Source organism: Arthrobacter crusticola, assembly GCF_004357995.1.
In the GTDB taxonomy this organism is placed as follows: Bacteria; Actinomycetota; Actinomycetes; order Actinomycetales; family Micrococcaceae; genus Arthrobacter_D; species Arthrobacter_D crusticola.
The window spans coordinates 738,913-793,402 of sequence record NZ_SMTK01000001.1; the positions used below are offsets into that span (position 1 = coordinate 738,913).

General features: G+C 65.1%; 61 protein-coding genes (2 of these 61 running past the window's edge). 39 read left to right on the forward strand and 22 right to left on the reverse strand.

Features of this window, described 5'->3' with window-relative positions; genetic code table 11:
- Positions 1–402, reverse strand: the 5' portion of a protein-coding gene (locus E2F48_RS03485) for a response regulator transcription factor (protein ID WP_246018492.1). Its footprint begins 276 nt before the window's first position; only the first 402 of its 678 coding nucleotides appear in the window; the start codon lies at positions 400–402; the stop codon falls past the left edge of the window.
- Between the two features lie 9 nt (positions 403–411).
- Positions 412–771, reverse strand: coding sequence for a response regulator (locus E2F48_RS03490; RefSeq protein WP_133402574.1), 360 nt, complete (start codon positions 769–771; stop codon positions 412–414).
- Between the two features lie 158 nt (positions 772–929).
- On the opposite strand from E2F48_RS03490, the gene E2F48_RS03495 reads away from it, so the two are divergent.
- From E2F48_RS03495 to E2F48_RS03535, 9 genes are all read left to right on the forward strand, one after another.
- Positions 930–1,664 (forward strand): alpha/beta fold hydrolase, encoded by a 735-nt coding sequence (locus tag E2F48_RS03495; RefSeq protein ID WP_133402575.1) that lies wholly within the window; start codon positions 930–932, stop codon positions 1,662–1,664.
- Between the two features lie 48 nt (positions 1,665–1,712).
- Positions 1,713–2,075, forward strand: coding sequence for a cupin domain-containing protein (locus E2F48_RS03500; RefSeq protein ID WP_133402576.1), 363 nt, complete (start codon positions 1,713–1,715; stop codon positions 2,073–2,075).
- Positions 2,076–2,139: 64 nt separating this feature from the next.
- Positions 2,140–3,099, forward strand: coding sequence for an alpha/beta hydrolase (locus tag E2F48_RS03505; RefSeq protein WP_133402577.1), 960 nt, complete (start codon positions 2,140–2,142; stop codon positions 3,097–3,099).
- A gap of 114 nt (positions 3,100–3,213) precedes the next feature.
- A complete protein-coding gene (locus E2F48_RS03510) occupies positions 3,214–3,642 on the forward strand; it encodes a nuclear transport factor 2 family protein (protein ID WP_133402578.1) in 429 nt (142 codons plus the stop codon).
- 42 nt (positions 3,643–3,684) lie between these two features.
- Positions 3,685–4,527, forward strand: coding sequence for a sulfite exporter TauE/SafE family protein (locus E2F48_RS03515; RefSeq protein ID WP_133402579.1), 843 nt, complete (start codon positions 3,685–3,687; stop codon positions 4,525–4,527).
- A gap of 230 nt (positions 4,528–4,757) precedes the next feature.
- Positions 4,758–5,510: an SDR family NAD(P)-dependent oxidoreductase gene (locus E2F48_RS03520; RefSeq protein ID WP_133402580.1), complete on the forward strand. Its 753-nt coding sequence runs from the start codon at positions 4,758–4,760 to the stop codon at positions 5,508–5,510.
- Between the two features lie 72 nt (positions 5,511–5,582).
- Positions 5,583–6,290 carry a VOC family protein gene (locus E2F48_RS03525; protein ID WP_133402581.1) on the forward strand — a complete coding sequence of 236 codons (708 nt, stop codon included), beginning with the start codon at positions 5,583–5,585 and terminating at the stop codon, positions 6,288–6,290.
- Positions 6,291–6,593: 303 nt separating this feature from the next.
- Positions 6,594–7,028 (forward strand): hypothetical protein, encoded by a 435-nt coding sequence (locus E2F48_RS03530; protein ID WP_133402582.1) that lies wholly within the window; start codon positions 6,594–6,596, stop codon positions 7,026–7,028.
- 59 nt (positions 7,029–7,087) lie between these two features.
- Positions 7,088–7,822, forward strand: a complete 735-nt coding sequence (locus E2F48_RS03535; protein WP_133402583.1) for an SDR family NAD(P)-dependent oxidoreductase — start codon at positions 7,088–7,090, stop codon at positions 7,820–7,822.
- Positions 7,823–7,951: 129 nt separating this feature from the next.
- Here E2F48_RS03535 and E2F48_RS03540 read toward each other — a convergent pair whose 3' ends face one another.
- Positions 7,952–8,371, reverse strand: coding sequence for a hypothetical protein (locus tag E2F48_RS03540; RefSeq protein WP_133402584.1), 420 nt, complete (start codon positions 8,369–8,371; stop codon positions 7,952–7,954).
- A 114-nt stretch (positions 8,372–8,485) separates the two neighbouring features.
- Complete coding sequence (locus E2F48_RS17455; protein ID WP_221411602.1) at positions 8,486–8,998, reverse strand: hypothetical protein; 513 nt, start codon at positions 8,996–8,998, stop codon at positions 8,486–8,488.
- Between the two features lie 287 nt (positions 8,999–9,285).
- Here E2F48_RS17455 and E2F48_RS03550 point away from each other — a divergent pair, with 287 nt between their 5' ends.
- Both E2F48_RS03550 and rsgA read left to right on the forward strand, forming a co-directional pair.
- Positions 9,286–10,290, forward strand: coding sequence for an acyltransferase family protein (locus E2F48_RS03550; RefSeq protein ID WP_165968676.1), 1,005 nt, complete (start codon positions 9,286–9,288; stop codon positions 10,288–10,290).
- A 225-nt stretch (positions 10,291–10,515) separates the two neighbouring features.
- Positions 10,516–11,682, forward strand: a complete 1,167-nt coding sequence (rsgA, locus tag E2F48_RS03555) for a ribosome small subunit-dependent GTPase A (RefSeq protein WP_185149778.1) — start codon at positions 10,516–10,518, stop codon at positions 11,680–11,682.
- Positions 11,683–11,860: 178 nt separating this feature from the next.
- On the opposite strand, the gene E2F48_RS03560 is transcribed toward rsgA, so the two are convergent.
- Positions 11,861–12,721, reverse strand: a complete 861-nt coding sequence (locus E2F48_RS03560; protein ID WP_133402586.1) for an enoyl-CoA hydratase/isomerase family protein — start codon at positions 12,719–12,721, stop codon at positions 11,861–11,863.
- A gap of 137 nt (positions 12,722–12,858) precedes the next feature.
- Between E2F48_RS03560 and E2F48_RS03565 the strand changes: the two genes are divergently transcribed.
- The 6 genes from E2F48_RS03565 to E2F48_RS03590 all read left to right on the forward strand — a co-directional run bounded on the left by E2F48_RS03565 (position 12,859) and on the right by E2F48_RS03590 (position 17,346).
- On the forward strand, positions 12,859–13,464 hold the full coding sequence (locus E2F48_RS03565; protein ID WP_133402587.1) for a TetR/AcrR family transcriptional regulator: 606 nt from the start codon (positions 12,859–12,861) through the stop codon (positions 13,462–13,464).
- A gap of 486 nt (positions 13,465–13,950) precedes the next feature.
- Positions 13,951–15,099, forward strand: coding sequence for a zinc-dependent alcohol dehydrogenase (locus E2F48_RS03570; RefSeq protein WP_133402588.1), 1,149 nt, complete (start codon positions 13,951–13,953; stop codon positions 15,097–15,099).
- A 14-nt stretch (positions 15,100–15,113) separates the two neighbouring features.
- The gene (locus E2F48_RS03575; RefSeq protein WP_133402589.1) at positions 15,114–15,689 is read left to right on the forward strand and encodes a hypothetical protein; all 576 of its coding nucleotides are present in this window, start codon (positions 15,114–15,116) and stop codon (positions 15,687–15,689) included.
- A gap of 238 nt (positions 15,690–15,927) precedes the next feature.
- On the forward strand, positions 15,928–16,086 hold the full coding sequence (locus E2F48_RS03580; protein ID WP_221411603.1) for a DUF1345 domain-containing protein: 159 nt from the start codon (positions 15,928–15,930) through the stop codon (positions 16,084–16,086).
- A 154-nt stretch (positions 16,087–16,240) separates the two neighbouring features.
- Entirely contained in the window at positions 16,241–16,399 is a 159-nt protein-coding gene (locus E2F48_RS03585) for a hypothetical protein (RefSeq protein ID WP_246018494.1), read from the forward strand.
- Between the two features lie 209 nt (positions 16,400–16,608).
- Entirely contained in the window at positions 16,609–17,346 is a 738-nt protein-coding gene (locus E2F48_RS03590; RefSeq protein WP_185149779.1) for an EAL domain-containing protein, read from the forward strand.
- On the opposite strand, the gene E2F48_RS03595 is transcribed toward E2F48_RS03590, so the two are convergent.
- From E2F48_RS03595 to E2F48_RS03615, 5 genes are all read right to left on the reverse strand, one after another.
- Positions 17,318–18,007, reverse strand: a complete 690-nt coding sequence (locus tag E2F48_RS03595; protein ID WP_133402592.1) for a Type 1 glutamine amidotransferase-like domain-containing protein — start codon at positions 18,005–18,007, stop codon at positions 17,318–17,320. The genes E2F48_RS03590 and E2F48_RS03595 overlap by 29 nt on opposite strands.
- An 84-nt stretch (positions 18,008–18,091) precedes the next feature.
- Positions 18,092–19,192 carry a zinc-binding dehydrogenase gene (locus E2F48_RS17715; RefSeq protein WP_133402593.1) on the reverse strand — a complete coding sequence of 367 codons (1,101 nt, stop codon included), beginning with the start codon at positions 19,190–19,192 and terminating at the stop codon, positions 18,092–18,094.
- Positions 19,189–20,208 (reverse strand): Gfo/Idh/MocA family protein, encoded by a 1,020-nt coding sequence (locus E2F48_RS03605; protein ID WP_133402594.1) that lies wholly within the window; start codon positions 20,206–20,208, stop codon positions 19,189–19,191. The genes E2F48_RS17715 and E2F48_RS03605 overlap by 4 nt, the downstream gene beginning before the upstream one ends.
- On the reverse strand, positions 20,205–21,332 hold the full coding sequence (locus E2F48_RS03610; RefSeq protein WP_185149780.1) for a glycosyltransferase: 1,128 nt from the start codon (positions 21,330–21,332) through the stop codon (positions 20,205–20,207). The genes E2F48_RS03605 and E2F48_RS03610 overlap by 4 nt, the downstream gene beginning before the upstream one ends.
- A gap of 2 nt (positions 21,333–21,334) precedes the next feature.
- On the reverse strand, positions 21,335–22,306 hold the full coding sequence (locus tag E2F48_RS03615) for a glucosyl-3-phosphoglycerate synthase (RefSeq protein ID WP_133402595.1): 972 nt from the start codon (positions 22,304–22,306) through the stop codon (positions 21,335–21,337).
- A gap of 199 nt (positions 22,307–22,505) precedes the next feature.
- On the opposite strand from E2F48_RS03615, the gene E2F48_RS03620 reads away from it, so the two are divergent.
- Positions 22,506–23,189, forward strand: a complete 684-nt coding sequence (locus tag E2F48_RS03620) for a histidine phosphatase family protein (RefSeq protein ID WP_133402596.1) — start codon at positions 22,506–22,508, stop codon at positions 23,187–23,189.
- 27 nt (positions 23,190–23,216) lie between these two features.
- Here the strand turns inward: E2F48_RS03620 and E2F48_RS03625 are convergent, their stop codons facing one another.
- Positions 23,217–24,248 carry an ornithine cyclodeaminase gene (locus E2F48_RS03625; RefSeq protein WP_133402597.1) on the reverse strand — a complete coding sequence of 344 codons (1,032 nt, stop codon included), beginning with the start codon at positions 24,246–24,248 and terminating at the stop codon, positions 23,217–23,219.
- Between the two features lie 124 nt (positions 24,249–24,372).
- Between E2F48_RS03625 and E2F48_RS03630 the strand changes: the two genes are divergently transcribed.
- Positions 24,373–24,804, forward strand: a complete 432-nt coding sequence (locus E2F48_RS03630; protein ID WP_133402598.1) for an Lrp/AsnC family transcriptional regulator — start codon at positions 24,373–24,375, stop codon at positions 24,802–24,804.
- Positions 24,805–24,930: 126 nt separating this feature from the next.
- On the opposite strand, the gene E2F48_RS03635 is transcribed toward E2F48_RS03630, so the two are convergent.
- Positions 24,931–25,278 carry a Rid family hydrolase gene (locus tag E2F48_RS03635; RefSeq protein WP_246018495.1) on the reverse strand — a complete coding sequence of 116 codons (348 nt, stop codon included), beginning with the start codon at positions 25,276–25,278 and terminating at the stop codon, positions 24,931–24,933.
- A gap of 77 nt (positions 25,279–25,355) precedes the next feature.
- Here E2F48_RS03635 and E2F48_RS03640 point away from each other — a divergent pair, with 77 nt between their 5' ends.
- The 7 genes from E2F48_RS03640 (at position 25,356) to E2F48_RS03670 (ending at position 32,857) form a co-directional block, all read left to right on the forward strand.
- Positions 25,356–25,733: a winged helix-turn-helix transcriptional regulator gene (locus tag E2F48_RS03640; protein WP_133402599.1), complete on the forward strand. Its 378-nt coding sequence runs from the start codon at positions 25,356–25,358 to the stop codon at positions 25,731–25,733.
- A 52-nt stretch (positions 25,734–25,785) separates the two neighbouring features.
- Positions 25,786–26,706 carry a DMT family transporter gene (locus E2F48_RS03645; RefSeq protein WP_221411604.1) on the forward strand — a complete coding sequence of 307 codons (921 nt, stop codon included), beginning with the start codon at positions 25,786–25,788 and terminating at the stop codon, positions 26,704–26,706.
- A gap of 57 nt (positions 26,707–26,763) precedes the next feature.
- Positions 26,764–27,753: a hypothetical protein gene (locus E2F48_RS03650; RefSeq protein ID WP_133402600.1), complete on the forward strand. Its 990-nt coding sequence runs from the start codon at positions 26,764–26,766 to the stop codon at positions 27,751–27,753.
- Positions 27,754–27,824: 71 nt separating this feature from the next.
- Entirely contained in the window at positions 27,825–29,294 is a 1,470-nt protein-coding gene (locus E2F48_RS03655) for a sensor histidine kinase (RefSeq protein WP_246018496.1), read from the forward strand.
- On the forward strand, positions 29,291–29,965 hold the full coding sequence (locus tag E2F48_RS03660; RefSeq protein WP_133402602.1) for a response regulator: 675 nt from the start codon (positions 29,291–29,293) through the stop codon (positions 29,963–29,965). The genes E2F48_RS03655 and E2F48_RS03660 overlap by 4 nt, the downstream gene beginning before the upstream one ends.
- Positions 29,966–30,204: 239 nt before the next feature.
- Entirely contained in the window at positions 30,205–32,013 is a 1,809-nt protein-coding gene (locus tag E2F48_RS03665; protein WP_133402725.1) for an APC family permease, read from the forward strand.
- A gap of 187 nt (positions 32,014–32,200) precedes the next feature.
- Entirely contained in the window at positions 32,201–32,857 is a 657-nt protein-coding gene (locus tag E2F48_RS03670) for a 4a-hydroxytetrahydrobiopterin dehydratase (RefSeq protein WP_133402603.1), read from the forward strand.
- A gap of 54 nt (positions 32,858–32,911) precedes the next feature.
- Here E2F48_RS03670 and E2F48_RS17460 read toward each other — a convergent pair whose 3' ends face one another.
- Entirely contained in the window at positions 32,912–33,259 is a 348-nt protein-coding gene (locus tag E2F48_RS17460) for an aspartate/glutamate racemase family protein (protein ID WP_221411605.1), read from the reverse strand.
- A complete protein-coding gene (locus E2F48_RS03680; RefSeq protein ID WP_342772573.1) occupies positions 33,235–33,480 on the reverse strand; it encodes an ACT domain-containing protein in 246 nt (81 codons plus the stop codon). Before E2F48_RS03680 ends, E2F48_RS17460 begins: the two co-directional genes overlap by 25 nt.
- 302 nt (positions 33,481–33,782) lie before the next feature.
- Here E2F48_RS03680 and E2F48_RS03685 point away from each other — a divergent pair, with 302 nt between their 5' ends.
- The 5 genes from E2F48_RS03685 (at position 33,783) to E2F48_RS03705 (ending at position 37,836) form a co-directional block, all read left to right on the forward strand.
- The gene (locus E2F48_RS03685) at positions 33,783–34,973 is read left to right on the forward strand and encodes an LLM class flavin-dependent oxidoreductase (protein WP_133402604.1); all 1,191 of its coding nucleotides are present in this window, start codon (positions 33,783–33,785) and stop codon (positions 34,971–34,973) included.
- Between the two features lie 12 nt (positions 34,974–34,985).
- Entirely contained in the window at positions 34,986–35,477 is a 492-nt protein-coding gene (locus E2F48_RS03690; RefSeq protein WP_133402605.1) for a MarR family winged helix-turn-helix transcriptional regulator, read from the forward strand.
- Positions 35,474–36,196 carry a CE1759 family FMN reductase gene (locus E2F48_RS03695; RefSeq protein WP_246018497.1) on the forward strand — a complete coding sequence of 241 codons (723 nt, stop codon included), beginning with the start codon at positions 35,474–35,476 and terminating at the stop codon, positions 36,194–36,196. The genes E2F48_RS03690 and E2F48_RS03695 overlap by 4 nt, the downstream gene beginning before the upstream one ends.
- Positions 36,197–36,442: 246 nt before the next feature.
- Complete coding sequence (locus E2F48_RS03700; RefSeq protein ID WP_342772574.1) at positions 36,443–36,913, forward strand: hypothetical protein; 471 nt, start codon at positions 36,443–36,445, stop codon at positions 36,911–36,913.
- Positions 36,910–37,836, forward strand: a complete 927-nt coding sequence (locus E2F48_RS03705; RefSeq protein ID WP_133402606.1) for an NADP-dependent oxidoreductase — start codon at positions 36,910–36,912, stop codon at positions 37,834–37,836. Before E2F48_RS03700 ends, E2F48_RS03705 begins: the two co-directional genes overlap by 4 nt.
- Positions 37,837–38,038: 202 nt before the next feature.
- Here E2F48_RS03705 and E2F48_RS03710 read toward each other — a convergent pair whose 3' ends face one another.
- From E2F48_RS03710 to E2F48_RS03720, 3 genes are all read right to left on the reverse strand, one after another.
- On the reverse strand, positions 38,039–38,467 hold the full coding sequence (locus tag E2F48_RS03710; RefSeq protein WP_133402607.1) for a hypothetical protein: 429 nt from the start codon (positions 38,465–38,467) through the stop codon (positions 38,039–38,041).
- A gap of 481 nt (positions 38,468–38,948) precedes the next feature.
- The gene (locus tag E2F48_RS17575; RefSeq protein ID WP_342772575.1) at positions 38,949–39,554 is read right to left on the reverse strand and encodes a putative immunity protein; all 606 of its coding nucleotides are present in this window, start codon (positions 39,552–39,554) and stop codon (positions 38,949–38,951) included.
- An 81-nt stretch (positions 39,555–39,635) separates the two neighbouring features.
- Positions 39,636–40,277, reverse strand: coding sequence for an HAD family hydrolase (locus tag E2F48_RS03720; protein WP_133402609.1), 642 nt, complete (start codon positions 40,275–40,277; stop codon positions 39,636–39,638).
- A 570-nt stretch (positions 40,278–40,847) separates the two neighbouring features.
- Here E2F48_RS03720 and E2F48_RS03725 point away from each other — a divergent pair.
- On the forward strand, positions 40,848–41,327 hold the full coding sequence (locus tag E2F48_RS03725) for a hypothetical protein (RefSeq protein WP_246018498.1): 480 nt from the start codon (positions 40,848–40,850) through the stop codon (positions 41,325–41,327).
- A gap of 238 nt (positions 41,328–41,565) precedes the next feature.
- Here the strand turns inward: E2F48_RS03725 and E2F48_RS03730 are convergent, their stop codons facing one another.
- On the reverse strand, positions 41,566–42,018 hold the full coding sequence (locus E2F48_RS03730) for a hypothetical protein (RefSeq protein ID WP_133402611.1): 453 nt from the start codon (positions 42,016–42,018) through the stop codon (positions 41,566–41,568).
- Positions 42,019–42,662: 644 nt separating this feature from the next.
- Here E2F48_RS03730 and E2F48_RS03735 point away from each other — a divergent pair.
- The gene (locus tag E2F48_RS03735; RefSeq protein WP_133402612.1) at positions 42,663–42,911 is read left to right on the forward strand and encodes a hypothetical protein; all 249 of its coding nucleotides are present in this window, start codon (positions 42,663–42,665) and stop codon (positions 42,909–42,911) included.
- A gap of 271 nt (positions 42,912–43,182) precedes the next feature.
- Here E2F48_RS03735 and E2F48_RS03740 read toward each other — a convergent pair whose 3' ends face one another.
- Positions 43,183–43,938: a TetR/AcrR family transcriptional regulator C-terminal domain-containing protein gene (locus E2F48_RS03740; RefSeq protein WP_133402727.1), complete on the reverse strand. Its 756-nt coding sequence runs from the start codon at positions 43,936–43,938 to the stop codon at positions 43,183–43,185.
- Between the two features lie 195 nt (positions 43,939–44,133).
- Here E2F48_RS03740 and E2F48_RS03745 point away from each other — a divergent pair, with 195 nt between their 5' ends.
- The 5 genes from E2F48_RS03745 to E2F48_RS03770 all read left to right on the forward strand — a co-directional run bounded on the left by E2F48_RS03745 (position 44,134) and on the right by E2F48_RS03770 (position 49,382).
- Positions 44,134–44,439, forward strand: a complete 306-nt coding sequence (locus tag E2F48_RS03745) for a hypothetical protein (protein ID WP_133402613.1) — start codon at positions 44,134–44,136, stop codon at positions 44,437–44,439.
- A 123-nt stretch (positions 44,440–44,562) separates the two neighbouring features.
- The gene (locus E2F48_RS03750) at positions 44,563–45,654 is read left to right on the forward strand and encodes a fatty acid desaturase family protein (protein WP_133402614.1); all 1,092 of its coding nucleotides are present in this window, start codon (positions 44,563–44,565) and stop codon (positions 45,652–45,654) included.
- Positions 45,655–45,764: 110 nt separating this feature from the next.
- Positions 45,765–47,483: an alpha/beta fold hydrolase gene (locus E2F48_RS03755; protein ID WP_281274785.1), complete on the forward strand. Its 1,719-nt coding sequence runs from the start codon at positions 45,765–45,767 to the stop codon at positions 47,481–47,483.
- A 136-nt stretch (positions 47,484–47,619) separates the two neighbouring features.
- On the forward strand, positions 47,620–48,510 hold the full coding sequence (locus E2F48_RS03760) for a diacylglycerol/lipid kinase family protein (RefSeq protein WP_133402616.1): 891 nt from the start codon (positions 47,620–47,622) through the stop codon (positions 48,508–48,510).
- A gap of 416 nt (positions 48,511–48,926) precedes the next feature.
- Complete coding sequence (locus E2F48_RS03770; RefSeq protein WP_133402617.1) at positions 48,927–49,382, forward strand: nuclear transport factor 2 family protein; 456 nt, start codon at positions 48,927–48,929, stop codon at positions 49,380–49,382.
- 22 nt (positions 49,383–49,404) lie between these two features.
- On the opposite strand, the gene E2F48_RS03775 is transcribed toward E2F48_RS03770, so the two are convergent.
- The 3 genes from E2F48_RS03775 to E2F48_RS03785 all read right to left on the reverse strand — a co-directional run bounded on the left by E2F48_RS03775 (position 49,405) and on the right by E2F48_RS03785 (position 53,299).
- Complete coding sequence (locus E2F48_RS03775) at positions 49,405–50,223, reverse strand: SGNH/GDSL hydrolase family protein (protein WP_246018500.1); 819 nt, start codon at positions 50,221–50,223, stop codon at positions 49,405–49,407.
- A gap of 469 nt (positions 50,224–50,692) precedes the next feature.
- Positions 50,693–51,124, reverse strand: a complete 432-nt coding sequence (locus E2F48_RS03780; RefSeq protein WP_133402619.1) for a hypothetical protein — start codon at positions 51,122–51,124, stop codon at positions 50,693–50,695.
- 999 nt (positions 51,125–52,123) lie between these two features.
- Positions 52,124–53,299, reverse strand: coding sequence for a fatty acid desaturase family protein (locus E2F48_RS03785; protein ID WP_133402620.1), 1,176 nt, complete (start codon positions 53,297–53,299; stop codon positions 52,124–52,126).
- A gap of 810 nt (positions 53,300–54,109) precedes the next feature.
- Between E2F48_RS03785 and E2F48_RS03790 the strand changes: the two genes are divergently transcribed.
- Positions 54,110–54,490 carry the 5' portion of a GAF and ANTAR domain-containing protein gene (locus E2F48_RS03790; protein ID WP_246018501.1) on the forward strand. Its footprint extends 291 nt past the window's final position, so the window shows 381 of its 672 coding nt (coding positions 1–381); it begins with the start codon at positions 54,110–54,112; its stop codon lies beyond the right edge, outside the window.

Here is a 54,490-nt window from a genome sequence, read left to right on the forward strand (position 1 = left end):
TCCATGGGCGACCCGTTTGACCGCCGCTGCGAAATCGTCGACGTCCCCCACACGTTCTTTGAGGAGATATCCGACGCCCTGCGGCCGATCACCGATCAGATCGATCGCGAATTCGGGCTCGCAGTACTGCGTCAGCAGCACCACTCCCGTAGCGGGCAGGCGTTTGCGGACTTCGATGGCGGTCCGCAAGCCATCGTCACCGTGATGTGGAGGCATTCGAACATCGACGACGACGACATCGGGACGGAACGCCAAAGTCATGGCGAGAAGTTTGGTCGCATCCCCAGTCGAAGCGACGACATCCAGTCCTGCACCCAGGAGCACCCGCGTCACTCCCTCACGGAGGAGTACATCGTCCTCTCCGACGGCAATGCGCACCGGGAACGGTGCCGGTGAACTCACCAACCTTCCCTACCCGTCGCCGATGATCGACCGAAGCGTCGAGCACGACAATTCGCTTTTCGGAATGAACCCGTCCGCCCCGACCGCGGCGGCTCCCTCAGCCGAGGTTGCGTCGCTATCGGCGGAAATCAGCACTACCCGAACCCGATACGGCGCTCCGGTGAGCTGCCGGCTCAGTTCCAGGCCGTCGCTGTCAGGAAGCCCAATATCGACAAGTGCGACGTCTGGCCGCGAGGCGGCGGCACAACGCAATGCCTCGGCCACGTTTCCAGCATCGCCCCCTGGCGCGTACCCGCAGCTCTCGAGCAGTCTTCTGGCCAAGTCCCGAAACCTTTCATCATCATCGACGACGAGCACGAATTGGGCCATCCCCCAGCCTCCCACTCAGTCTGCTCTTCTGCAGGGGGGTTTACCAGAGCATTACTCCGGGTATCCCCGGCGCGGCGGTGGAGACGACGGACGAGACTTGAGCTGTCAAAGGCCCGCGCGGGCACGGCACCAGCGCCCACTGCACAAGGGAGAACATCATGAGCATCACCGATCCGTCCCCCGCCAAGCCCACCGTCGTGCTCGTCCACGGCGCGTTCGCGGATTCATCGAGCTGGAATGCGGTGATCAGCCCGCTTCTGGCCGAGGGCTACCCGGCGATCGCCGTCGCGAACCCGCTGCGCGGGGTCACCGTCGATTCCGAATACCTCCGGGCCCTGCTGGCCGACATCGCCGGCGAGATCATCCTGGTCGGGCACTCCTACGGCGGCACGGTCATCAGCGGCGGCGGCACCGGCAACCCCAATGTGAAAGCCCTGGTGTTTATCGGCGCCTTCGCACCCGAGGAAGGAGAGACCCCCGGGGAGCTTGCCAACAAGTTCGCAGGCTCCACCCTGGGGGAAACCCTCGCCGCGGTGGATGTCCCCGGCGGCAGGGACCTTTACATCATGCAGAGCCGCTACCACGCGCAGTTCGCGGCCGATTCCTCCGCGGAGGTCGCCGCGGTGATGGGTGTCGGCCAGCGCCCCATCCTGGAGGCCGCCTTCTCGGAGGCCTCCACAGAGCCGGCGTGGAAGTCGGTGCCCTCATGGTTCCTCTTCGGTGCCGAGGACCGGAACATCCCGGCCGCCGCCCACCGCTTCATGGCCGAGCGCGCCGGGTCACGGAAAACGATCGAGCTCCAGGGCGGCTCCCACACGGTGGCGATTCCCGAAGCGGCCCAAGTCGTTGACCTCATCCGCGAAGCCGCCGCCGCCACCACCGGCCGCCAGTAAGAGGGTAACCGGGCAACACGAGCCGCCAATCTCAGAAGGATCAGGAACATGACCGATTCACGCGAGGCTCGGCCAGCCCTCACACGGGTCAGCCTGCAAGACGCGTCCAGCCCGGTCCAGGGCTGGAGAATCCGCCAGACCCTGGTGGAAATCCCCGCAGGCACCTCCTCCGGCCGACATAGCCATCCCGGGCCCGAAGTCGGGTACATCATCCGCGGAGACGTCTCCATGGAGTTCGACGACAGGCCCCCGCTGGAGCTTCACGCCGGAAGCCCGTTCCTGATCCCGCCGAACACCATCCACAATGCGGTGAATGTCGGCTCGGTCACCACGAGAATGCTCTCGACCTACTTCGTCGAAGAGGACGCGCCGCTGGTCACCACCTACCCCGCACCGGAACGTCCCGAATGAACCACCACTGATCCACCCATCAATCCATCTGCCGGCAGTCCAGCAGTTTTAGAAAGGTTTCATCATGTCCAAAGTAGTGCTCGAACCAGGTGCCCAGATCATCGCCGACGCCACCGCCCAGCCACCGGCTCTGGCCGATCTGGGGGTCGAAGGGGCCCGCAAACTGCTCGATGACCTCCAGGCCGCTCCGGTCGACAAGGTCGAGATCGGCGAGGACAAGTGGATCACCGTCCCGGCAGACGTCGGAGACGTACAGGTGCGCATCATCAAACCCGTGGGTGCGTCCGGGACGCTGCCTGTCATCCTCTACGTCCACGGAGGCGGCTGGATCCTGGGCAACTCCGGCACCCACGACCGTCTCATCCGGGAACTGTGCGCAGGGGCCAACGCCGCCCTGGCCTTCGTCGAATACGAGCGCTCCCCCGAGGCCCAATATCCGAAGGCCATCGAGCAGGCGTACGCCACCGCCCAGTGGATCACGAAGCAGGGCGCCACGGAGGGCCTCGACGGGTCCCGCATGGCCGTTGCCGGTGACTCGGTCGGCGGCAACATGACCGCGGCCCTGACCTTGCTCGCAAAGCAGCGCGGTGACGTGACCTTCGTCCACCAGTCCTTGTACTATCCGGTCACGGACGCCGGCCAGGACACCGAAAGTTACCGCACCTTCGCCGACGGACCGTTCCTGACCGCCAGAAGCATGGCCTGGTTCTGGGACGCCTACCTCCCCGACGTCAGCCGCCGCTCGGAAATCACCGTCTCACCGCTGAGGGCCACGCTCGAGGACCTCCGGGGGCTTCCGCCGGCCCTGCTGCTCGTGGACCAGAACGACCCGCTCCGGGACGAGGGCGAGGCCTACGCCGCCAAACTCGTCGAAGCCGGGGTGCCCACCACCAGCGTCCGCTATAACTTCGTCACCCACGACTTCATGATGCTCAACCCCGAACGGGTGACCCGGGGAACAACCGCCGCCATCGAGCAGGCAATCCGCTCGCTCCAGAAAGCCCTGGGCACCGGAAACAACTAGAACGGACCTCCCCCAGCATCCTCGACCTGCTCCCGGGGGCCTCAGCAACCAGCCCACGGGACCGCGAACAGGGGCGGGCTCCCCTTGAACGCAGGAATTGAAAGGCGCATCACTTTGGATCAGGACCAGATCAGTGCGGCGGAGCGAATTGCTCTGGCCAAGGAGTACTTCAGAAAAGTCGACTCCGGTGACCCCAACCTGCTCGATATGTTCACCGATGACACGGAGATTTTCTTCCCGAAGTTTGGATTCGCCCATGGGAAAGCGGAAATCGTTCCGTTTCTTGTCGGCCTGACGTCGGCTGTGGCCTCCTTCGATCACCCGCAGTCCCGCATGACCTTCACCTCCAGCGACAACCGTGTCGTCGTCGAAGGGGCGGAATCCGGGGTGCTCGCCTCCGGTGTGCCTTTCCCCGGTGACGCCCGGAGCAGCGGTCTTTTCTGCAATGTCTTTGAGTTCCGAGGCCAGCTGATCAGCCGTCTGCATGTCTACGCAGACCCGGACCTGGCCGGCCAGCAGCCCGCACTCTTCACCTGGAACTGAACGACAGCCACTCCAAGTACATCCGCCCAATCGAGGAGAGAAATGAGCGGCGTCAAGGAAAGTGCCCAGCCGGCACCCCGGGCGGCGGGGACGGGATTCTGGATTGCCCTCATAGGCGTCGGAGTGGTGGGAGGGCTGCTGTCCGGCCTGTTCGCCATCGGTGGCGGAATCATCATGGTGCCGCTGCTGATGGCCCTGGCGGACTTCGACCAGCGCAGGGCCGCCGCGACCTCGCTTGCCGCGATCGTGCCGGCATCGGTCGTAGGCTCCGCCACCTATCTGCTTGCCGGTGAGATCGACCTCCTTGCGGGGTTCTTCATTGCCATTGGCGGCATCGCCGGTGCGCTGCTCGGAAGCGCCCTCCTGAAAAGACTCCCCATCGTGTGGCTGCGCTGGATGTTCATCGTCTTCATCCTCCTAGTTGCAGCACGCATGGTCCTGGTCTCGCCGGTCCGCGGAGAAAGCGTTGAGTTCTCTGCGCTGGTCGCGCTTGGCTATGTCATGCTCGGCCTGGTCATGGGGATACTCTCGGGCCTGTTCGGAATCGGAGGCGGAATCATCGTCGTGCCGGCCCTGATCGGCATCTTCGCCATCAGCGACCTCATCGCCAAAGGCACCTCATTGCTGGTCATGATCCCCACCAGCGCCATCGGCACGGGCGCCAACTGGCGGGCCGGAACAGTTGACGTCGGCGCCGGCCTTATCGTTGGGGTGGCCGCAACGGCTGCTTCCATACCGGGTGCTGCACTCGCTCTGGCCCTGCCGGCACGGTTGTCAGGTATTCTCTTTGGCCTGCTGCTCCTCGTCGTCGCCGCTCAGCTCACCCTCCGCGCCATCAGGACATCCCGCGCGGCGCGTGCCTCCCCCAGCGAGGTGACCCCCTGAGGCCCGGGAGGGGAACGCCATCGCGGAAGCCGCACATCTAGGGAATGCGCTCCGCACAACCGCTCACCAACCCCCTCCGGCGCCACCGGCCACCGCAGCGAACCCGCAAACCCGGAACCGGCTCCTTCGCTGCGAACCACCCGCCGGCATGCACTTCCTTTTTTGACCATCCAGACTATTAAAACCTACGATGAGACATTCACGTCCGATGAGAAGAACAGAGGCCCGCCATGGGACAGCTTGAGAACAAAACCGCATTGATCACTGGAGGAACATCGGGTATCGGCTTCGCGACCGCCCAACGCTTCGTCGAGGAGGGGGCGCATGTGTTCATCACCGGTCGCCGCGAGGCGGAACTGACTGCCGCGGCCGCCGCGTTGGGGGACCAGGCAACAGGGATCAGGGGCGATGTCGCGGATCTCGACGACCTGGACCGCATCTTCTCCGTTGTCGCATCCAGTGGGAAGGGTCTCCTCGATGTTCTGTTTGTGAACGCCGGCGGCGGAGGGTTCGCGACTCTTGAGCAACTGACCCCTGAGGCGTTCGACCAGACCTTCGGCGTCAACGTGCGGGGCACAGTCTTCACGGTGCAGAAGGCCCTGCCCATGCTCGCGGATCACGCCTCCGTCATCATCGCGGGATCGAACGCGGCGAGCAAGGGCAACCCTGCCTTCGGCGTCTACGCTGCGACGAAAGCCGCTTTGCGTTCATTCACCCGCACGTGGGCGGCGGAGCTCGCCGGCCGCCACATCCGGGTCAACACGATCGCCCCCGGGCCCACAGAGACCCCCGGCCTCACCGGACTCGCCCCCGACCCGAGCCAGACACAGGGCATGCTCGACGCAATGGCCGGCAACGTTCCACTCGGCCGAGTCGCCCAGCCTGCTGAAATCGCCAACGCCGTGCTGTTCCTCGCCTCGGATCAGGCAAGCTACGTCACCGGCACCGAATTATTCGCAGACGGCGGGGAAACCCAGGTCTAAATGTCCCAACGGGGTTGGGGCCGGCTTGCTATTCGATTGACGCGCCACTAGCGCACCGAAAAAATGGCGGCCATGGTGTGTGAGTTGATTGACCTGACCTTCAGTTCACCCGATCCGGAGCGTCTCGCCGGGTTCTGGGGCGGCCTGCTCGGCCGGGACATCACGATCGAACGGGGTGCACCGTCGCTCACGGCACTGCCCGGGGTGGGTTTTAGTCTCCGATTCGTTGCCGGTGCCGGTGAGAAGTGGGGTCCCAACCAGATGCATCCCGATCTGAAACCGGAGTCTATCCACGAGCAGGCGTCCGCGGTCGATCGAGCGCTGGAGTTGGGCGCACGGCACTTGGATGTCGGCCAGGGACCGGATGCCGAGCACGTCGTCCTGGCCGATCCCGACGGTAACGAGTTGTGCATCCTTGAGCCGGGGGGCAGCTTCCTCGCGGGCTGCCCGTTCTTCAGCTCGCTGGCCGGTGCTGGTCCCGCGGAGGTCGGTTACTTCTGGTGCGATGCACTGGCCTGGAACCTGGTGTGGGACCAGGCCGGTGAGACTGCGGTTCAGGCACCCACTGGCGGCCCCAAAATTACCTGGGGCGGCGGGCCTGTGGCACCCAAGCTGGGCAGGAATCGGCTCCATCTCGACCTCACACCATCCGCCCCATCAACTATCGACGCCGAGGTCGGGAGGCTCTTGGCACTCGGGGCTACTCACGTCAACGCTGGCTGCGCGGACGGCATCGGCATGGCCGACCCCGGGGGCAACGAGTTCTGCGTGGTGGGGTGACAATTCCCAAATCGGGCCAGGACCCACGCTTCGGCTCGGCCCTCGGGGTCAACACCCCGCCATAGTCATGCACCTGGACCACCGCTCCCCCGATGGAGTAGTCGGAAAAGCCCGAACCGTACATTGGGAGGAGCATCCTAAAACGCCTGGACCAGCTGCGGGACTTTCACGTGAGATCTTCACGATGGTTGAATCAGGCGCAGCTGTTGTCACCTGCGTCGTCGGGCTTACGGTAGGTGGTGCCGCACTCCAAGCCCCCGCGGGCGGGAGTGATCTCTGGATGGGGAATGAGGGATGCCGATTATGAGCGACACCAGCGGGTTTTCGAACGCCGAGCGCGACGCCATGAAACAGCGGGCTGCCGAGCTGAAGGCGATGAAGGGTGTGAAGGGCGCTGCCAGGCGTGCAAAAGAGTACGAGGACTGCCTCTCAGCGATTGAGGGCCTCGAGGGCGCCGATCGGCAGATCGCGGAAAGACTGCATGTCATAGTGTCGGAGGAAGCCCCCGGCCTCCACCCCAAGACCTGGTATGGGTTTCCGTCCTATGCCAGGGACGACAAGGTCATCGTGTTCTACCAACCGGCTTCCAAGTTCAAATCCCGATACGGGTCGATTGGCTTCAATGATGATGCCGCACTCGATGACGGTGAGTTTTGGTCCACCGCGTTCGCGGTGCTGGAGATCACTGAAGCAGTTGAACGGAAGCTTCGTGCTCTGGTCAGGAAGGCCGCCGGCTGACCCCCTCCTAGGTCGTGATCGGTCGCTGACATCCGTACGGGCCCCAACGGAGAGTAATCGTGAGCCGCATCCTCATCACCGGGTCCGCCGACGGACTGGGCCGCCTCACCGCGGAAGCCCTCCACGCCCAGGGGCACGACGTCGTCGTGCACGCCCGAAACGCCGACCGCGCCGCGCACCTGCGCCCTCTCACCGACCGGGGTGCCGGCATCGTCATCGGAGACTTCGCCGATCGCGACGCCGTACATCACATCGCCGCCGAACTGGCCGAACAGGCACCGCTGGACGCCGTCATCCACAACGCCGGCGTGTGGACCGGGCGAAATGTCATGCCCGTGAACATCATCGCCCCGTATCTCTTGACCGCCCTTCTTCCGCTCCCGGAACGGCTCGTCTGCCTCAGCAGCGGGTCCCACTTCGGCGGCCGACCACGCGTGGACGGCGTCGACTGGCAAGGCAGGGGGGCCGGCTCCTACGGTGACAGCAAGCTCTACCTCACCACTCTCGCCGCGGCGATTGCGCGCCTGTTCCCGGCTGTCCTGTCCAACTCCGTCGACCCAGGATGGGTACCCACCCGGATGGGCGGAGCCGGAGCCCCGGACAGCCTCGAACTAGGCCACCGCACGCAGGAGTGGCTCGCCACCAGCGACGACCCTGAAGCGCACACGAGCGGCGGCTACTGGTACCACCAGCACCGACAAAAGCCTCACCCCTCTGTTTACGACACCGCGTTCCAGGACAGGCTCCTCTCCGCCCTCGCCGCCGAGACCGGTGAACGCCTCCCCCGATGCTGAACAGGCCCCGATGAAAGGCCGCCACTCACTCTCCGAAGTCGATGCATGGCGGGCGAGACCCCTGCAGAGCCGGAGTGCATCCAGGCTGAGCCGGGACCTCCGGGGAGCTATCCCCCTCGCTGCCGGTCCCTACAGCGGGAGCACAGCCGACGCCATCCCCGCAAGCAGGAGTCCCACACCGACCAGTGCCATCAGGCCGGCTCCCCGGTGGGGGCGGTGCAACTGCCACCGGTCGGGGTCGGAGGCCGAATAGAACACGGTAAGGTCGCGGACGCCGTCGTCCGGCACCCGCCCCAACCAGGGTGCCTCATGCACGGTGTTGAACCGGTCGTGCCATCGAAGGACCAGATCGGGTGCGCTTCCAACGAGGACGGCGGTGGTTCTCATCATCGAGCCGTTGAGCAGCCGGATCAGCAAGGCCGCGAGGACGAGCCCGATGCCGACTGCGGAGGCCCCTGAACCGATCAGTTCCAGGGCGATCAGTCCTTCCTGCCCGGTACCGGCGGATCGCACGAAGAAGGCGTTATCGGGAACGGGTGAGGCTTCCACGTCCGCTCCTTCTCGTGAGGCTAATGCCGGGGCGCGACTTCATCGTAGCGTCGTCCGGGCCGTGAACCTCCCCGGACATCCGTATGCACACGGCCCGTTGCCTTGCCCGCTTTTCTACTGATCGTCGGACATGTGGTGGAACTGCTGCTCTCGGTTCAGCCGAGGAGGGCGACCATCGGTCTGCGCGGCGACTTCGTATCGCTGTCCCTGGTTCTCAAGGATGCGCACCGACGTCGTGGCCTTCTTCAGGGCCTCCTGGAACAGATCCGACCTGTGATGGCGCTCGATCGTCTCCTCATCCTCCCCACCCCTCGGAGAGGTGGAATGTGTTGGGATCGAGGAGGTCAGCAGCCAAGAACGCGCAATGAGGGGGCGGCCAACGACTCCAGGTGGCTCGTGCGCCTTCATGCGACCTGAATCGCGATGGTGCCGACACCGCCCGCGCCGCCATGGATGAGGCTGGTCGTCTCCGCGACGGCTTTGAGAGTCTGGTGGGTTGACGGCGGTTGCATGGACGCGCACCCGCACCTGGTGGGGTTCAACCTTCGGTACGGAGACATCGTGCAGCTCGACAGCCTCGGCCCCTCCGAAACGGGTGACTACAACGGCTTTCATCTGATCAGCCATAGCGGTGTTCCTCATCGTGGTTCTGGGTTTGCGACGCGCCGGGACGGGCCGTTCTCTCCCAGCTTTTCGCACACGATCCACACCCTCCAGTGGCGACAATGCCAATATCCGCATGGATAGTGACACGCACGGCGCCCGGGCACGGTCCTTCCATGGACGCCCGGGCAGTACCGATAAAGAACCAGCTGCGACGAACCATCCGGACTCATCCCGACACCGAACCTCACCTAAGCGAACCCAGTGGCAGTACACAGGTTCGATTGATGAGACTCGACGGGGAGGCCGCCATGACTACTTCCACGGATACCCGTATACGGTGGCTGGACAGCTGCCGTGGGGTGGCCATCCTGCTGGTCGTCGTGCTGCACGCGGGCGAGGCCCTTCGAATAACCGTCGGCCCGATGCCGGGCGTCGACCAGTTCAACCTCTTCCTCGAGCCATTCCGCATGCCCGTGCTCATGTTCCTGTCCGGGATCATGCTGCCGCAGTCGGTGGCCAAGACCGGGAGGAAGTACTTCGTCGGCAAGGTCTCCAGGGTGGCCTGGCCGTACGTTCTGTGGTCGCTGATCATACTCGCGGCAAGCGGCGAGCTCAGCCCTGCCGCGGTGACCCAGGTCTTCCACAATTCTCCGACCTACCTCTGGTACCTCTGGTTCATCCTCGTCTTCTACGCCCTTGCCTATCCGCTGCGGCGCGTCCCGCCTCTGCTGATCGCCGGCACCGGAGCGGGCGTGTCGTTCCTGCTTACCGACGGCAGCCGCCCGGAGGCGATGGCCTTTCTCTCAGCGCTTTTCTTCCTCGGGGCATGGTGCGCCCGGTACCCGCGCGAGATCGCGGGAATCACCGGGAAACCGTGGGTCCTGACTGCTGCCGGTGCGTGCGCGGTGACCGTTGGTGCGATGAACGTGGCCGGTTGGGAAGTGCTGTATCAGGTGGAGTTCGCGTGGGGCGTGGCGGGGGCGCTCGTGATCGTGTACTGGTTCTTTCCCCGACTCCCCGCCGGACCGGCGACCACCGCGCTCGAATTCGTCGGACGATACTCGATCGTGTTCTACGTCGCCCATCTCGGACCGATCATGATCACCCTCGCCCTGGCCGACGCGATCGGCTCTGCCGGAGCATGGTACGTTCTGCCGCTGTTGCTGCTGGTTGGGATCGGGGTCCCGCTCGGGCTCGCCTGGATCTATTCAACCCGCGAGCACGTCTCAGTCACCCTGTTGTTCGAGCTGCCCGCGTTGAAGCGACGCAATCGGATCGCGAAGGCCATGGCGAAAGCCTCGGACGGAAGCTAAAGTGGGGAACCGGTCCGGCATCACTTCGGCGGACCGCAGCAGAGAGGGGAGGTGTTTTTTGATGACTGTCATTGCTGTGCGCCCCCGGCGCCTTGAAACCATCAAAACAACCGACCCCGTCTCCCGCTTCCGTACCGCATAGGGCACTGCCCGCGGAACGCCACAACACCTTGGGCCTTTGCCCGGGAGTGGCCGGTGCCAGGGGACTTTTCCCGAGGTATTCCAGTGAAAAATTCTTCAGGCCACGGCCTAGACAGTCTCGCTGCATCCACATCAGTTCGCACCGGCCCAACCCTTTACGGCTACAACGCCGTCATCGCACGGTACTTCGACGAAAACCCGCCGCCTGTTCCTAGCACGGACCACCGGTGCGAACCTGGCCGCGTGGTGCGCGTTGACCGCAGCCTGGTCCTGGTGGCTGTGGGCATGGAGCTCCTGCACCTTCCCTATCCGCTTGATGCCAACGTGCCGGTCACGGGCGACTGGGTTTGGATAGGACCCAACCGCGCAGGTGATCGGCAGATTCTCGAAGTGCTGCCCCGGCGTTCGGAGCTCAGCCGGAAGCGCGCCTTCGAGGACTCCTCCGCCGCCCAGGTCCTGGCGGCCAACATCGATGTGATCGGAGTGGTGCTTCCGGTTGACCGGCCGCTCACGCACAACCGCCTCGAACGGACGCTCGTCGCAGCCTGGGACTCAGGCGCCGTTCCCCTGGTGATTGTCACCAAAGCGGACCTGGAGGACGTGGCGGATGACGTCGTCAGGCAGGTCATCCTGCAGGCAGCAGGTGTTGACGTGGTCACCACCTCCGCGGAGAACGGGGACGGGATCGAGGACCTGTTGGCGCATCTGCCGCCGCGCAGCACGCTTGTCCTCCTCGGGCCCTCCGGCGCAGGCAAATCCACACTGATCAACGCCCTGGTTGGCCACAACGTGCAGCACACAGGGGAAGTCCGCTCCGGCGACTTCAGGGGCAAGCACACCACCACCTCCCGGGAGCTTGTACCGCTGGCGGACGGCACTGTCCTCATGGACACTCCCGGCGTCCGCGGGTTCGGGCTTTTCGACGCCGACGACGGGATGGAGCAGATGTTCGGGGATGTGGAGGAACTCGCCGGCCTCTGCCGGTTTTCCGATTGCGCCCATCAACAGGAACCCGGCTGCGCCGTGCAGGCGGCCCTCGCTGACGGCACACTCGAGGCCCGCCGCTGGAACAACTACCTGAAACTCCAACGCGAAATGGCCGCGCTGGCCCGCCGCAAGGATGCCGCAGCCAGCCGGGCGTACCAGCGTGAGTGGCACCAAAAAGTGGTCGGAGGAGGGAAATCCCAGCGCTCTGCGGAGCGCGCCAGATCAGAGCGGGAGGAGCAGCGGTCAAAGCGAAGGCGGCGCTGAACCACTGCACCTGCCCCCGACTGGATTCCTCAGGTGTTGCGGAGTCCTTGGGTTCGGGGAGCAACACGTTTCGTGGCGTTTTGAACTGTTGTGTTTGCGTGTAATCCGACCATCGCGAGAAAGGCCCCGCCGTTATGGGCAGGGCCTTTCTCACGGTGTCCTGCGCTTCGATCGAAGGTTAGATGCTATTGGAGATGCGCTCGTAATCCAGCTCGCCCTCGCGGGTCTGGACGCCGGCGGCGAGGAGCTTGTCGGCCAGCTCAAAAACTTCGTCGCCAAATGCCGCGTAAAGGGAGGTGTTTTCGACGGCATAGGCCTCCAACGGCACTGCGGGTGCCATGGCGTTGACGGTTGTTTTGACTGCAGCGATGATTTCCGGGCGAAGCCGCGCGATGCGACGAGCAAGGGCTTCAACGTGTGCGTCGATCTCATCGGCGGGCAGGGCCCGGTTAACGAGGCCGTATCGCTCGGCCAGCTCCGCGTCGACAAGCTCAGCTCCCAAGATGAGTTCCAGGGTTCGGGCACGCCCGACGAGGCGGGTCATATTCACGGTGCCGCCGCCGCCGGGAAGAATGCCCATCTGAACCTCGGGCTGGGCCTGTCCGGACTTGCCGATCGCCGCGAACCGCATGTCGAGGCTCATGAGGAACTCATTGCCGGCGCCGCGGGCGAAACCTGCGAGCTTGCCCATCGTCACCTGGGGCAGATTCCGCACCTCATCGCTCAAAGCCTGGAGGATGTTCAGGCCCTCCGGGATTTCCCAGCCGGGTGCGGCCGCGATGGCCGCATTTGTGGCCGCCGGAAGGGCCTCGGGATCTGTCAGATAAGCCATGTCCCCGTGCGCGATGAAGAACTGCGGATCGGCCGACTGGAACACGATGACCTTGACTGCGGCGTCATCGTGCACCCGGTGAAGGAATCCGCGCAGTGAGGGCAGCAGGACACCGTCCATCAGATTCAGGGGCGGGTGATCCAGCGTCACAGTGGCGGTCCCGGCCTCAACAGATACGTGGAGTCCCGGCAGATTGTCGTAAGTCAAAATATCTCGATTCAAAAGGGCCGCACGCAGCCGAAGGATGGAGACACCGCACCTTGGGCACTCCGGCGTCAATTGTGACACTGAGTATCACTTTAGCACTTCGGCTCTACCCGTGGGACACGGGGTAGAGTTAAGGTATGCCTCCTAGTCCTGTCAGTGTTCGAGCCATCAGCAGGCAGGCGGTCCGAGCAGAGCTCGCACGCGTTGCGTTCAACGAGTTCTGCGCAACCGGCTTCAATCAGGTCACCTTTGCTGACCTCGCGGGTGCTACCGGAGTGTCCCGAAGCACGTTCCTGCGGTACTTCACGAACAAGGAAGACGTCGTCCTGTTCCTCTTCGATCCGATCGGAGACACCATCGTCGAAGCCCTCGCCTCCGACGCCCGGTCGGACGATGACTGGCATGCACTGCGGCGCGCGTTGAATCCGGTGGTGGACTTCCTCATGCGTGACACAAGCGAAGTCATGGCATTCCTGGACTTGATCTACGAGACACCAGCACTCAGCGCCCGGTTCCGGGAGAAGCAGTTTGACTGGCGGCCGAACATTGTCCGTGAACTGCAACGCAACCATGCCTTACCGGATGCGCAAATCGTCACTCGAGTTCGAGTAGCGGCAGCGATGGAGTGCTTTGCGGCGGCGTTGGCGGCCTGGAGGGAATCAGAAGGACGGGAGGACCTCTCGACGCTGATCGACACCTCCTTCAGGGCCCTGGGTCCCTCCATCGCGATTCAGACCAGCTAGCGGGCTGCGCCGCTGCTCCCCCGGGCTGGAATGTCCATCGACATGTCCCGGTTGCGGGTTCTAGCCGACGCTCCCGATGCGCGTCGCCGAGCATAGGTGCACCTCGGCTCTTTAGCGGACACCGCCCCCCCATGCAAGCGAATCGGTCAGCGCAGACTGTGGGGAGTTTCTCCCTCGACGCCGACTACACAGTAGGCTTACCGTTTTTCTTCATAGATTGATTCTGCGATCAGACAGGCCCAGCAGGAAAACCCGGCGAGTCTGCCGCCTGAAAATTTCATGGCCTAGTTCCTACTCGCGCGAACATGTCGTGCTGCCGTTAAACACCGCCTGCGCATTCTGCAAAAACCGCAAGCGGGCTTCACCAACTACTGCCTGACCATGCAGCCCGAGCCCAAGCTCGCCGGGGTGTACCCGGGTACGGCCTGAAGCGCACTGAGGAAAATTCAATGTTGGAACAATCAAATCCCTGGAAAGGGGGCAGTAATGCGTGCGATGGTGTACCGCGGACCGTACAAGATCCGGGTCGAGGAAAAGGACATTCCGCCAATTGAGCATCCCAATGATGCGATTGTGCGCGTAACCAGGGCGGCCATCTGCGGGTCGGATCTCCACTTGTATCACGGCATGATGCCCGACACCCGGGTCGGGATGACCTTCGGCCATGAGTTCATCGGGGTCATCGAGGAGGTCGGCTCCTCGGTGCAAAACTTCAAGCCCGGTGACCGGGTGATGGTTCCGTTCAACGTCTACTGCGGCACCTGCTATTTCTGCGCACGCGGGCTGTATTCGAACTGCCACAATGTGAACCCCAACGCCACAGCGGTCGGCGGGATCTACGGATACTCACACACCTGCGGCGGGTACGACGGCGGGCAGGCCGAGTACGTGCGGGTGCCGTTCGCCGATATTGGCCCAAGCCCGATTCCGGAGTGGATGGATGAAGAGGACGCGGTGCTGCTCACCGATGCCCTCGCCACCGGCTACTTCGGCGCCCAACTCGGGGACATCGTCGAGGGCGACACCGTCGTAGTCTTTGGCGCCGGGCCGGTCGGGCTGTTCGCCGCGAAGTCCTCGTGGCTGATGGGCGCCGGGCGGGTCATCGTCATCGACCATCTCGAGTACCGGCTGGAAAAGGCCCGCACCTTCGCCCACGCCGAGACCTACAACTTCGCCGAGTACGACGACATCATTGTGGAGATGAAGAAGGCGACCGATCACCTAGGCGCCGATGTGGTCATTGACGCCGTCGGGGCGGAGGCCGACGGGAACTTCCTGCAGCACGTCACCTCCTCGAAGTTCAAGCTGCAGGGCGGCTCGCCGATCGCCTTGAACTGGGCCATCGATTCCGTGCGCAAGGGCGGGACGGTGTCCGTGGTGGGTGCCTACGGCCCGATGTTCAGTGCGGTGAAGTTTGGGGATGCGATGAACAAGGGGCTCACCCTGCGGATGAACCAGGCTCCGGTGAAGCGGCAGTGGCCGCGTCTGTTCGAGCACATCCGCAACGGCTACCTCAAGCCCAGTGACATTGTGACCCACCGGATCCCGCTGGAGCACATCGCCGAGGGCTACCACATCTTTTCAGCCAAGCTCGATAACTGCATCAAGCCGCTGATCATCACCGGCGCCAACTGAAGGAAAGTGCCATCATGCCTTACACCGCGAACAAGCCGACCCGCGCAAGGTCAAGCGAGGAATTGCGTGCCGAGATCCCCGGCTGGGGCGCTGACCTCGACCCTAAGGACCGGCCCTCGGTACCCAGGGAGAAGTTCGACCCGGACCTCAACGGAGCCCGGTGGGAATTCCCGGAGCGCCAGCCCGAGAAATGGCCTCGAGAACGCTCGATCGAGCACAAGTTCCTTACCCCGGTTTTTGGGACCTCGACGCCGCCGAAGGGCCTCTCCGGAGCGATCCGGAAATACTCATACAAAAAATACAGTGAAGGTCGCGCGGCGCACTGGCTGTTGCTGCTCGCCGCGGACCGGGTCGACGCCTGGGAGCACCATCTGGCCTCGTTCGCGACCCTGCGCCCGGACAACCCCATCACCCAAACGGGCGTCCTGAGCGAGTTCACCCGCCACGGCATCGCCTCGCGCACCGGGACGAAACGCGCTGACCTGAACCACCAGTGGATGGATCCGATCATCGTGGGCGGTCCCTGGCTGGTGATGGGTGGGCTCGCCGTCGCCGCGGCCCGCCGGCTCGCCCGACTCCGCCAAACCTGACCCCGTTGCTGCCGGCCCGCCGGCACCATGCGCCGGACCAGCTACCTGCTCTTCGCGGCCGTGGTGCCGGCGGCCTGCAAAGCCTCGAGAGTTGCACCGGCCGTTCGGCAGTGAATCGTTGCCGTATCCCGGGGTCCACCATGAGGGTGCGCAATGCGGGCGCCCGGGCCTTCCCCCCCTTAGTCGCCTCGAGGAGCATCGATGAGCGTTCGTCGATCAAGGCGCTGACTCGTTCGACGTGAAGCAGGAGACGCAACCCACCTACAGCGACTTCGTGTACTTCGCCTTTACCATCGGGATGTCCTTTGCCGCGCCCGAGGTCGAGCCGATCAATTCGGAGATCCGGCGCAAAACGCTTTTTCATGCCCTCCTTTCGTACTTTTCGGCACGGTCCTGATCGAGGTCGCCATCAAACTGGGCACAAACCTCACCCAGGGATAGACCCGATTAGGGGCAAATCCGGCCCGTACACCGTCCGGCGCCTCATGGGACCATATGATATGAGCGAAAACGACAGCGCACATGATGAAGGGCCACCACCGCGGACCGGGGTGAACGATCACGCTTGGGAGCGGGAACACCGCCACCCAACTGCTGAGCAGGCGAAGGCCATTGTCTACCGCCGCAGGGACGCTGAGGCGAAGCTGCGGCAGCATCAGCAGGAGGCCCGGCATAAGGCCGACGAAGAACCGGAAGGGCAGGACGAGTAGGGACGACTCCTTCGGCCCGGTCTCGAACAATCTGAGACATCCCACCGAGGGGGAACGTCCGGCGGCCGCCCCTAAATGGCCCTGAGCCGGCGCTTCCTGCGCGGATTTGGTGTCGTACATGTCTTAGGGTGGACAAAATCCACGGAGGGAGCACCTGCATGGCATGCAGAAGTTGCGCGGCATCACCGAAACCCGGCTTTGAATTCAGCATGGCCTTCCAACCCATCTATGACGCGGTTGGTGAGCGCGTATGGGGCTATGAGGCTTTGGTCCGAGGCGTGTCTGGTGAGGGTGCTTTTGAGGTCCTGTCGAAAATCTCACCGGAACAGCGCTACCGCTTTGACCAGGACTGCCGCGTCAAGGCGATCGAACTGGCATCGCGCCTCTTTCCTGCGGGCGAGGATCTGAAGCTGTCGATCAACTTCATGCCGAACGCTGTCTATGAACCGGCCGCCTGTCTACGGGCGACGCTGCTTGCCGCCGCGCGGTGCAGCTTTCCCACATCGTCCATTATGTTCGAGTTCACAGAGAATGAGGAGGTCACGGACACCGTGCACCTCACCAACATCATCACCGAATACCGCAGGCACGGTTTCACCACCGCGATCGATGACTTCGGTGCCGGCCATGCCGGTTTAGGGCTTCTGGTCGAGTTCCAGCCGGATCTGATCAAGATCGACATGAAGCTCGTCCGGGGAGTCGATACCAGCCCGGCCCGCCGCGCCGTGGTCACAGGCATCGTAGCCATCGCACAGGATTTGGGCATCGCAGTGCTCGCCGAAGGCGTCGAAACCGAGGCGGAGTACGTGTTCCTGAAGGCGGTTGGTATCCGCCTGTTCCAGGGGTACTGGTTCGCGGAACCGGCATTCGAGGAACTACCGCAGGTCGCACCCTCCACCGTCAGCCAGCTCATGATGCTCAGCGCTTCTGCCGGCTCTCGGAATTGAACTGTTCCCAGCGCCCTTCGGAGATGACTTTCACGGTGCCGTCCACGACGGAGATCGCCGTTTGGTCGTCGATCGCATAGGCGGGTCCAGGAATTTCCCCGGCCCACCGACGCGCGCTCTCGGACGTGTTCGCGGACCACCCCGGATAATCCAGGTGAGGAAAGATTGAAAACCCCACCACACCGAGCGCTTCGTCGCCCCCGCTGGGGTTCCAGTCCACGAACTGCGCGCCGATGCGCGGAGTCATCACCATACTCCCAGCGCTCACCCCGACCCAGACGGTGTCAGGGAGGGACGGCAGCAGATCTGCAAGACCCGACTGTCGCATCCAATGCGCCAAGTAGATTGTCTCTCCCCCATCCACCAGGAGAACGTCTGTGTCCAGCACCCAGGGCAGCCAGCGGCTCTTCGCGATGCTCGGTAAAGCGGTCAACTCCAGAACGCCGACCGACTTCCAGCCCAGCCCCAGCAGACCCTGCCGCTCGGGCCCGGGGCCGGCAAGTGTCATCCATACAGTCTGTGGTGAGCACATGGGATGTGCCCATTGCGCGGTCGGGATAAATAAGGCCGTGCAGTCCTCGATGGGCCTGCCGAGCATCTCCACCAGCATCCCTCGAATCGACGCATTGGTGACGCCTCCAGAGGTCAACAGAAGCCTCATTGTCAATTCCTTCCCCTCCGAGCACACGGTCCTCTTGGTTGACCGGCCCACAGGGTAGACGCGTCGGCGACAGCGGATTCGTGGCTAGAGGTATTCGGGGGCCACAGCGAAAACGGCGGTCAGCACGTGCCGTTCGCGCAGCGATACCTCACGCATGAGCAGCGGTGCGTCCTCGTACGGTACGACGTCGGTCACCAGGTGCTTGCGGATCACATCGCCGTGGGAGCGGAGCAATCTGACGGTCTCGGCGGAGAGCCGTGCCCTGTCCCAGTGCCCTGCCAGGCCGCGCGGCACCCGGCCGATCTGCGCGCAGCGCAGGTTCAGCCCGTTGTGATGGAACTCCTCCCCCAGCCGCACGGCGTCCGCTCCGCTGGTATAGAAGGCCAGATCGATGATGGTTCCCTGGGGGCGGGCGGCGCGGAGGGCCGTATGGAGTGCTTCGGCACGTCCGCGGCACTGGAATACGACGTCGGCGCCCCGGTCCGCCGGCCCGTGGCGCCACCGTGTCTTCAAAAGCCTGCCGGGATCGTCGTCAAGGTCCAGAGCGAGGAATCCCAGTTCTTCAGCCACCCGGCGGCGGAGGGGGTCCGAGTCCGCGACGGCGACTTCCCGTGCGCCGAGCGACCGGGCGAACAAGGCGGTCAGAAGCCCGATGGGGCCGGCTCCGGTGACCAGCACCTGACGTCCGTCCACACCGTCGGCGAGGCTGCGGACCTGGCCACCGGTTGCCTCGGCTGCGGCATGCAGCAGGCCGTTGGCACAGATCGGTCCCAGATGTGCCACGAAGACGCCGAGCAGCGGGTCAAGGTCGTCGTCCAGCAGCACAAGGTGTTCCTTCAGCGGGTCCGCCACATGGGCGGTGGCATGCCCGTACGCACTGGCGAGGATATCCCCTTCCGCGAAGGCGGCGGTCCGCGATGCGGCTACCCGGGCGACCTCCATGTAGCCAAGCCGGCGAACCGGGTAGGCAGTGCCGGCGGAGTCCGGCAGGAACAGGCCCAGGTCGGCATCGTGGCGCGACCGCAGCCCTGGGTGGTCCCCCTTCACGAAGGCCAGTTCGGTGCCCGCGGACAGGCCCGTGACGAGGGTCTCGAGCAGCAGACCGCCCTCCGGGACTTCGGGCAGCTGCTCCTCGACAATCTCGAGGACTCCAGGCGCCGGGAGGACGAGGTTCCGGCGCATCATGGCGTCACCCCGGGTGCAGCGGAGCGCTCTTCGGGCAGCTTCACCGGGAGCCCGGTGCGGGCCGATTCAGCGATGGCGCAGCCGAGCCGGTGGCTGCGCAGCGCCTCGGCATAGGGAGCGCGTGTGGTTTCCCGCTCGCCGCGGACGGCCTGGATGAATTCCCGGTCCACCGCTACGCGGGGATCTTCCCTGCAGGCAAGGTCTTTGCGGGAAGTACCGTCGAAGCTGCTGAGGCCGGCTTCCGACACTTCCAGGTACAGCCCGCGGCTCACGGTGTGCAGGGCGGCGCGGTGCTTGGCCGCCAGCACGGACGTTGCGGCCAGCGTCGCGACCGCTCCCGAGGCGAAGCGCATGGTGGCCGCCGTGGCATCGTCGACGTCGTCCGGCTCCGCGCCTGCCCCGCCTGCCGGCAACGTGTCGGCGGCCGTGGTCCCCCGGACGCCGGCGGCGTAGACCTCGACGACCTCTCCGAGGAGGAAGCGGGCAGTGTCCAGGATGTGGGTCAGCTGTTCCACCACCTGGCCGCCGGAACGGTCAACCCTCCCCCACCACGGGACCGGCGGGCGCTTGTCCAGCCAGTAGCCGTTGGCCAGCAAAGCCGGTGCCTCGGCCAGCAGGTCGCGTGCGTGTTCCATAGCATCCATACAGCGCCAGTGGTAGCCGGTGCCCGTGATGACACCGGCGGCCCCGACGAGCACCCCGATTTCCTCTGCGGTTTCCCGGCCCAGGCCGACCGGTTTCTCCACGAACAGGGGCAGCTCCCGGGCGAGTGCGGCGCGCTCGCCCGGACCGTGGGCGAAGGGAGGCACGCACACATAGACCGCGTCGGCCTCCGTCAGGTCCAGCGCCACATCGGGGTCCGTAAAGGCCGGTGCGCCGAGTTCGCGGCCCAGCCTCTCCGCCGCCGACGGGAACGTATCGGTGACGCTGGTGATCCGGACGCCAAGCCCCTGCAGGTTGGAGGCGTGGCGCTGCCCCACCGATCCGGCGCCAATGAGGGCTACGTTCACGGTCATGGGGCCTCCGAGAGCAGTTGGTCGTACAGGCGCAGGTAGCTGGCAGCCATCGCCTCCGGTGTCCAGCCCGACGCCGCCTCGATGCAGTCCTCGGCACGGATACTGTCCAGTTTGTGAAGAAGCCGGGCCAATTCCTGTTCGTCGGCGGCCAGGAACCCGGTGCGGCCGTGCTGCACCAGCGAGGGCAGCACTCCCAGTGGCGTGCCGACGACGGGAACGCCCCGTGATAGGGCTTCCACCACCCCGGTTGCTCCGGGCTCGGCCCATCGGTTGGGCGCCAGCAGCACCCGGGCGGAACGCAGTACGCGTTCCTTCACTTCGCCGCCGATGCCTCCGATCCACCGGTAACGGTCGCCGTCGAGCAGCGGACGGACCTCGTCCTGGAAGTAACCAACATCCGGGTGGGACATCAACTGGGCGTCGCCGGCGGCCAGACGGCGATCGAGCTCCTCAGGATCGTTGATGCCGGCGACCGGCCCGGCGAGCACCAGCGGCAGGCCCGCCTGCCGGCAGATCCGAACGGCTGCGTCCTGTCCCTTGTCCCGGGTGAGGCGGGCCAGCACCAGGGCGTGGTCTGCCTTGTCCGCGTGGATTTCGAGCCCCGGCGGAGCCGCCAACGGGACGACGCCGATTGTCTGGCGCCGTAGTGCCTCCGGAGCCCTGTCCAGCTGGGACTGCGATACTGCGGCGAACCGGACCCGGCCGCGGCCGTCGAAGGATTCGTAGAACGCCTTGTGCTTGGCCAGGTCCCAGTGCATGGTCTGCAGCACCGGCGGAGCCGCCCGGCCCATGGCGGCAAAGACCGCCGGCCCCACGACTTCAAGGTGATCGTGGACGAGATCCCAGCTGCCGCCGTCGTAAATGGCCTTCACAATCCCCTGCATCTGGGCGTGCGCGATACCCGACACCTGGTTGTAGGGCCGGGCGATCGAGGCGAACTGCGGCTCGGCCACGGGGTGGAGATAGCTGTCCGCTTCGATCGTGCTGGTGCCGACAGTGGCCAGGGTGACATGTTGGCCGGCGCGGCGGAGTTCGGGGACCAGGGTGGCGATGACCGTTTCAATGCCGCCGTAGCCGGAGGGAGGAACGGGCAGCCATGGTCCGGCGTTGATGAGGATCCGCATGCTCAGGCCCACTTGCCGGTAGTGAAGGAGTGCTGGCCGATTTCCAGCATCGGGGGGCGTTCGGACACCCCGATGACGGTGCTGTCACCGATGTAGTGTTCGCCGTCACGTAGGAACTGGGTCAGCTCCACGGTGGGCGGGGCGGCCTGGGCGAGCCCGCGCCGGTGCAGCCGCGACTGCACGGTGAGCTGGATCTGCATCGCCATCCTCGCCAGCTCCCCATCGGTGGAGTTGCGGTGACGACGTTCGCCGAGGTCCACCTGGGCCATGCCGCCCAGGCCCACTGTTTCCAGCACATCGATCAGCATGCCGATCTCTACGCCGTAGCCGGAGACAAACGGTATGCATTCGAGCAGGCTGCGGCGGGCGGCGTACTCTCCGGACAACGGCTGGACCACGCCGGCCAGCTGGGGCCAGAACAGATTCAGCAGGGGGCGCGCCACGAGCTCCGTTACACGGCCACCGCCTGCCGGCATGACCCGGACCCCGTTGTCGAGGGGTCGGTCGTAGTAGCTCTTGACGAAGTGGATCCGCGGATCGGTCAGCAGCGGGCCGAGCAGTCCAACCGCGAACTGCGCCTCGAACCCGTGCAGGTCCGCGTCGATGAACACGATGATGTCCCCCGAGGCGATGGCCAGGGACTTCCACAGCGCTTCGCCCTTGCCGGGAATGCATCCGGCGTCCGGAAGGATCTGGTCCTGGTGCGCTATCAGCGCTCCGGCGTTCGCCGCTACGGCAGACGTATCATCGGTGGAGTTCGAATCAATCACGATGAGCTCATCCAGCAGCGGAACTTCCTCCATCAACTCGGCGCGCAGCGCGGTAACAATCGCTCCGATGGTTGCCGACTCGTTCTTGGCCGGAAGCACTACGCTGACGCGTTGGCCCTGCTTGCGCGCCACAAGGTCCCACCGGTCGAACACGCTGCCCTGAAAGCTCCGGGCCGAATACCAATCCTGGACCTCTGCACGCATGCCGGTTCCCTTTCACCAAGGGCGCCGGTGGTCCCCGTCCCGGCTATCGATAGGATCAGCTCGAAGCCTACGGTTCCGCCAGCCCTTTGGGAATAGCTCAGTACCCTTTCGATCCGGGACCGCAGAGCGTCCGGACAGGAGCGGCCTCCCCCATCGGAACCGGCGTTGTTTGGGAAGCCAGCGGCAGTGAGGAGAACTGATGCAGGAGGTACGGGCCAGCGGCCCACGTCCCCGCCTGGTGTTGTGGCGGCATGGCCAGACCGAATGGAATGCGCTTGAGAGGGCGCAGGGCCACGCTGACATCCCGCTCGATGCGACCGGCCTCCGCCAGGCGAGGCGGGCGGCGAACCTGCTCGCGACGCTCAAGCCGCAGTTCATCTGGTCCAGCGATCTGGAACGTGCGCGGCATACCGCTGACGAACTGGCACAACTGACCGGCCTCGAGACTGTGCTTGACAAACGGCTACGCGAATACGACGTGGGCATCCGGCAGGGCACCACCTTTGGGGAGTTCCGTCAGCAGCACCCGGATATCCATCGGAAGTTTTTCACCGAGGAGAATTACCGGGTACCAGGTGCCGAGCTGCCCTCGGAAGTGAACGATCGGATGAAGACCGTGATGAGGGAGGCGGCCCTGACCCTGCGGGACGGCGGAACCGGTGTCCTGGTCGGCCACGGAGCCGCCCTGCGCAGCGGACTGATGGCTTTCTTCGACGCTCCTGCCCACATGCGCGAGATGTTCGCCGGCATGGCCAACTGCGCCTGGACCGTTCTGGAAGAACACGCCGACCGCGGCTGGCAGATCGTCGACTATAACGCCCGGACTCTGCCGGACGCCTCAGCGATGCTGGCCGACGATTTGCCGGCGGAGCACGACAGTTAGGACCAGGCCGAGGACGCCACCGGCGGATCAGGTCAGGATTGGGGCAAAGGACCCGACGAACCCGAAGAGGTCCTTGGGGTCGTCGGGATTGGCCACGAGGTCGATGTCCTCGACGAACCGGGAGCCCTCCACAGCGTCACGGACGAAACGCATGGCCGAGAAGTCTTCGACCGCGAACCCGACCGAATCGAAAACCGTGACCTCCTGCGGTGACGTGCGCCCGGGGGCGGAACCGGTGAGGACCTGCCAGAGTTCGGTGACGGGGAAGTCGGCCGGCAGCTGCTGGATCTCGCCTTCGATGCGGGTCTGCGGGGTGAACTCGACGAAGACGGCGGACCGGCGCAGGATCGCCGGGTCCAGCTCGGTCTTGCCCGGGCAGTCCCCGCCGATGGCATTGAGGTGCATGCCGGGTTCGACCAGGGCGTCGGTGAGAATGGTGGCGCGGGCCTTGTCCGCCGTGCAGGTGGTCACAATATCCGCACCAGCGACGGCCTCGGCGGCGGAGGACGCCACGGTGATTTCGAATCCCAGGGGGGCCAGGTTGCGGACCACCTTCTCGATGGCCACCGGGTCGGTGTCCCACAGGCTGAGTTCCCGGATGTCGAGGGCGCCGCGGAAGGCGAGGGCCTGGAACTCCGCCTGGCTCCCGGCTCCGATCAGGGCCATCCGCCGTGCGCCGGGCCTCGCCAGCGCCCTCGCTGCGAGGGCCGAGGTGGCCGCGGTTCGCAGCGCCGTCAGGATTGTCATCTCGGTCAGGAACGTCGGATAGCCGTTGGAGACATCGGCCAGCACCCCGAAGGCGGTGACGGTCTGGAAGCCGCGCGCGGGGTTGGAGGGGTGCCCATTGACGTACTTGAAGCCGTAGGTCTCGTCGTCGCTCGTGGGCATCAGTTCGATCACCCCGAACGGGGTGTGGCTGGCCACACGCGGCGACTTGTCGAAGCTTTCCCAGCGCAGGAAGTCTGCCTCGAGGTAGTCGACGAGGCCGGCGATCACGCTTTCGGGCCCCCGGCTGGCCACCCAGCGGGCCATATTGCGGACATCGACAAAACGCGTCACGAGCGCCTCCTTAGTGGTCTTGGGGAAAGCTTAGGCCGAGTTCTTTTGCACACTCAATGAGCGGGATGCCGGCTTTCTGCTCAGTAGCTGAGCATACTGACGCCCGTCGATATACCTTTTGTACATGGCAACTCTCGATGACCTCGACCGCCGGCTCCTCTCGGCCCTCCGTGAGGACGGCAGGGCCTCGGTGGCGAGCCTCGCACGGACCCTCGGGGTGGCGCGGGCAACGGTGAACAGCCGGCTCGACCGCCTCGTCGCGACAGGCACCGTGGTGGGATTCTCCGTCCGGGTCCGTGATGAGGTGGACCCACTGGCCATCCGGGCGGTGTCGATGATCGCGGTTGAAGGGCGGGCCACCGACCGGGTGATCCGACAGCTTCGGGGCCTGCCGGAGATCACCACCCTGCACACCACCAACGGCGGGTGGGACCTCGTGGCGGAACTGCGCACGGACAGCCTCGCCAGGTTCGATGCGGTGCTCGGGCAGATCCGCTCCATCGAAGGAGTCGTGAACAGCGAGACGAGTCTGCTCCTCAGCTCGGTGATGCGCTAGCTGCACCCCCTGGCACTTGTGCCAACAGCGACGCCGGGGAGCGGCTCGCACCGGCTGGTCAGTCAAGGATGGCGGTGGCTTCGACCTCGACGAGAACGTCGGGTTCGAATAGGGATTCCACTCCTATCAACGACGCGACGCGGGAGGCATTGGCAGCGGCAGTTCGAGTTCCTCTCCGACGGAGTCGATGCCCGCCATGAAGGCATCAATTTTTTCAGGGGCCCAGCCCGTCACGTAGAAGGTGAGGCGGACGACGTCATTGAAGGTGGCGCCGGTGCTGGCCAGGCCTTCGTGGACGTTGCGGAGGGCAGAGGCGACCTGCCCGGCGAGGTCGTCTGGCTTCTCCGGTGCTCCGTCCTGGTTCGTAGCGACCTGGCCCGCGATGTACACGTGGCGGGTGCCGGTCGCAACGGCGACGTGGTGGTAAGGGGTTGAGGGCATCATGCCCTGGGGGGAGGACAGGCGAACGCTCACGGAAATCTCCTTCAGCTGGTGGTTGGTATCCTTAAGGTACTTGGTATGTTTTGGACACTTCAACGAGACTAGGTTTCATGCCGGATACTGATGCCCATTCCACGGACCGCTTTGAGCTGAGTGCGCCGCACCGGGAGCTCCTCGATCAGGTGCTCGATAAGTGGTCGCTGCAGGTGCTGGCAGAGTTGTGTGAGCGGCCCTGCCGCTTCAATGAGCTGCGCCGGGCCATTCCGGCAGTTACGCAGAAATCATTGACCGGCACCCTGCGCCGGCTTGAACGCAATGGAGTCGTCGAACGCGTCGTTCTCGACGCCCGGCCTGTAGCTGTGGAGTACCGCATCACGGCATTGGGCAAGACCCTTCGAGCGCCGGTCGATACGATCCTTGAATGGGCGGTGGTTCATCTGCCCGGAATCGAGGCGGCGCGCAGCCGCTACGACGCAAGCGTCAACTGAACCGTCCGATTCCCGCCAGTCCGGCTGTATGGGTTCCGGTAGGCTCCCCTCCATGACCCCGATGAGTAACGCAGGCCTTGCGCTGCGGTTCGTGCTTCTGGCTGCTGTGTGGGGTTTGAGCTTCCTGTTCATCAAGGTCGCGCTGGAAGGTATGTCCCCTCAGCAGGTCGTACTCGGGCGGATGGTCCTGGGCGCCGTAACGCTGGCGATCGTGGTCGGGGCCGGACGACACCGCCTTCCTCAAGGCCTTGCCGTCTGGGCGCACCTCTTCTTCATCTCACTGTTTCTCTGCGTCATCCCTTTCACGCTGTTCGCTGTGGCAGAGACCGAGATCGATTCCGGTCTCGCCAGCATCTACAACGCGACGACACCGCTCATCACCGGGCTTATCGCCTTCGCTGCCCTTCCTGGAGAACGGCTGACACCCCGGGCCGCCGTCGGCATTCTGACCGGCTTCCTTGGGGTGGCCGTCGTCGTTGGCGTGTGGAGCCTTGGTGCTTCAGCATCGAGTCTCCGCGGTCAGATGCTCTGTCTCGGGGCGACCCTGTGCTACGGCATCGCCATGGTGTGGATCCGGAAGTTCATCAGCCCCCTCCGTCTCCCTGCCGCGTCGGTGGCGTTCGTCCAGGTGGGCCTCGGCGCCGTGACCACACTCGCCCTCGCTCCGGTCTTCTCGACCGGACCCGTTCACCTCAACGTCCCCATTGCCGTCGCCATGCTCGGTCTGGGGTGTCTGAGCACCGGAATGGCCTATCTCTGGAACACCCAGATCATTGCCGGCTGGGGGGCGACCATCGGCTCCTCCGTCACCTATCTCACCCCGGTGGTCGGCGTCGTCGCAGGTGCGATCGTTTTAGGTGAGTCGCTGACCTGGCATCAGCCGCTCGGTGCCCTGATCATTCTGGCCGGTGTCGTTCTCTCCCGATCAAAGCCCAGGGCCCGCTTAGCCGGACAACGGGTGAACGCGTATTAGCGCCCAGCCCCATCCGCTGGGAAGGGCGGATCGACCCGTATATCGAGGAGACGAGCGATGAGCGACGACATAGCCTGGCTGCTGGATACCGATCCGGCGATCCGGTGGCAGGTGCTCCGTGACCTATCCGAGGCGCCTGCGGCCGCTGTCGCAGCAGAACGCACACGGGTAGCCGAGACCGGCTGGGGGAAAAAGCTCCTCGACCTCCAGTCCAACGGGCAATGGGCCGGCGGAGCCTACTATCCAGACCGCGGCTGGCGTCCACCACAGCCGATGGTTGGTGACCCGGACGGTCAGCCCTGGACCGCAACGCTGCCGACCCTGAGGTTGCTTCGTGACTTCGGCATCGACCCGACCCACCCCGCCGTCCGGGCAGCACTGAGCGGGGTGCGACAGCACTGCACCTGGGAGTATGCCGGTGAACCGTTCTTCGACGGCGAGGTCGAGCCGTGCATCAATGGAGGAACCGTCGCGATCGGAGCGTACTTCGGCGAGAACGTCGACGGGATCGTCAACCGGCTGCTTACCGAGCAACTCGATGATGGCGGGTGGAACTGCGAGGCCGAAAGTGGCTCCACCAGATCATCGTTCCACACCACAATCTGCGTGCTGGAGGGGTTGCTGGAGTACGAACGTGCCGGTGGAACGACGCCGGTCGCGGATGCCCGGCGCCGCGGTGAGGAATACCTTTTGGCGCGTAGCCTATACCGTCGTGCAAGCACCGGGCAGATCATCGACTCGAACTGGCTGCAATTCTCGTTTCCGGTGCAGTGGCACTATGACGTTCTGCGCGGACTCGATTACTTCCGGTCCGTCGGCGGCCCGTGGGACCGGAGATTGTCCGAGGCCTTCGGGCTGCTCCGCGACAAACAGCAGCGCGATGGCAGCTGGCTGCTGGAAAACACGCACCCCGGGCTGGTCCACTTCGAGATGGAGGCGGGCGATAGCAGGCCGAGCCGCTGGAACACCCTACGCGCACTCCGCGTCCTGCGCTGGCACGACACCGATCAAGCCGAACCCAGGGCCCCCGGCAGCGGCGAGTCCTAGGAGGAGTGGAGCCTCTGCCGCTCGGGGGTCCGGATAGGTCCCAGGAGCGGATGACCTGCGAGGATTACGGGATGGCTCGATTAGCGGCACCGGAACTTGGCCGTGTGCGTACCCTCGTTGGATTTGCTTTGGCATTGGCTCTTCCGCCGCTCTTGGAGTGGGGCACGTTCGCCGCGGGTGGCGATTTCCTGGCCGCCGACGTCCTGCTGCAGGTCGCCGGCGTGGTGGCGGTTGCGTTGGTCGGCGGGCTGTGGCCTGCGCTGCTGGGCGCGCTGTGGAGCAGCCTGATCCTCAACTACTTCTCGACGGAGCCGTTCGGCTCCCTGGAGATCGCCGACGCCGAGAACCTGCTCACCCTGGTGATTTTCGTGGCCGTTGCGGTCTCGGTGTCCCTGGTGGTCGGGCTTGCGGCCCGTCGTTCCCGGGAGGCCGCCATCGCGTCGGCGGATGCCGCGACGCTGGGTGAACTTGCCCGGGGCGTACTGGCCGCGGAGGACACACTCCAGGGCTTCCTGCGCCATGTCCGCACCCATTTCGGCATGGCAGGGGCGGCACTGTTCGTCCAGAATGAGGGGGACGACGCCCGCGCTACCGGGCCCGGCACGTGGACAATGCTCGCCATGGACGGCACGCCGTCGGCTTCCCAGGGAGGGGATCCGCCGGGGCGTGGGACGGCCGGCGACGGGGATGCTGCAATCAGTGTTCCCGGTGGACTGAAGCTGGTGCTATACGGCCGGACGCTGACATCCCGGGAACAGCGGCTGCTGGTCGCCTTCGGGTCCCAGCTGGCGGCGCTGCGTCAGCGTCAGCAGCTGCTCGCCAGCGCCGAGGAGAACCGCCGTCTGGCCGAGGGAAACATTATGCGCACCGCGATCCTGCGGGCGGTCTCCCACGACCTGCGAACACCGCTTGCCGGGATCAAGCTCGCGGTCACCAGCCTGCGGCAGCCCGGCGTCGACTTTCCCCCTGAGGAAGAGGACGAGCTGCTTGGCACTATCGAGGCCTCGTCGGACCGGTTGGCGTCGCTGATCGATAATCTGCTCGATATGTCGCGGCTGAGCGGCGATGCGGCGACCGCGCATCTGGGGCCCGTGCACTGGCAGGACGTGGTGGGCGCCGCCCTGCGGGGGATGCCGTCGGAGAATGTGCGGATTCTGCTCGAGCCCAACGCTCCCCCGGTGCAGGCGGACTTCGGCATGCTCGAACGGGTCGTCGCCAATATCGCCGAGAACGCACAGAAGCACGCAGGCAGCACCGACGTCGTGGTCACGTCTGCGGTTTCCGGAACCCTCGGAAGCTTCCCGGCGGGCGAACTGCGCATCCGCGACCATGGACCCGGAGTCGGCGCGGACGGGATGGTGCGCATGTTTCAACCCTTCCAGCGCCTCGACGATGCCGGCCCCTCCGGCGTGGGGCTGGGCCTGGCGGTCGCCCGCGGGTTCACCGAGGTGATGGGCGGGGAACTGTTTGCCGAACCGGCACCGGGTGGAGGCCTGACGATGATCATCCGGCTGCCCCTTTCAACGGGGGTTCGGCCGTGACCACGGTGCTGGTGGTGGAGGACGAACCGCAGCTGCTGCGCGCGCTGCAGATCAACCTGCGCACCCACGGTTACCACCCGGTGACCGCCGTCGACGGCGCATCCGCCCTTTTGGCCGCCTCCGAGCACCGCCCCGACCTGGTGCTCCTTGACCTGGGACTGCCGGACATGGACGGGGTGCAGGTCATCGCCGGCCTGCGGGCCTGGACCCAAGTGCCGATCATCGTGCTGTCCGCCCGCCACGGTCCCGAGGACAAGGTCGAGGCACTGGACGCCGGGGCCGACGACTACGTGACCAAACCGTTCGGCCTCGAGGAGCTGCTGGCGCGCCTGCGTGCAGCCGAACGGCGCTCTGCCGTGGCCCCGGGGACACCCGTGGTCACCACCGCCGACTTTCAACTGGACCTTGCCGGCAGGAAGGCCGAGCGCCGCGGCGAACAGGTACGCCTGACCCCCACCGAATGGCGGATCGTCGAGCTGCTGGTGCGGAACCCCGGCCAGCTCGTCACACAACAGAAACTGCTGCTGGAGGTCTGGGGGCCGGCCTACGCCCGGGAGGTGCAGTACCTGCGGGTGTACCTGAACCAGCTGCGGCGCAAGCTCGAACCGGACCCGGCCCGTCCGCGCTACTTCATCACCGAAAGCGGGATGGGATACCGGTTCGAGCCCTGATCGCCGCCGATCTGCCTGCTCGCCTGCAGAAGGCCTCAGCTATCAAGGTGTTAAGGATCCATCAAGAAGCACGGGTGCCCCATCAGGCCGGGCGTAGATTCGAGCCCGTGAGCGCAACCCTAGAGCAAGTCGTCCAGTCCCGCCGGGCCCGCCGGCTCGGCCACTGGCTTCTCGACGACGAGAACCAGCGCCGGCCCCAGCGCCGGCCCCGATCCACCGTGCAGCCCTGGTGGAAAGTCATGTGCCTGACCGGGGTGGACTACTTCTCCACCCTCGGGTACCAGCCGGCCATCGCCGCCGCCGCGGCCGGCGCACTGGCCCCCATCGCCACGCTCATCCTCGTCGCAGTCACCTTGTTCGGTGCACTGCCCGTCTACAAGCGGGTGGCCCGCGAAAGCCCCAATGGCGAGGGCTCCATTGCGATGCTGGAGAAGCTGCTGCCCAAATGGAAGGGCAAGGTGTTCGTGCTCGCCCTGTTGGGCTTCGCCGCCACCAGCTTCATCATCACCATCACCCTCTCCGCCGCCGACGCCACCGCCCACCTGATCGAAAACCCCTTCGCGCCCTCCTGGCTGCACGGTCAGGAGGTGGCCGTGACCCTGGTGTTCCTGGTTCTCCTCGCCGTCGTCTTCCTCCGCGGGTTCCACGAGGCGATCGGCATCGCCGTGGCCTTGGTCGCCACCTTCCTCGCCCTGAACCTCGTCGTCGTCGTGACCGCCGCCGCGCGGATCACCGCCCATCCCGAACCCATCGGCAACTGGTGGAGCACCCTCACCGCCCAGCACAGCAACCCCCTTGCCGTGGTCGCCGTCGCACTGCTGGTCTTCCCCCGGCTAGCGCTCGGGCTCTCGGGGTTCGAGACCGGCGTCGTGGTGATGCCACAGATCAAGGGCGCCCCGGGGGACACGCACGACCTGCCTCTGGGCCGGATCATCGGGGCACGGAAACTGCTCACCTCGGCCGCCGTGATTATGAGCGGCTTCCTGATCACCTCGAGCTTCGTGACGACCCTGCTCATCCCTGCGGACGAGTTCGAGGAGGACGGGGAGGCCAGCGGCCGCGCCCTGGCCTACCTCGCCCACAGGTACCTCGGCGAGGGCTTCGGAACGCTCTACGACGTCAGCACCATCGCCATCCTCTGGTTCGCCGGCGCCTCCGCTATGACCGGGCTGCTCAACCTCGTGCCGCGGTACCTTCCCCGCTACGGCATGGCCCCCGCGTGGTCGCGGGCCGTCCGGCCTATGGTTCTGGTGTTCACCCTCATCGCCGCCGCGGTCACTATCGCTTTCGAGGCCGACGTCGAAGCCCAGAGCGGCGCCTACGCGACCGGGGTGCTGGTGCTGATCACCTCGGCATCGGTGGCCGTGACCTTGTCCGCCCGCCGCCGTGCCCAGCACCCGGCCGCGCTCGGCTTCGGGATCATCTCCCTCATCCTGATCTGGACCACCCTCACCAACGTGTGGGAAAGGCCCGACGGCGCCGGCATCGCCGCCCTGTTCATCCTCGGAATCCTCGTGGTGTCCTTCGCCTCGAGGGCGCGCCGGGCATTTGAGCTGCGAGCCGCCGCGATCACCCTCGATGACCAGGCGTTGTCCTTCGTCGCGGCACAGGACTCCGGACAGATCTCGCTGATCGCCCACGAGCCCCAGCGGCTCAACGCCGCGGCCTACCGCCGCAAATTCCAGCACGCCTGCACCGTCAGCCACCTCAGCCCGTCGGATGAGCCCTTGTTCATCGAGGTCATCGTCGATGACTCGTCCGAGTTTGAGACGCATCTCCAGGTCCGCGGGGTGACCCGGCACGGGTTCCGCATCCTCCAGGTCCACAGCTCCAACGTGCCCAACACCATCGCCGCCGTGATGCTGCACCTCCGGGACATCACCGGACTCATGCCGCACGTCTACTTCCGCTGGACCGAAGGCAACCCCCTGGTCAACCTCGTCAAATTCCTCATCCTCGGCGAAGGCGAAATCGCACCCGTCACCCGGGAGGTACTGCGCGAGGCCGAACCCGATGTGTCCCGCCGGCCATGGGTACACGTAGGCTGACCCGGGACATCCAAGGATCCATCCCCCTTTGCCGCGGGTGTGCGTACTATTCTCAGTCATTTAGTTGAGCGCGGGCCGCAGACGCTGTCCGGATTGGTCGACCGCCGGGCTTTCGATGAACTGTTTCTGGCTCCCATCCCGGCCCATGCGGCAGACTCCAATTAGTCGAAACCCGGAGGAGAAAACCATGCCAGCAGGAGATGTTTTGAACCAAAAGCAAATCCAAGCAAATCTGCTCGAGCTGCCGGAATGGCGCTACGGTCTGGGTGCCTTGCGGACGGCCCTTAGATGTGAATCATCCGCCACTGCCTTGGATCTGCTTTCCACGATTGGCGGGCTGGCACAGGAAACCGACCACCACCCCGATGTTGACTGGCGGTACGACACGCTGTTCGTTACTCTCACCTCCCATGATGCCGGAGGCAGGGTGACGGCGCGTGACGTGACGTTGGCCCGCGCGATATCGACGCAGGCCCAGGCCGCTGGCGCCACGCCCCGCCCGGAACTCCTGCGCACCGTGGAGATAGCCATCGACACCGATGCACCGGAAGCCATCTCGGACGTCTGGCGAACTGCACTGGGCTACAAGAGGCGGGAAGACGGAAGCCTGACCGATCCCTATGGCAGGGGTCCGGCCATCTGGTTTCAGGAGACCCAAAGTCCCAACGTGAATCGTCTTCACGTGGACGTCACCGTCCCCTTCAGCGAAAGCGCCTCGACTCTGGATTCCCTGGCAAGCGTTGGTGCAACACTCGACCATGACCACGCGCCCATGTGGGTAGTGGCCAGTGACGCCCAAGGCAACCGGCTGTGCATCAGTACCGAGGCCGGACGCGGCGACTAGCTGGGCGCCCTGCCGTGACCGGCAGGTCTTTCCAACAGGTCATGCAACGGGTCCTCACCTCCGACTACCTCCCCATGCCGACCACGGAACCGGATACCTACCCGTTGAATTTTGACTGCGGGCCGCACCACCTCTGAATCTGACCATGCCGGAGCCCCGGTCCTGTTGCGGGATGAGGGTGTACTGGCCGGGAGCCTTTCCTGCACGGGCTGGGGGGGTTGCATCGATACGGCTGCGGTCAGCATGGAAGCCCAGCACGCCGACGCGGCCGCGGTAGGCGAGGGCAGCCGCTGCTGCAACGGACCCTGCTCCGATGACAGGAATCCCGACGGCGGCACGGGTTTCCTCGAGTCCGGGATCCGCAGCGCAGCCGATGATCAGGGCGTCGACCCGTCCTGCCATCTCACGGGCCAGCTCAGTTCACCCGGCACGGATAGCACCAGTTCATCGAGGCTTCCGCCGACCGTGCGGTGTGCGTGGATTCCGAGGATGTTGATGTTCAGTTGGGTCAGCTGGTGGGTGATCCGCTTGAGGGCACCGGGCCGGTCCGCCAGGACCACCCGTATCCGCCAGAGAGCGGGTGCCGCGGCCAGCCTACCCCGGGCGACGCAGGGCAGGGGCATGGAGCCTGGGAACGAAGCAGGCGCATCACCGACGGCTCGGCGACCCAGATCACGAGCGCTGTTACGGCGGTACCAAGATCACGTTTCGGCGAGCCCCTCCAAGAAGAGATCGTAAGGGGGCGGAGATGCCGTTACCGAAGCGGGCCTCCCGTTTCGGGCAGTGCGCACTGTCGGTTCCGTCAGTGCTGCAGGGCCTGGTGCTGCATGTCACGGAGAGCGCAGGAATACATCACTGGTTATGCACCGTTCTACAGACAAGATACATAACTGGTTATGTAGTTCCTCTGTGAAAGGCATGCACGATGCAGTTCGGAATTTTCTCGGTCAGCGACATCACGCGGAACCCGGTGACGGGGTACACGCCCAGCGAGGCGGAACGCATCGATGCAACGGTGAAGATGGCAGTCAAGGCCGAAGAGGTCGGTCTCGATGTCTTCGCCATCGGCGAGCACCACAACCCGCCGTTCTTCTCCTCCTCGCCGACAACCCTGCTGGCCCATGTCGCAGCCCTGACCAAGCGGATCATCCTTTCGACGTCGGTCACCCTGATCACGACGAACGATCCCGTCCGCATCGCCGAGGAGTACGCGCTGGCGCAGCATCTGGCCAAGGGCCGGCTGGACCTGACCCTTGGACGCGGCAACACTGTCCCGGTCTACCCGTGGTTCGGCAAGGACATCCGTCAGGGCCTGCCGTTGGCGTTGGAGAACTACAACCTGCTGCACCGGCTGTGGCGCGAAGACGTCGTGGACTGGGAAGGCAATTTCCGGACCCCGCTCCAGGGATTCACTTCCACTCCCCGGCCCCTGGACGACGTGCCTCCCTTCGTCTGGCACGGCGCGATCCGCACGCCGGAGATCGCCGAGCAGGCTGCCTACTATGGCAACGGATTCTTCGCGAACAACATCCTGGCCCCCAACTTCCACTTCCTGCCCCTGGTCAACCTCTACCGCGAGCGCTTCGAGCACTACGGGCACGGCACCAAGGCCCAGGCCATCGTGGGACTCGGCGGGCAGGCGTACATCGCCAAACGCTCCCAGGACGCCTTGCGCGAGTTCCGCCCGTACTTCAACGAAGCCCCGGTCTACGGGCACGGAGCCCCGTTGGAGTACTACGCGCAGCAGACCCCGCTGAGCGTCGGAAGCCCCCAGCAGATCATCGACAAGACCCTGGAATTCCAGGAGAAGTTCGGCGACTACCAGCGCCAGCTTTGGGTCATGGACCATTCGGGCCTGCCGCTGGCCGCCGTGCTCGACCAGCTCGAATTGCTCGGCGGGGAGGTTGTTCCCGTGCTGCGCAAGGAGATGGCCGCACGGCGTTCCCCTGACGCGGCGGACGCCCCCACCCACGAGTCCCTCACGAAGGCAAAGTACGGCGACGCCGCACCGCGACAGCCGCGCCCCAACCCCAACCGGGGGGACAACGTCACGGGCACCTCGCCCTACCAGGACAGCGATGCCGCGACTCCGGCCCGCTATCCGCTGATCGGCTAGAAGGGTGATCCGATGAACCCGCAGGACAGAAACGAGATCCGGCTGGCGAATGAGTCCTGGGAGGCCCTGCTTCAGGCAGAGAGCGCACTTGGCCGACGGTTCGCCGCCGACGAGATCTGGGATGAAGTCTCCAATCGGGAGTACGACGTCCTCTTCACCCTGTCCAAGGCCGACGGCGGACTGGGAATCAGCGACCTCGGCCGGAGGATCCTGCTCTCCCAGCCGGGTATGTCGAAACTCGTGTCGCGGCTTGAGGAGCGCGGGCTCGTGGAAAAGCGTCCGAACCAGGTGGACCGCCGGGAAGCCCGCATCCTTCTTACCCATGCGGGAACCGAAGCGCAAAGACGGGTGGGGCGGAAGCACGCGCGGGCCGTCGCTGCCAGAATGACCAGCGCCCTCAGCCACGCCCAGCTCGAACAGCTTCGCGACCTCTGCCGGCAGATCACCGCAGTAATCGATCCGGCCCTTCTGAACAAGCCCACTACCGAACGGACCCCCTCGTGAACTCCACTTCCCCCCAGCACGCCCACCCGGACCCGGAGCAGACCCGCAGCATCGTGGTCCTCAGCGGAGGCATGAGCGACACCTCCTCCTCCCGGATGCTTGCCGACCGCCTGACCCAGAAAACACTCGACCGCCTCAACGGGAAGGGCATCCCGGCCGCGGTCAGCATCATCGAGCTGCGTCCCCTCGCCGCCAACATCGCCCAAGCGATCGTTTCAGGTTTCCCTGACCCGGACCTCCAGGCCGCCATCGACAGGCTCGCCGCCGCTGACGCCGTCATCGCGACGACTCCTATCTACAAGGCAGGCATCAGCGGGCTGTTCAAGGCCTTCATGGATATCCTCGACAACGATCTCCTCATCGCCGTGCCCGTGGTCCTTGCCGCAACCGGCGGGAGTGCCCGGCACGCACTGGTGATCGATGATCAGCTCCGGCCGCTCTTTGCCTTCATGCGCACGCTCACCACGCCCACCTCGCTCTTCGCTGCACCGGAGGACTGGGGAGACAGTGCGCTCACCACCCGGATCGAACGTGCGGCGACCGAACTTGCGGCAATGGTCACTACCGGCATCAGAGCCGCGATCACCGACGACGCCTGGGGCAAGTACCAGCACACCTTCGCCGGGAACGCCCGCCCTGCAACGGCCGCCCCGGAGGTTGCCTTCGACACCGACCTGATGAGACTGGCAACCGGCGGCACCCTCGCTGCACGGGCCTAGCGGGGAGGTTGAACCTCCTCGTCCTGGTGGTTGATCTGACGGGACATAGTCACCGGCCTGTCCGAAGGACCGTCAACCCACGCGGCGCTCCCGGAAGCGGTGGGGAACGAGCACTCCATCAGGCCAACCGGCCCGCGGAACTGCGGGTGACGTCGGCGTCGAGACAGTCTCTTGTCGAGACGGTCTCTTATGGTGCGGAACGCGTACCAGAGTCCTGCTCGACCCGGAGATTGGAACGAACTTCCGGTGGCCACGGAGGTGGCGGACGGCAACCGGGGCCCGGCACCGGAGACGGTGACCTTCCTGTCGGGAGACGTCCACTTCTCCTACGTCGCCGAAGTGGACAGGACATCGGGCAGCCGGATCCTCCAGGTGGTCTGCTCCCCGATCCGCAATCCGCTGCCGCGGCTCCTGCGCTCCTCCACCGCCATCCTCTCCTACGCCGTGGCGGCACCTCTCGGGGCCCTCGTGGCGCGCTCCGTGAAAGTTCCCCACCCACCGTTCCGCTGGCGGAACATCAGGGGACCGTGGTTCGACAACAACCTCGCCTTGCTCGAGGACACCGCGGACGGGCTCACACTGTCCTGGCAGTCGGGAACAGTGGACGGCGAAGACCATCTCCACACCGCCCGGCGGGATTGGCGGCCTCATCTGTGGGGAGAACCGTTAGCTCCGCTGGAATATGACCGCCCCGACGGCGGTTGTCGTAAGTCATGAAAGCGATGACTTACAGTCAGTACGGAAGTCCGGAAGTCCTTGAACTGACCGAGCAACCCTTGCCCAAGGTCGGGCCTGGAATGGTCCTGGTGAAGGTGAAAGCGGCGTCGGTGAACCCTGTCGACTGGAAGATCATGGCGGGCTACCTCGATCCGATCATGGACGTCCAGTTCCCGGCCGTTCCAGGCTGGGACGTCGCGGGCGTGGTGGAGTCTGTGGGCATCGACGCCCCGCATTTCCGGCCCGGCGATGAAGTGGTCTCCTACGGACGAAAGGACTTCGTCCATGGCGGCAGCTTTGCCGAGTACATTGCCTTGCCCGAGCGGCTTGTGGCCCGAAAGCCGCAAACACTGGGCTGGGAAGAGGCCGCGGGTCTTCCGCTCGCCGGATTGACCGCGTACCAGGTCCTGACCCGGCTCGACGTCCAACCGACAGATACGCTTCTGATCCATGGCGGGGCTGGTGGCGTGGGTTCGCTGGGAATCCAGATCGCGGTGGCAGCCGGCGCTCGGGTGATCGCGACCGCCTCGGAAAGGAACCATGACTTCCTTCGCGCCCTCGGCGCCGAACCGGTCAGCTACGGCGAGGGTCTCGCGGAGCGGGTCCGGGCGTTGGCCCCCGGCGGCGTCGACGTCGTTGCAGACTTCGTAGGCGGCACCCTGGACGCCACCCTGGCCGTCCTCGCCCCAAAGGGACGGCATGCCTCCATCGCGGACGACACGGTGGAGCAGCACGGTGGCACCTGGATGTGGGTGAGCCCAATCGGAGCCGATCTGGAGCGCTTGTCGCACCTGGTGGACGAACGTCGGCTCACGGTCGAGGTGGCCCGGGTCTTTCCGCTGGAGAACGCAGCCGAGGCATTGCGGCTGAACATGGCGGGTCACACCCGGGGGAAAATAATTGTAAAGATCACCGGCGACTGAACGGTTTGACCCATTCGGTCACGGCGTGGGCTGGATACCGGGCCTCGTCCCGGTATCCAGGTCCAACCACTTGGCCCCCATCATCTGGTGCAGGTCCATGACCGGAGTCTGTTGGGCCGGGTATGGCCGCAGCGGAGGGATTGGCGCCGAAAGCCCCCCAGTCCTGGGCGGCCTTCGGCGCTCGCAAGCTTCCGGCCCGCCATCACCTGGTGATTGTGATTTCCTCGTTCAACTCGGAAATCGTGCAGGGTTCCTCAGGGGTGAGGCAACTGAATTGGCTTACAGACGCTGCTGCGACGCCACGCTTGAACGCCGGACCACTATTCGCCAGCACCCATACGGTGATTGTTTGCTTCTCACCCGTGCATGCAACGCGACCCCCGGACGGGCTTCCAATGCCAGTGGCGACGCCCCCGCCGCTTCTCTGCGCCAGCCTTACGGAGGTGAAGACCTCAGCGTCCGCGTCACAAACAAGCGAGTACGTTACGTCGACTGCCGCTCCTCGCGCGACCAAGGAAGCGCTGTCGACGCTAAGAACACCGTCGGCGGCCACCGCCGGGGACGCTGTTGCGAAGAGCCCGATCACGAAGGTGAGGGCAAGGGTTTTGATAGAGGTTCTTATCACTGTCATGACGACTCCAATGTCACAGGCAGCAACGCTCGATGGGATCGGCGGCGTCGCTCTCTACAGGATTACTGCGATCGCAGTTCTCACGAGCCTGGGGCTCTTTCGACTGCAGGCTTCGCTCCAATACGAGCCCCGGCATGAAGGGCTCGCATTGCTAAGATTGGCTTCCCTCACCGGAAAAATGATTACTAGAACACAAACTAGAAGCGCAACAGCCCGAACTCGCGTGTAAACGGGACATCCCTATGGCGGCGAAAGCAACGCCGCTGCCAATTCGAACACCGTTCTGCGACGGCTCGATGAGCAAATTTTACTCCTCCACGCGCTGATCTTCTCGTAATTTGCGGATGACAAGTTCGCCGATGAGGTCCGAAAGGGCCTTGTCGTGAGAGTTCTTTCCTGCCGTCGCACGAAGGGACGCCGCCGAGTTGTCCGCGCCGTGTTCCCTCCAACCCCCGGATGGCAGTCTGGAGATCAGAATGATTTAGGGATGCTGAGTCAGAGCGGCCTGAAGGGCGCGGATGTTCCGACCGAGTTCTCCTGATGCGAGGAGCCCCGGACCGAGGGGACCTGACCGGTCCTCGCCCAGTCGTGGAAGATTTCGGAGCGCTTCTCGGACGGGCCCGCTCATATGCTCGATCTGCCAGGCCGTCTCCACCGCCCCGCCACCGGGAGTGGAGAGGGCCGCGGCTTTCGCCGCATAAGCCGCAGCGCCGAGGGCATGCGCCCCCATATGGGCTACACCGGAGGCTTGCCCGGCAGCCCGGGCGGCAGCTTTGGCTGCCGGTGATCTCACCTCCTGGGCAGCGCGATTGGCCACGAAACGGCGGCGTATCTCACCAGCTGCATCCAGGTCTCCATGGGAGAAGGCCCGTGCGCGTGCGATGGCATCGCGAGGACGGTCGTCATCCGAATTCTCTGCCTCGAACAATGGCAGGACCCGCTCCGCGCAGTCGGCTGCCCACGCGGCCACGAGCCGGCGGTCTCCCTCGCTCAACGTCTGCACAGAAGGCATGCCACCACTCTCGCACAACCGCTCCCGGACCGTGCCCGTGCCCATTCCCCCAATTAAGGTACCGAGGTTGGTCATCTCCCGCGCTGGTTGAAGTGGAACAACTGGCTTTGGGGGGTAGTCATCATTGTGTCCCTGCCACGTGCGGATTCGAGCGGTTCACAGGTGAGTTGTCAGATCTGCGACGAGGGCTGCCCGCGGGTTATGGGAGTGCCGCACGCCGACCGTGAAGGCACCCAGCTCCCGTCCGAGTGCCAGATAGGTGTCGCTGTCCTCCAGGACGACACATGGGGGGACACAAAGAGAGCGAAAGAGTGCTTCCTTGTCTCGTCCCGGAGTCCGGCGGGCAACCTCGACGAACGGATCGAGGTTCCACCCGGCAAGCAGAGCCGCGATCAGGTCCGGGTCGCCATTGGAAACGACGAGTTGCTCGTCGGCGACCCCATCGAGCGCCGGCATCACGCGGGCTGCCAGCCAGGAAGGCTCCAGGCTGCGCAGAGCGACGGCAGCAACAACGGCTCCCCGCTCCGCGTGGAGATCCTCGATCTCGGCCATGGTGGCGGGGAACCCCTGCGAGATAAGACGCTCCCAGATCCACTGCTCGGTGTGCCCGACGAGATCGCCAAAGAAGTCCGGGGCGAAACCATAGCTTCGACGCTCTGCCAATTCTCGGTAGCTGGCCTCATGCAGGGGTTCAGTGTGGCCGACCACACCGTCGAAGTCCCAGATCACCCGCGCTCCGGCCGCTTCCCGCAGCAACGCCGTGGTCAGGGCTGCTGCTTCTTCCTGGTCGTCGAGCATGTTCGACCCTCCGCTGTCTTCTTGGGCGTGGACACATCCGACGGCGCCTGGCCTAGGGCCATCGTACGGTTTGCACCGCCCGGGATACGACCTGGCACCAAATGCAGTAGCCGCCTGTATCACCCGAGGGGTCGGTGGCCGAGGTACACCTCTCATCGGTCGATGGTTGCCCGCCAAAACCCTTCAAGTCACAAGTGGCAGGCTCGCCACCGCTAGCGGTGACATCAAGGCAATCCGGTGTTGGCACTCGACGACGGATGGCTGGAACGCCATAGCGCCGATTGCCGGTGAGGACGACGACGGTGACTGCGCTCAGGATGGCGACTTTCATTCACACGGGTCGTCCCTCAGCTCTTGGGTGAAGCGTCTTCGAGAAGCAGTCAACCTGGGCAATAACGCGTCGGCAACGCCATAAGTGCTCGACTGGATACGGGTCCGGGCGTTGTTTCCGCTGGGCCCCCCAGGGGACGCCATAAGCCTTCTGGATGTCGGTGCCGCTCACGAAACTTCGGCGATCACCTTTCGAGAACGGGTAGAATACGCCCCAAATACCGCCTCCGGGAGGAAGTCGTGGAGGAACAAGAAGCTCGTCAGAAACTGATCGCAAACATCGAGCAGCGACAGTCAGCTGTCAGGCTGTTCCTGCGTCATGAACGACCCCGCCGGAACAGGCTGGTCATGACAAGCGTCCTTGGTAGCGCGCTGGCTGCGGGTCTCACAGCAGGCCCCGCCCTTGGCGGCACGAAGTTTGCCGCGGGGGTTCAGGAAGCACTGACGCTGGAACAAAGCTCCATAGTATGGCAAGTGCTCTGCCTGGCAGCAATGCTGATGTCCGTCGCCGCTGCCATATCGACCAGTTTGAGTAATTCGCATGCAGTGTCCACAAAGGTCACTGCAGCAGAGGTATGCAATGCCCAACTTGATGGGCTGAAAACAGCGCTGGACCTCGGACGCATGTCCCTGGAAGATGCCATCGAGCTCTATCAGCAATACACGATTCAGGTAGCGTTCGTGGATGATGCGGAAGACAAGGCGAAATTCCCACGGTGACGAATGTTGGGTCCGAACGGAGAGTCGAGGATAAGGGCGGCTCCAGTTGAATCCGCCGATCCTGCAACCGGCGTTGCCCTGAGCCCTCAGGACGTGTGGACCATGAAGGTAACCCCCGTTCTGCACGGGGGCGGAAGGGATTCTGTAAGCCCCCTCAGCAGTGCCGCGCCAACGGTGTTGCGGAACCAGCGTCATCACTGTTGGCCGCCGCGGGACCGCTGAACACGACACCTATCGGTTAGGGATGTCGGCGAGCAGTCGTCCGGTCCCTGTTTTGGGCGGCCCAGAGGGTTCCGAGGGTCAGCAGAAACGGAATGGTGAAGAACACTCCCGCGCCGCCGCCGGCGTTGACGAATCCCACGACAGCGATCCACCAGCACAGGGCCGCCGTGAAGACCCCGATGATGGTCAGGGACCCTTTGGGTCCTCGCCGAAGACGGATGACGACCGGCCGGCGGCGGAATTTTTTCAGGTGTTTGGGTGCACGGGGTCTGCGCCTGCGCGCGGCCAACAACGTTCCGAGGGTCAGGAGAACGGGAATGCCGAAGAATACGGCCGCACCGCCGCCGCTGTTGACGAAACCGGTCAGACCGATCCACCAGCACAGGGCGGCGGTGAACCCGCCGATCAGGATCAGGTACTTCCTCAGATCCTGCCGGCCATAAACCGGATCGGGACTGGTGCCGCTCACCGTCACTCCTCCTCAGAGAACCAGCCGGGCTTCTGGTTCCATGACAGCACCGATCCTGCAATTTGGCGACACCCGTTCCCGCCGACGGGTGGGGTCAAAATATCCTCACCACAGTCATGTACCTGACCCACCGCTCGCCCATGAAGCAGTAAGAAAACCCAACCCGGGCTACACGACAGCAAGGAGGCACCCGCCCCCAGGGAAACCCCAACCCAGCCCCAAGATCCGGCACTCCGGCCGTACACATTGCGCCGGATTGTCCACGGTCAGAGAGCAAAAGGGGAAACATGAGCCCGAAGTGGGACTCGAACCGGTCTCCAGCCCCTGAATCTCCGCCACTCCCCCGAAAACATCCGCGATCCGGCCGGGTCCGGCACCGGTGCGGCCCAGTCCGAGACCCAAAGAGTGGACACTGTCCACACCCCATCTCCCGACTGGAGGCATTGCCGGACAGCCCCATCACGCGTCGACGGGGAGTGGAATGAGAAGCATCACCCGCCTCCCGCGCCATCTCGGCATAAACGAGCCGCTTCACGATCTCCGGGAGGAGGCATCGGCCTTCTTCATATGGGTTTGTGTGGGCTATGCCCGCAGGAGGCACGCAGTATGCTCAGGAGCACGACAATCCTCGAGGAAAGGCAACAATGAACGGCGACAGCAAACTCGACCCGAGCGAGGATTTTCCGGAGGATCTGGACGGCCTTCCGGCCGACGAGGTGAGTGTGCTCAACAGCATGGTGCACCGCCAGATGGACGCCGAGTATGTCGAGGACGGATCGCTCGACCCGGAAACCGAAGGGCGAAATGAAGAGTTGCGGCTGGAGCTCGACGACCGGGATAAGAAATCCGGCGAGGCCGAACAGCGCCAGGACCGCGGCGAGCATGAAGCCTGAGTGAACCAAGAGACCGACCAAGCAGTTGCGCCCGAGCTTGCCGCCAATCGGCCAGTAGATGATCGCGCCACCTCAATCTCCACTTGAGTCGCACCGACCTCCCGCAAGGAACCCGATATGGTTCCATTGGTCAAACAGCTGGCATGGGACCGGTTCCTCGTGCCGCATGCCAGCACGATTCGATGCCATGCGGTTGGGCACAGGTGCTCCGCAGCATCGCACCTGATGTGGGAGAAGGCTCCCGTTTCTTCGGAGGCGGGAGCTTCGGTCGTTATTGGGGGCCCGCAGGGCTCTCGAGCTGTGACTGGAGGCCACGGAGGACGATGGTGATGCCCTGGTCGAGTTCGGCTTGGCCATCGTAGTCCAGCAGCTGGGAGGCGAGGCGGCGCAGGTGGGGGAAGTCCTTCGCGGGCAGCCGGTGCAGGCCCAGCCGAAGTCCTGTGTCGTCCTCGTCGGGATTGACGACGAACTCCTCGAGCTCATTGATCACGTGGCCGATCAGGAAGCCGTAGTAGGCACGGTAGGCGTGGAGGGCCCCGGAGGGTCCGAAGCCGGCCCGGGTGAACACTGCGAGGAGCTGCTCGAGGGGACGTAGCGCCCCCAGCGGCCGCAACCCCAGAGGAGTGGACAACGGGCGGGTCACCAGAAGCGGCATTACGTGGGGGTGCTGCAGTACCAGGAGACGGAATCCGTGGGCGGCCTGACGCAGCTGATCCTGCCAGGGCCAGTCTGCGTCCCCAGGCCCGGCCCCGGAGATCACCCATTGATCCAGCAGTAGCTCGGTCAGACCATCAAGCAGCGCGTCCCGGTTGGCCGCGTATCGGTAGAGCGCCATTGGGTCCCTGTCGAGCTTGTGTCCGAGGCGGCGCATCGACAGGGCCTCGAGTCCCTCCACATCGACCAGCTCGAGCGCGGCCTGCAGCACGATTTGGCTAGTCAACGGGCTCCGCCGCTTTCCCCTGCCGTCCGTTCCCGGGGTGGCAGCATCTCCAGGCACGTCCTGCGGAACAGGGTCGCGCCGGTTCATTGAAACCATAACTATCCACCATCTAGTAAGCCGACTTGCTATCTCTCAATCTACACCGTAGAGTCTACGGTGTAGAGCAACGCTGTGGAGCAAACCGCGGCTCCCGAGCTCCCTATCCCGATACGTGATCCCGCCTTCCGGGCCACAGGATCCGTCACCGGTCTCACCATTCACACTTCTTGAAGGAGATTCACCATGTCGAACAGCAACAACAACAACGGTTACAGCCACCCCGCCGACACCCACAACGGCAACCTGGCGGTCGCTGACCGCCGCTCGACCGAGACGAAGGCCTCGACGAAGACCACCGAATTCTTCGCCTATATCGCCATCGTGCTCGCCACCGCCCTCACCGCACTGGTGGTCGGCGACGGCGGAGAAGGTCAGGACGTCTTCAACGCCCTCGACGCCATGAAGCTCATCACCTTCCTGACCATCGGTTACATGGTCTCCCGCGGCCTGGCCAAGTCAGGCAGCCGCGAGCACTACACCAACTCCTAAGCACCACCGTGAAGTGTTCCCCCTGCACAGGCTCCGGCCCGCGCAGGGGGAACACCGCTTTCACCGGGCGCCGGTTCCACGCCCGGGCGGATCAATGTCGACAACCTTTCTGAGGATCAGCCCATGAGTGACACCATCGCAGAACCGGTGAAGCGCAAAGTCCGGATCGCCAAGCCCAATGACGTTGTTGCGTCCTATTCGGTCCTGTTGAAGCAGGTCCGCAAGGAGGGCCTGCTGACCCGGCGCCGGCGCTTCTACGTCTCGGTGTTCGCCCTGCTGGCCCTGGCCATGGGCGCGGCCTGGACCGGCTTCGCCCTGCTCGGGGACACCTGGTTCCAGCTGCTGATCGCCGCGGCGCTTGGAGTGGTCCTGACCCAGACCGCGTTCCTGGCCCACGAGGCCTCCCACCGCCAGATCTTCAAGACCCGCGGCGCCAACGACTGGTCCGGGAGGGTGCTCGCCGCCGGCGTGGTCGGCATCAGCTACGCCTGGTGGATCGATAAGCACACCCGCCACCACAACGACCCCAACACCCGCGGCAAGGACCCCGACATCGAGGTCGACACCATCTCCTTCCTCGAGGAGGACGCCGCCAAGGCCCGGGGCCTGCAGGCCTGGATCACCCGCCGCCAGGGCTACCTGTTCTTCCCCCTGCTCACCCTGGAGGGCCTGAACCTGCACGCCCGCTCCTTCGGAACCCTGTTCCGCCGCGGCACCGTCACCGGCCGCTGGGTCGAGATCGCCCTGCTCGCGGTGCGCTTCACCGCCTACCTGGGCATCCTCTTCTGGTTCCTGCCCGTGGGCATGGCGTTCGCCTTCCTCGGCGTGCAGCTGGCCGTGTTCGGCGTCTACATGGGCGCCTCGTTCGCCCCGAACCACAAGGGCATGCCGATCGTGCCCGAGGACAGCAAGCTCGACTTCTTCCAGAAGCAGGTCCTGACCTCGCGCAATATCCGCGGCGGAGCGTTCGTGAACAACGCCTTCGGCGGCCTGAACTTCCAGATCGAACACCACCTCTTCCCCGACATGCCCCGCCCGCACCTGCGCCGGGCCGCGGTGATCGTGCGCGAGCACTGCGAACGTCTCAAGGTCCCCTACACCGAAGTCGGCGTCGGAGCCTCCTACGCCGCCGTGGTGTCCTACCTCAACCGGGTCGGCCTCGCCGCCCGCGACCCCTTCGACTGCCCCATGGTCAACAAGTACCGCCGCCCATGAGCCCCGCCACACCTAAGCCCTCCACCGCCGGCCAACGCGACCGGCGCGCCCGGCGCCTCAGCCCAAAGCGGGTCAGTTTCACCCGGCTCCGAACCGCTCTTCGGCACCGGATGTCCGCATCCCACTGCAGCACTCCTCCCGGCCCGGTGATCCCTGCAACCGCGGCACCGTCCGGCCGGGACACGGCCCACGCACCGGCCTACCGCCTACATTCCTCCCGCCCGGCGATACCGGTCCCGGGGGCGCCCGTATTCGTCCTGATCCACGGCCTGGGAATGTCCCACCGCTATTTCGCAGGGCTTCAGAGGGAACTGGGCGCCGTTGGGGAAACCCATATACTGGATCTTCCCGGTTTTGGGGGTACACCCAAGCCCGGCCGCAGACTCAGCGTCGGAGACTACGCCCACGTCATTGCCGAGGCCATGGATACCGCGCAGCTGCGCTCCTGCACCCTCATCGGTCACTCCATGGGGGCCCAGCTGGTCACCGAACTTGCCATACGGCGCCCAGACCTGGCCGCCCGGGTGGTGCTCATCGGACCAGTCACCGACCCGGTTCGCGCGTCGGCCTTAACACACACCCTGTACCTGGGCCTGGACACGCTCCTGGAGCGCCCCATGACCACACTGCTTGCCGTCGGCGCCTACGCCCGGTGCGGACTGCCCTGGTACTTTACCGAACTGCCCGTCATGCTCAAGTACCGGCTCGACCAGCGGCTTCCCCTGATGACCCGGCCCGTCCTGATCATCCGGGGCACCAGCGACCCGATCGCCCGCCGGGACTGGTGTGCCCGGCTTGCCGACGCCTCCCGGCAGAGTCGCCTCGCGGAGATACCGGGACAGGCCCACGCCGCACACCGGGCAGGTGCTGCGGCCGTTGGCGCAGCCATCACCCGGTTCATCGAAGAAGACCCGCACGCCTCTGTCTCGCACACGGCGCCCTCCCGCGGCCTATCCTCGCCCCGACGGGTGACCACCGTGCAGTACGCGGGAAGCCCGCAGGCCCGGCCGGAGCACACACCCCGGCGGATAAGCCTCACCGCCGGAGACCGGCAGGCCAGGGCCCACCTCATCCCGCACCGGCCCGAAGCACACGCCGCTACGAACGCCGGGGCGTACGAGCTAACGGTTCCCGTATTCGTGCTCACCCACGGCATCGGCATGTCCCACCGATACCTCCAACGCCTCGGGGACCAGCTGTCAGCCCACGGACGGGTGGTCCTGCTCGACCTGCCCGGCGCCGGGCGGACCATAACCCCAACGGCCGCGATGCCCAACGCCGCGAAAGCGGAAATTGTCGGGGACCTTCTGGACGAAATGGGGGTATCTTCCTGCGTGGTGATCGGGCATTCCATGGGGGTCCAGAGCGCCACCGAACTGGCCCTCGAGCGCCCCGGACTGGTCTCGCAGCTGGTCCTGATCGGCGCGGCCGTCGACGCAGGCCGGCGCACCGTCCCCCAGCAGGCACTGACCCTTGCAGTGAATAACGCGCTGGAGAAGCCGTCGTTGAATGCCATCCAGTTCACCGACATGCTGCGCTGCGGCCCACGCTGGTATCTCGCCGAGCTGGGGGTGGCCATGAAATATCCCCTCGAGGATCGACTTCCCTTGGTGGAGCAGCCGGTTCTTCTCATGCGCGGCGCCCGCGACCTTGTTGCCGGATCTGCCTGGTCCCGCGCGCTGGCAGAGACTGCCCTCGACGGGGAACTGGTGGAGGTTGAGGGCGCCTTCCACGGCGTGCACCACAGCACCGCCGGGACTGTCGCCGAGCGGATTATGACCTTTCTTGCCGACACTGCGGACCGCCTCGATGAACCTGAAGCCGCCTAGGACTCAGCGCCCGGGACCGCAACCGCCGCACCGACAACATCTCACCCTGCTGCCGTCAGTAGAGGCCCCGCCTACGATACGGGGAGGCGTCACCGCGTACTCCGATAACGTCCAGCGAACAACAAAAGGTAGACCCATGAACACACCACACAGGTTCGACACAATCACCATCATCTTCAACCCGAACAGCACCGGGGACGCCCCCAAGCTTGCCGGGGAACTCCGCGACGAGCTGGTGCCCGCACTGCCCGGGACCGAGGTCCGTCTGCAACCCACCGAACACGCCGGCCACGCAGTGGAGCTGGCGCGGAAGGCAGCGTCTGCGCCCAACGCCCTCATCGTGTCCGTCAGCGGCGACGGCGGCTATAACGAGGTCGTCAACGGGGTTATGGGCAGCGGAAGCGACGACGCCGTGTGTGCGGTCCTGGCCGCAGGCAACGCGAACGACCATAGCCGCGTTACCGGCCGCAAACCCCTGGCCGAAGCGATTCTCGAAGGACAGGTGCGCCGGATCGACCTGCTACGGATCAGCATAGACAGGGTCGACACGGCCCCGGTGTACGCGCACTCGTATATCGGGTTCGGGCTCACCCCGGTGATGGCCATCGACCTGGAAAAAGGCAGCAAGGGCGCCCTTAAGGAAATGTTCTCCGTCGTGCGCACCTTCTCGAAGTTCAAGCCCTTTGAAATCCGCCAAAGCGACGGCAAACGCCGGAGATTCGACAGCCTCGTATTCGCGAACATCTCCCAGATGGCCAAGTACGCTACCCTCAGCGAAGCCGACGACCACCCGGCGGACGGGAAATTCGAGGTCATCATTTTCCCGCACATGGCCAAATGGAGGATCCTGCTCACCGCCCTGCGCGCCACCACCAAGGGCCTGGGCGATCAGCCCAGCTACACCCAATACCGCTTCTCTACACTTAAGCCCATGCCGTACCAGCTCGACGGCGAAGTGAAATCCGTCGAAACCAGCACCGACATCACGATCGACAGCATCCCGCGGGCCCTGTCCATCCTCGGCTGACGACCCACAAGGGACCGCCCCGACCGGGACGTCCGCTGTGAGCACCACCAGTACGGGGTAGCGTTCCCTGCCGCGAAAACCCGTGGGCCTTGGCGCGATGAAGGTCTACCCGAACGTTCCGCATGCTTTCTAGGATCAGGACTAGAGACTCCCCATCGATCCGGCGCGCTCGGCCGCGGCCCCATTGGTGCCGTGCCTGTCAGCGGCCTAGCCTGGCCCGATGGGCACCCAGGGGAACGTCCGGTTCTGGAGTGATCAAGAAGGCTGGGGCGTCATCGACTCGAACGAAACCCCGGGCGGATGCTGGGCTCACTTCAGCGTCATCGCGTGAATTACGGTGCCCCCACCGCCCGCCGGGCCGGGCCCCGGGTGCCCGCCGCTCTTGCACCGCCCAGGGAAGCACCCGACAATCGAGCATGACAGATTCCAGCGCAGGATCCGCTCAGGAGCCCTCCGGCGACCGGCTGGTCCAGCTCGCCAAGGAGTATTTCCAGAAAGTCGACGCCGGGGACACATCCCTCCTCGGCATGTTCACCGACGATGTGCAGGCGTACTACCCGCAGTTCGGCACCGTGAAGGGGACGGAGGGGCTCGTCCACCTGGTCCAGGCCCTGACCACTGCGGTCTCCCGGTTCCACCACGATGAGCAGTTCATGAAGGTCACCCAGTCCGGCAACCGGGTGGTCATTGAAGGGATCGAGACCGGGACGCTGGCCGATGGCACGCCCTTCCCTGCGGATTCCCGGAGCGAAGGCCGGATGTGCAATGTCTTCGAATTCCGCGGCACCCTCATCAGCCGCCTGCACATCTATGCGGACCCCGACCTGGCAGGCCAGCACCCCCACCTCTTCCCGCCGTCCGGCCCGTCCTAGGTCTGGCCGGCCATTAGGTTGGTCACGCCCGGCTGCGGACCGGGGCAGGGTTGTGATGGGTTCGTACCGGTCCTGCCTCGGGGCGTTTGGCACGGGGGTGGGGCTCGAGGGTGCCTGGGCGCAGGTGTCCCCACGCCCAGGGGATGAGGTAGGTCCTGGTCCACTGCAGGTCCCCGGCCCTGGCCTGACGCCAGGTGCTGTGAGTGTGTTGCCCGGGATCCAGCGGCGGCAGCACATGCGGGACCTGGAGGACGTCGAGGACGGCGCGGGCCACCGTGTAATGGCCCAGCGGTGACAGATGCAGCCGGTCCGGGTCCCACATCCGCCGGTCTTCGAGCTGCCGGAGGGACCACAGCTCGGCGGTAAGCGCACCGTGGCGGGAGGCGATGGCGTGGATGTTCTCGTTGAACAGGGCCACCTTCGCGCGGTTGCGGCCCAGCACCGGGGTCGAGCCCCAATCCGGTCCGGTGAACAGCACGATCGTGGCCCCGGATGAGCTGAGCGCTCCAACGCCCGCGTCGAGCCGGTCGGCCAGCTTATCCGGGTCGCTGTCGCGGAACACCATGTCGTTTCCGCCTGCCGACAGAGTAATGAGATCCGGTTCCAGCGCCAGTGCCGGGCCGGTCTGCTGCTCAAGGATCTGCTTCAGCAGCAGGCCCCGGACGGCCAGGTTCGCGTAGGCAAAATCCTGCCGGCCCGTGGCCAGTTCCTCAGCGACACGGTCTGCCCACCCCCGCACGCCGCCGGGGCTGCCTGGGTCGGGGTCGCCCACCCCTTCGGTGAAGGAATCCCCCAGGGCGACATACCGGCTCCACGGGTGCCGGAGCCCCGGGGCCAACATCCCAACATCCCCTACCCCACCGGGAACACCACTGCCGGCAGGGCCGGCGCCCCGCGTCCTCATGTTCACGCCTCCTTCCCTGCGCGTGACTCATCGTTCACCGTGGTTAACTTTTTCGGGCGCCGTGATGTTCCCATTCTCAACCCGCCCAAAGGTCCGGTGCCCGCCGCCCGGGCGTCCCCGGAACCAGCGGGAGTTCAAGGGCAACGGCGGAGTATGGTTTTCCGTCGTGCGGCGAGCCGGGGATTCATAGTCTGGTACCAGTGGTCAAGCAGCGGGCCAGATGTGCGGATCGGACCGCAGCGACCTCTTCGCCGGCTCGCACGCAGGCGGGGGCTCGTCGCGCGTTGGGGCGACGGCCAGAACCTTCATCTTGGGTTGGATGTTCTCAAGACTGCTTCGCCGGGTCCGCATTCCCAGGACCGACACCGCCCTCTCGGGAGCGGTTCGCGGCCGTCTGGAGCCCGGTTCAACGCCCGATGGACTGATTGCGGAGGATGGTTCGAAGGTCGGTGCGCAGTCCGGCCAAGAGGTGCGCGTCGGAACCATCAAAGTAGTTCTGTACATTTTCGGCCGTGGTGAGGACGATCGATCCGCCGGATGTGAGCCGGATATGGTTCCCTGGGTCCTCGGCACCGCCGCGGTCAATCAGGCCCCGGTCTTCGAGGCACTGCAGTATGTCCTCCAACTCCCGATCGCGAAAGTGCAGCCGCACGGCCAGCTCCTCAGAGCGCATAGCCCCCCAGCCGGCCAGTTCCTGCAGCACGGGCACCGAGTCGTAGGTGATGCCTAGGTGGGCAAGACGCTCATCCCAAATGTGGGACACCCTAAGTGCTGCGTCGTTCAGCAAGTGGCGGGTGGACCACTGCTGCACATCGTTCCTTTTGGAGCTGGGTTTCATCGTTTTTCCCTTTCAGTTGCCAGGAGCTCCTGCGGGGGTGGGACCCGGGCCGGTGGCGGTGGTCCCACCCCGGCTGCAGTTCGCCAGCATTTCGGATAAGGGTGGCGATAGTGCCGGGTGCCGTGTCCGGGGCCGGTCCACGCCCTCTTCGGATCGGGTTCCACGGGAGTTGTAGCTGAAACGTGAGTCAGGGGTCAGGCGGTCGCAGGCTTCCCGGCGGATCGCGCCTGATGATCCGGCCGGAGCGCCGTTAGGGGGTCGTCAGCGGGTAATCACCCGGCATTGACCCCACGATGTGTCCTCTTTCACTGCCGGGGCAGCGTAATAGTCGTCCGGACCGCGGGAACGGACCCGGGGATTCAGCCGAGTTCGGCGGGACGACCGGGCGGTAGAAAGGCGCCCGCCTTCACCTGGGCGGACTCGATTTGATCGAGCAGGTGCAGCGAGCTCACCTGTGTGCCGGAGCGGTGCTGCAGCCCGGACGGGGGCAGGGCTTGGTCGGGTTCGGGCACCTGTGGTTCCGACGATATGTGTCCGGGCGGGGGCCCCTCATGCGGTGCGTCTGTCCGTGCCCGGGCGGTAGTGATCGTGACGTGCCGGTCACCGGGGCCCGTGAGCGGTGAGGAGGTATCCGGCCTGATCACCCACCGCACCGGTCCGGATGTTGTCCACGGCGCCGCGGCCGGACGTTCCGGGTTTCTTCTCTGTGTCTTCGCAGCTTCGGCCCGGTATGCCGGAGGGCGAATACGGGGGAGGGAAGATTCTGCTCCCGATGTCATAAGGACTCCCTGGAGTGGCCGTGTGGAAAGGGGAGCTACCAGGGTCCGGGGTAACGGTTCCAGCCTGCGGTGCTGTCGATGAGCTGTCAAGGGGAGGATCCGGCTGGTGAAGATCCACGGGTCGGTCCTTGGAGTCGGGTTGGGAGGACGGTTCGGTGAGGAATGCCCGGCTCCTGTGTTTTGGATCAGATTTCCGCTTCCAGCCGTCGTGCGCCCCTGCTTAGCGGCGGCGGTAGCGGTGCGCAAGGGGGCAGTCGAAGGGATCCCGGGCAGCGAGGCCGACCCGGTTGAGATGGGTGATCACGGCAGCATAGGAACGGGCCACGCCGACCTCGGTGTAGGTGATGCCGAGGCGCTGGCAGTGTTCGCGCACGATCGCCGCGGCCCGGCGCAGGTGGGGGCGGGGCATGTCGGGGAACAGGTGGTGCTCGATCTGGAAGTTCAGGCCGCCGAACGCGGTATTGACGAAGGAACCCCCGCGCACGTTGCGCGAGGTCAGCACCTGGCGCTGGAAAAAATCGAGGCTTCCGTCGTTGGGAATCATCGGCATTCCCTTGTGGTTCGGGGCGAATGAAGCGCCCATGTAGATCCCAAAAACGGCGAGTTGTACCCCCAGGAACGCCACTGCCAATCCAACCGGCAGAAACCAGAACAATATGCCGAGATAGGCTCCGAAACGTGAACCAATGAGCACCAGTTCCGTCCACCGGCCCTCGACCTTTCCACGCCGGCTGAGGGTCCGGATGGACTGCACGTGGAGGTTGAGGCCTTCAAGGCTCAGAAGGGGGAAGAACAGGTAACCCTGACGCCGGGTGAACCATGCCTGGAAACCTGTCCGCGGAGCTGCGTCTTCCTCCCTGAACGCCAGCGTGCCCATGGCGATGTCCGGGTCCTTTCCGACGGTATTCGGGTCATTATGGTGGCGCGTGTGTTTGTCGATCCACCACGCGTAGCTGATGCCCACCACCCCGGCGGCAAGGAAACGCCCAACCCGGTCGTTGACCGCCCGCGACGCGAAAATCTGCCGGTGGGAGGCCTCGTGCCCCAAGAACGCGAACTGGGTGAGGATGATCCCAAGAATGCCGGCGATGATCAGCTGGAACCAGGTATCGCCGAGCAACAAAAATCCCGCTGCCGTGGCCGTTACAGCCAGCATCAACATCAGCATCACGGTGAGGTAGAAACGCTGGCATCTCACCAGAAGTCCCTCCCCCCGTACCTCTTTCAACAGCACGGCGTAGGATGCGACCACACTGTTTTGGGGCAGCAGTTGAACCCTGCGTGTTGGTTTGTCCTTTCCCCTTCGGTTCTCGGCCGGTTGCCGTGGCGCACCGCGGGCAGGGACTGCTTGAACATCGGACCGGACGGTACCGGACGCTTCGCTGCCAGGTTGCATGTGCTGACCCCTTGTCTTGAACCCGGCCGGAGGTTTCCGGTCGTTAGCACTGACGGGGTCTGGGGCAGCAACACCAGCCTAGATCAATTTCTGCACCGCCGCCGGATCATATTCGTCGATGCGCCACCCGCAGGTTTGTGGATATAAATAGCTGGCTGACTCCTTCGGCTGATCTTCGGTGGCGGGGTGCCCGACGGGCTCCGGTCCGCCGACGGAGTGCTACCGGACCAGAGCGCTCCTGTTGGACCACCGAGAGTGATTCCCTATGAGTGAACCGCTGTCATCAACCCCTGGCCCCGCCCAGCGGCAGGATAACTCTGCCGATGCCGGCGCGGGCCTGAGCGCGCCGTTCGTGAGATGCGGCAATGTGAAAGGCGGTTCAGTATCCCTCTTCGGTGCCACCGCCGCCGAAACGCTCCCCACCTCCACCAACCCTGTCCCCCGGCACTTGGAGGCGGCACAATTTGATCTAGGTGAAGGGCCGCGCTGGGGCACTTTACGCACCCGGCTTCCCGTCATGCTTCCGCATCTCCGTGAGAACGGGTTCCTGAGGTGGCCGGCCGATCCTGCGTCCCGGTTGGCGGGGTATAGGATGACGGGCTGTTCCCCTTCGGCGGGTCGGCGGCAGGTTGGTGCCCTACCGTCGGGTCCGGTCCGCCGGTGCGAAACCGCTCCACCCCCGGATCCCTGGTCATCTACCGAGAGTTACTTCTTATGAGTGAACCGCTCTCACCCGGTCCCGTTGGGAGCCAGGGTTACGGTGCCGGTCCCGGCATCGGTATGAGTGCGCCATTCCTCGAATGCGCCAACGTGACCGGCGCGGCGGTGTCAGCTTTCACCGCCACCGCCGCCGAAACGCTCCTCTCCGCCACCGACGTGGTCGCACGGACACTGGAGGAAGCCCAGTTCGATCTGGGTGAAGGGCCCCGCTGGGACGCCGTGCGCACGCGCCTCCCCGTCCTGATTCCAGATCTCAGCGGAAAGGCCCATCTGGTATGGCCGGCATTTGCCGAGGTCCTTGCCGACCTCGAGGTTGCAGCCTTGTTTGTTTTCCCCCTTACTGTGGGGGCGATTGATCTGGGCGTGGTCGAGCTGTATCGCACCACCCCGGGCTCATTGAGCGGCAGCGAGCGACTCGCCGTGGAGGTACTGACCGGCGAAACGGCCTGGGCCCTGCTGCGCTGGACTCTT

What these genes read in the sequence shown, in the direction of transcription:
- E2F48_RS03490 (WP_133402574.1), bottom strand. Translation starts at nt 771, where the DNA reads ATGGCCCAATTCGTGCTCGTCGTCGATGATGATGAAAGGTTTCGGGAC.
- E2F48_RS03615 (WP_133402595.1), bottom strand. Translation starts at nt 22,306, where the DNA reads ATGCGTGCAGAGGTCCAGGATTGGTATTCGGCCCGGAGCTTTCAGGGC.
- E2F48_RS03565 (WP_133402587.1), top strand. Translation starts at nt 12,859, where the DNA reads ATGCCTCCTAGTCCTGTCAGTGTTCGAGCCATCAGCAGGCAGGCGGTC.
- E2F48_RS03495 (WP_133402575.1), top strand. Translation starts at nt 930, where the DNA reads ATGAGCATCACCGATCCGTCCCCCGCCAAGCCCACCGTCGTGCTCGTC.
- E2F48_RS03720 (WP_133402609.1), bottom strand. Translation starts at nt 40,277, where the DNA reads ATGCTCGACGACCAGGAAGAAGCAGCAGCCCTGACCACGGCGTTGCTG.
- E2F48_RS03505 (WP_133402577.1), top strand. Translation starts at nt 2,140, where the DNA reads ATGTCCAAAGTAGTGCTCGAACCAGGTGCCCAGATCATCGCCGACGCC.
- E2F48_RS03525 (WP_133402581.1), top strand. Translation starts at nt 5,583, where the DNA reads ATGGTGTGTGAGTTGATTGACCTGACCTTCAGTTCACCCGATCCGGAG.
- E2F48_RS03755 (WP_281274785.1), top strand. Translation starts at nt 45,765, where the DNA reads ATGTCCGCATCCCACTGCAGCACTCCTCCCGGCCCGGTGATCCCTGCA.
- E2F48_RS03670 (WP_133402603.1), top strand. Translation starts at nt 32,201, where the DNA reads ATGCCAGCAGGAGATGTTTTGAACCAAAAGCAAATCCAAGCAAATCTG.
- E2F48_RS03515 (WP_133402579.1), top strand. Translation starts at nt 3,685, where the DNA reads ATGAGCGGCGTCAAGGAAAGTGCCCAGCCGGCACCCCGGGCGGCGGGG.
- E2F48_RS03530 (WP_133402582.1), top strand. Translation starts at nt 6,594, where the DNA reads ATGAGCGACACCAGCGGGTTTTCGAACGCCGAGCGCGACGCCATGAAA.
- E2F48_RS03575 (WP_133402589.1), top strand. Translation starts at nt 15,114, where the DNA reads ATGCCTTACACCGCGAACAAGCCGACCCGCGCAAGGTCAAGCGAGGAA.
- E2F48_RS03620 (WP_133402596.1), top strand. Translation starts at nt 22,506, where the DNA reads ATGCAGGAGGTACGGGCCAGCGGCCCACGTCCCCGCCTGGTGTTGTGG.
- E2F48_RS03650 (WP_133402600.1), top strand. Translation starts at nt 26,764, where the DNA reads ATGAGCGACGACATAGCCTGGCTGCTGGATACCGATCCGGCGATCCGG.
- E2F48_RS03550 (WP_165968676.1), top strand. Translation starts at nt 9,286, where the DNA reads ATGACTACTTCCACGGATACCCGTATACGGTGGCTGGACAGCTGCCGT.
- E2F48_RS03595 (WP_133402592.1), bottom strand. Translation starts at nt 18,007, where the DNA reads ATGAGGCTTCTGTTGACCTCTGGAGGCGTCACCAATGCGTCGATTCGA.
- E2F48_RS03705 (WP_133402606.1), top strand. Translation starts at nt 36,910, where the DNA reads ATGAAAGCGATGACTTACAGTCAGTACGGAAGTCCGGAAGTCCTTGAA.
- E2F48_RS03710 (WP_133402607.1), bottom strand. Translation starts at nt 38,467, where the DNA reads ATGACAGTGATAAGAACCTCTATCAAAACCCTTGCCCTCACCTTCGTG.
- E2F48_RS03690 (WP_133402605.1), top strand. Translation starts at nt 34,986, where the DNA reads ATGAACCCGCAGGACAGAAACGAGATCCGGCTGGCGAATGAGTCCTGG.
- E2F48_RS03745 (WP_133402613.1), top strand. Translation starts at nt 44,134, where the DNA reads ATGTCGAACAGCAACAACAACAACGGTTACAGCCACCCCGCCGACACC.
- E2F48_RS03570 (WP_133402588.1), top strand. Translation starts at nt 13,951, where the DNA reads ATGCGTGCGATGGTGTACCGCGGACCGTACAAGATCCGGGTCGAGGAA.
- E2F48_RS03740 (WP_133402727.1), bottom strand. Translation starts at nt 43,938, where the DNA reads ATGAACCGGCGCGACCCTGTTCCGCAGGACGTGCCTGGAGATGCTGCC.
- E2F48_RS03590 (WP_185149779.1), top strand. Translation starts at nt 16,609, where the DNA reads ATGGCCTTCCAACCCATCTATGACGCGGTTGGTGAGCGCGTATGGGGC.
- E2F48_RS03750 (WP_133402614.1), top strand. Translation starts at nt 44,563, where the DNA reads ATGAGTGACACCATCGCAGAACCGGTGAAGCGCAAAGTCCGGATCGCC.
- E2F48_RS17715 (WP_133402593.1), bottom strand. Translation starts at nt 19,192, where the DNA reads ATGATGCGCCGGAACCTCGTCCTCCCGGCGCCTGGAGTCCTCGAGATT.
- E2F48_RS17455 (WP_221411602.1), bottom strand. Translation starts at nt 8,998, where the DNA reads ATGGCTGATCAGATGAAAGCCGTTGTAGTCACCCGTTTCGGAGGGGCC.
- E2F48_RS03780 (WP_133402619.1), bottom strand. Translation starts at nt 51,124, where the DNA reads ATGAAACCCAGCTCCAAAAGGAACGATGTGCAGCAGTGGTCCACCCGC.
- E2F48_RS03770 (WP_133402617.1), top strand. Translation starts at nt 48,927, where the DNA reads ATGACAGATTCCAGCGCAGGATCCGCTCAGGAGCCCTCCGGCGACCGG.
- E2F48_RS03630 (WP_133402598.1), top strand. Translation starts at nt 24,373, where the DNA reads ATGGCAACTCTCGATGACCTCGACCGCCGGCTCCTCTCGGCCCTCCGT.
- E2F48_RS03775 (WP_246018500.1), bottom strand. Translation starts at nt 50,223, where the DNA reads ATGTTGGCCCCGGGGCTCCGGCACCCGTGGAGCCGGTATGTCGCCCTG.
- E2F48_RS03785 (WP_133402620.1), bottom strand. Translation starts at nt 53,299, where the DNA reads ATGCAACCTGGCAGCGAAGCGTCCGGTACCGTCCGGTCCGATGTTCAA.
- E2F48_RS03760 (WP_133402616.1), top strand. Translation starts at nt 47,620, where the DNA reads ATGAACACACCACACAGGTTCGACACAATCACCATCATCTTCAACCCG.
- E2F48_RS03605 (WP_133402594.1), bottom strand. Translation starts at nt 20,208, where the DNA reads ATGACCGTGAACGTAGCCCTCATTGGCGCCGGATCGGTGGGGCAGCGC.
- E2F48_RS17575 (WP_342772575.1), bottom strand. Translation starts at nt 39,554, where the DNA reads ATGACCAACCTCGGTACCTTAATTGGGGGAATGGGCACGGGCACGGTC.
- E2F48_RS03500 (WP_133402576.1), top strand. Translation starts at nt 1,713, where the DNA reads ATGACCGATTCACGCGAGGCTCGGCCAGCCCTCACACGGGTCAGCCTG.
- E2F48_RS03665 (WP_133402725.1), top strand. Translation starts at nt 30,205, where the DNA reads ATGTGCCTGACCGGGGTGGACTACTTCTCCACCCTCGGGTACCAGCCG.
- E2F48_RS03680 (WP_342772573.1), bottom strand. Translation starts at nt 33,480, where the DNA reads ATGCCCCTGCCCTGCGTCGCCCGGGGTAGGCTGGCCGCGGCACCCGCT.
- E2F48_RS03655 (WP_246018496.1), top strand. Translation starts at nt 27,825, where the DNA reads ATGGCTCGATTAGCGGCACCGGAACTTGGCCGTGTGCGTACCCTCGTT.
- E2F48_RS03645 (WP_221411604.1), top strand. Translation starts at nt 25,786, where the DNA reads ATGACCCCGATGAGTAACGCAGGCCTTGCGCTGCGGTTCGTGCTTCTG.
- E2F48_RS03610 (WP_185149780.1), bottom strand. Translation starts at nt 21,332, where the DNA reads ATGCGGATCCTCATCAACGCCGGACCATGGCTGCCCGTTCCTCCCTCC.
- E2F48_RS03640 (WP_133402599.1), top strand. Translation starts at nt 25,356, where the DNA reads ATGCCGGATACTGATGCCCATTCCACGGACCGCTTTGAGCTGAGTGCG.
- E2F48_RS03685 (WP_133402604.1), top strand. Translation starts at nt 33,783, where the DNA reads ATGCAGTTCGGAATTTTCTCGGTCAGCGACATCACGCGGAACCCGGTG.
- E2F48_RS17460 (WP_221411605.1), bottom strand. Translation starts at nt 33,259, where the DNA reads ATGGCAGGACGGGTCGACGCCCTGATCATCGGCTGCGCTGCGGATCCC.
- E2F48_RS03520 (WP_133402580.1), top strand. Translation starts at nt 4,758, where the DNA reads ATGGGACAGCTTGAGAACAAAACCGCATTGATCACTGGAGGAACATCG.
- E2F48_RS03735 (WP_133402612.1), top strand. Translation starts at nt 42,663, where the DNA reads ATGAACGGCGACAGCAAACTCGACCCGAGCGAGGATTTTCCGGAGGAT.